Source organism: Ruegeria sp. BG11 (assembly GCF_056538565.1).
The window spans coordinates 57672-115342 of sequence record NZ_JBQFTH010000009.1 but is presented as its reverse complement, the minus strand read 5'-3'; the positions used below and the strand labels follow the sequence as shown (position 1 = coordinate 115342).

General features: G+C 59.4%; 54 protein-coding genes (2 of these 54 cut by a window edge). 16 read left to right on the top strand and 38 right to left on the bottom strand.

Annotation, left to right across the window (positions count from 1 at the left end; all coding sequences use genetic code 11):
* From nuoG to ACR0JF_RS15375, 20 genes are all read right to left on the bottom strand, one after another.
* Positions 1–1847 carry the 5' portion of an NADH-quinone oxidoreductase subunit NuoG gene (gene nuoG / locus ACR0JF_RS15470; protein WP_170660704.1) on the bottom strand. The gene continues 169 nt to the left of window position 1, outside the view, so only the first 1847 of its 2016 coding nucleotides appear in the window; the start codon lies at positions 1845–1847; its stop codon lies off the left edge, out of view.
* Positions 1848–1849: 2 nt separating this feature from the next.
* A complete protein-coding gene (locus ACR0JF_RS15465) occupies positions 1850–2254 on the bottom strand; it encodes a DUF5333 domain-containing protein (RefSeq protein ID WP_425085020.1) in 405 nt (134 codons plus the stop codon).
* Between the two features lie 98 nt (positions 2255–2352).
* Positions 2353–2697, bottom strand: coding sequence for a hypothetical protein (locus tag ACR0JF_RS15460; RefSeq protein WP_170554328.1), 345 nt, complete (start codon positions 2695–2697; stop codon positions 2353–2355).
* A gap of 80 nt (positions 2698–2777) precedes the next feature.
* Entirely contained in the window at positions 2778–3284 is a 507-nt protein-coding gene (locus tag ACR0JF_RS15455; protein ID WP_170493639.1) for a DUF3291 domain-containing protein, read from the bottom strand.
* Positions 3281–4579: an NADH-quinone oxidoreductase subunit NuoF gene (gene nuoF, locus ACR0JF_RS15450; protein ID WP_170461087.1), complete on the bottom strand. Its 1299-nt coding sequence runs from the start codon at positions 4577–4579 to the stop codon at positions 3281–3283. The genes ACR0JF_RS15455 and nuoF overlap by 4 nt, the downstream gene beginning before the upstream one ends.
* A gap of 12 nt (positions 4580–4591) precedes the next feature.
* Positions 4592–4813, bottom strand: coding sequence for a DUF5337 domain-containing protein (locus ACR0JF_RS15445; protein ID WP_170467891.1), 222 nt, complete (start codon positions 4811–4813; stop codon positions 4592–4594).
* 27 nt (positions 4814–4840) lie between these two features.
* Positions 4841–5947 carry an NADH-quinone oxidoreductase subunit NuoE gene (gene nuoE / locus ACR0JF_RS15440; protein ID WP_170660702.1) on the bottom strand — a complete coding sequence of 369 codons (1107 nt, stop codon included), beginning with the start codon at positions 5945–5947 and terminating at the stop codon, positions 4841–4843.
* Positions 5947–7170, bottom strand: a complete 1224-nt coding sequence (locus ACR0JF_RS15435) for an NADH-quinone oxidoreductase subunit D (protein WP_170375130.1) — start codon at positions 7168–7170, stop codon at positions 5947–5949. Before ACR0JF_RS15435 ends, nuoE begins: the two co-directional genes overlap by 1 nt.
* On the bottom strand, positions 7170–7292 hold the full coding sequence (locus tag ACR0JF_RS15430) for a hypothetical protein (protein WP_419738290.1): 123 nt from the start codon (positions 7290–7292) through the stop codon (positions 7170–7172). Before ACR0JF_RS15430 ends, ACR0JF_RS15435 begins: the two co-directional genes overlap by 1 nt.
* A gap of 1 nt (position 7293) precedes the next feature.
* On the bottom strand, positions 7294–7467 hold the full coding sequence (locus ACR0JF_RS15425) for a hypothetical protein (protein WP_170461080.1): 174 nt from the start codon (positions 7465–7467) through the stop codon (positions 7294–7296).
* A gap of 3 nt (positions 7468–7470) precedes the next feature.
* Positions 7471–8073, bottom strand: a complete 603-nt coding sequence (locus tag ACR0JF_RS15420; RefSeq protein WP_170660701.1) for an NADH-quinone oxidoreductase subunit C — start codon at positions 8071–8073, stop codon at positions 7471–7473.
* Positions 8074–8085: 12 nt separating this feature from the next.
* Positions 8086–8619: a NuoB/complex I 20 kDa subunit family protein gene (locus tag ACR0JF_RS15415; RefSeq protein WP_037307875.1), complete on the bottom strand. Its 534-nt coding sequence runs from the start codon at positions 8617–8619 to the stop codon at positions 8086–8088.
* Positions 8610–8975 (bottom strand): NADH-quinone oxidoreductase subunit A, encoded by a 366-nt coding sequence (locus ACR0JF_RS15410; RefSeq protein ID WP_050602775.1) that lies wholly within the window; start codon positions 8973–8975, stop codon positions 8610–8612. The genes ACR0JF_RS15415 and ACR0JF_RS15410 overlap by 10 nt, the downstream gene beginning before the upstream one ends.
* A 186-nt stretch (positions 8976–9161) precedes the next feature.
* The gene (locus tag ACR0JF_RS15405) at positions 9162–9950 is read right to left on the bottom strand and encodes a crotonase/enoyl-CoA hydratase family protein (protein ID WP_170660700.1); all 789 of its coding nucleotides are present in this window, start codon (positions 9948–9950) and stop codon (positions 9162–9164) included.
* Position 9951: 1 nt separating this feature from the next.
* Entirely contained in the window at positions 9952–10803 is an 852-nt protein-coding gene (locus ACR0JF_RS15400) for a hydroxymethylglutaryl-CoA lyase (RefSeq protein WP_170660699.1), read from the bottom strand.
* A gap of 79 nt (positions 10804–10882) precedes the next feature.
* The gene (locus ACR0JF_RS15395) at positions 10883–12811 is read right to left on the bottom strand and encodes an acetyl-CoA carboxylase biotin carboxylase subunit (RefSeq protein WP_170660698.1); all 1929 of its coding nucleotides are present in this window, start codon (positions 12809–12811) and stop codon (positions 10883–10885) included.
* A 10-nt stretch (positions 12812–12821) separates the two neighbouring features.
* The gene (locus tag ACR0JF_RS15390; RefSeq protein WP_170642998.1) at positions 12822–13490 is read right to left on the bottom strand and encodes a hypothetical protein; all 669 of its coding nucleotides are present in this window, start codon (positions 13488–13490) and stop codon (positions 12822–12824) included.
* Between the two features lie 2 nt (positions 13491–13492).
* Positions 13493–15097: a carboxyl transferase domain-containing protein gene (locus tag ACR0JF_RS15385; protein ID WP_170660697.1), complete on the bottom strand. Its 1605-nt coding sequence runs from the start codon at positions 15095–15097 to the stop codon at positions 13493–13495.
* Positions 15094–15672, bottom strand: a complete 579-nt coding sequence (locus ACR0JF_RS15380) for a hypothetical protein (RefSeq protein WP_170660696.1) — start codon at positions 15670–15672, stop codon at positions 15094–15096. The genes ACR0JF_RS15385 and ACR0JF_RS15380 overlap by 4 nt, the downstream gene beginning before the upstream one ends.
* Positions 15669–17195 (bottom strand): AMP-binding protein, encoded by a 1527-nt coding sequence (locus ACR0JF_RS15375; RefSeq protein WP_170660695.1) that lies wholly within the window; start codon positions 17193–17195, stop codon positions 15669–15671. The genes ACR0JF_RS15380 and ACR0JF_RS15375 overlap by 4 nt, the downstream gene beginning before the upstream one ends.
* Positions 17196–17332: 137 nt before the next feature.
* Between ACR0JF_RS15375 and ACR0JF_RS15370 the strand changes: the two genes are divergently transcribed.
* Entirely contained in the window at positions 17333–17938 is a 606-nt protein-coding gene (locus ACR0JF_RS15370; RefSeq protein WP_170375109.1) for an OmpW/AlkL family protein, read from the top strand.
* A gap of 48 nt (positions 17939–17986) precedes the next feature.
* Here ACR0JF_RS15370 and ACR0JF_RS15365 read toward each other — a convergent pair whose 3' ends face one another.
* From ACR0JF_RS15365 to ACR0JF_RS15355, 3 genes are all read right to left on the bottom strand, one after another.
* Positions 17987–19153, bottom strand: a complete 1167-nt coding sequence (locus tag ACR0JF_RS15365) for an isovaleryl-CoA dehydrogenase (protein ID WP_170660694.1) — start codon at positions 19151–19153, stop codon at positions 17987–17989.
* 170 nt (positions 19154–19323) lie between these two features.
* Positions 19324–20514 carry an aminotransferase class I/II-fold pyridoxal phosphate-dependent enzyme gene (locus tag ACR0JF_RS15360; RefSeq protein WP_170660693.1) on the bottom strand — a complete coding sequence of 397 codons (1191 nt, stop codon included), beginning with the start codon at positions 20512–20514 and terminating at the stop codon, positions 19324–19326.
* A gap of 39 nt (positions 20515–20553) precedes the next feature.
* The gene (locus ACR0JF_RS15355; protein ID WP_170660692.1) at positions 20554–21225 is read right to left on the bottom strand and encodes an HAD-IA family hydrolase; all 672 of its coding nucleotides are present in this window, start codon (positions 21223–21225) and stop codon (positions 20554–20556) included.
* A gap of 134 nt (positions 21226–21359) precedes the next feature.
* Between ACR0JF_RS15355 and glmU the strand changes: the two genes are divergently transcribed.
* The 4 genes from glmU to ACR0JF_RS15335 are packed head-to-tail and all read left to right on the top strand — an operon-like array spanning position 21360 to position 25767.
* Positions 21360–22712, top strand: coding sequence for a bifunctional UDP-N-acetylglucosamine diphosphorylase/glucosamine-1-phosphate N-acetyltransferase GlmU (glmU, locus tag ACR0JF_RS15350; protein WP_170660691.1), 1353 nt, complete (start codon positions 21360–21362; stop codon positions 22710–22712).
* 4 nt (positions 22713–22716) lie between these two features.
* Positions 22717–24540: a glutamine--fructose-6-phosphate transaminase (isomerizing) gene (glmS, locus tag ACR0JF_RS15345; RefSeq protein ID WP_170660690.1), complete on the top strand. Its 1824-nt coding sequence runs from the start codon at positions 22717–22719 to the stop codon at positions 24538–24540.
* 3 nt (positions 24541–24543) lie between these two features.
* Positions 24544–25086, top strand: coding sequence for a pyridoxamine 5'-phosphate oxidase family protein (locus ACR0JF_RS15340; RefSeq protein ID WP_170660689.1), 543 nt, complete (start codon positions 24544–24546; stop codon positions 25084–25086).
* Positions 25087–25089: 3 nt separating this feature from the next.
* Complete coding sequence (locus tag ACR0JF_RS15335; RefSeq protein ID WP_170660688.1) at positions 25090–25767, top strand: DNA alkylation repair protein; 678 nt, start codon at positions 25090–25092, stop codon at positions 25765–25767.
* Here the strand turns inward: ACR0JF_RS15335 and ACR0JF_RS15330 are convergent.
* Positions 25764–26195, bottom strand: a complete 432-nt coding sequence (locus tag ACR0JF_RS15330) for a hypothetical protein (RefSeq protein ID WP_170637110.1) — start codon at positions 26193–26195, stop codon at positions 25764–25766. The two genes, ACR0JF_RS15335 and ACR0JF_RS15330, sit on opposite strands and share 4 nt — an antisense overlap.
* A 90-nt stretch (positions 26196–26285) precedes the next feature.
* On the opposite strand from ACR0JF_RS15330, the gene moaA reads away from it, so the two are divergent.
* Positions 26286–27293, top strand: a complete 1008-nt coding sequence (moaA, locus tag ACR0JF_RS15325; RefSeq protein ID WP_170637112.1) for a GTP 3',8-cyclase MoaA — start codon at positions 26286–26288, stop codon at positions 27291–27293.
* A gap of 1 nt (position 27294) precedes the next feature.
* On the top strand, positions 27295–28617 hold the full coding sequence (locus ACR0JF_RS15320; RefSeq protein ID WP_170660687.1) for a 3-deoxy-D-manno-octulosonic acid transferase: 1323 nt from the start codon (positions 27295–27297) through the stop codon (positions 28615–28617).
* Between the two features lie 43 nt (positions 28618–28660).
* Here the strand turns inward: ACR0JF_RS15320 and ACR0JF_RS15315 are convergent, their stop codons facing one another.
* Genes ACR0JF_RS15315 through ACR0JF_RS15300 form a run of 4 tightly spaced genes read right to left on the bottom strand, consistent with a single transcriptional unit; the run spans position 28661 to position 34018 of the window.
* On the bottom strand, positions 28661–29824 hold the full coding sequence (locus tag ACR0JF_RS15315; RefSeq protein ID WP_170660686.1) for a M20 aminoacylase family protein: 1164 nt from the start codon (positions 29822–29824) through the stop codon (positions 28661–28663).
* Between the two features lie 17 nt (positions 29825–29841).
* Positions 29842–31008 (bottom strand): M20 aminoacylase family protein, encoded by a 1167-nt coding sequence (locus tag ACR0JF_RS15310; RefSeq protein ID WP_170660685.1) that lies wholly within the window; start codon positions 31006–31008, stop codon positions 29842–29844.
* A gap of 17 nt (positions 31009–31025) precedes the next feature.
* Positions 31026–32192 carry an acetylornithine deacetylase gene (gene argE / locus ACR0JF_RS15305; protein WP_170660684.1) on the bottom strand — a complete coding sequence of 389 codons (1167 nt, stop codon included), beginning with the start codon at positions 32190–32192 and terminating at the stop codon, positions 31026–31028.
* 5 nt (positions 32193–32197) lie between these two features.
* Complete coding sequence (locus ACR0JF_RS15300; RefSeq protein ID WP_170660683.1) at positions 32198–34018, bottom strand: ABC transporter ATP-binding protein; 1821 nt, start codon at positions 34016–34018, stop codon at positions 32198–32200.
* Positions 34019–34304: 286 nt separating this feature from the next.
* Between ACR0JF_RS15300 and ACR0JF_RS15295 the strand changes: the two genes are divergently transcribed.
* The 3 genes from ACR0JF_RS15295 (at position 34305) to ACR0JF_RS15285 (ending at position 38088) form a co-directional block, all read left to right on the top strand.
* On the top strand, positions 34305–36011 hold the full coding sequence (locus ACR0JF_RS15295; RefSeq protein ID WP_170375081.1) for a peptide ABC transporter substrate-binding protein: 1707 nt from the start codon (positions 34305–34307) through the stop codon (positions 36009–36011).
* Positions 36012–36107: 96 nt separating this feature from the next.
* Positions 36108–37115, top strand: coding sequence for an ABC transporter permease (locus ACR0JF_RS15290; RefSeq protein WP_170375080.1), 1008 nt, complete (start codon positions 36108–36110; stop codon positions 37113–37115).
* Entirely contained in the window at positions 37108–38088 is a 981-nt protein-coding gene (locus ACR0JF_RS15285) for an ABC transporter permease (RefSeq protein WP_170375078.1), read from the top strand. The genes ACR0JF_RS15290 and ACR0JF_RS15285 overlap by 8 nt, the downstream gene beginning before the upstream one ends.
* A 6-nt stretch (positions 38089–38094) precedes the next feature.
* Here ACR0JF_RS15285 and ACR0JF_RS15280 read toward each other — a convergent pair whose 3' ends face one another.
* From ACR0JF_RS15280 to ACR0JF_RS15255, 6 genes are all read right to left on the bottom strand, one after another.
* A complete protein-coding gene (locus tag ACR0JF_RS15280) occupies positions 38095–39231 on the bottom strand; it encodes an MFS transporter (RefSeq protein ID WP_170660682.1) in 1137 nt (378 codons plus the stop codon).
* A gap of 72 nt (positions 39232–39303) precedes the next feature.
* Positions 39304–40581 carry a DUF3422 domain-containing protein gene (locus tag ACR0JF_RS15275; protein WP_170660681.1) on the bottom strand — a complete coding sequence of 426 codons (1278 nt, stop codon included), beginning with the start codon at positions 40579–40581 and terminating at the stop codon, positions 39304–39306.
* Positions 40582–40688: 107 nt separating this feature from the next.
* Positions 40689–41045: a VOC family protein gene (locus ACR0JF_RS15270; RefSeq protein WP_170660680.1), complete on the bottom strand. Its 357-nt coding sequence runs from the start codon at positions 41043–41045 to the stop codon at positions 40689–40691.
* Between the two features lie 159 nt (positions 41046–41204).
* On the bottom strand, positions 41205–42656 hold the full coding sequence (locus tag ACR0JF_RS15265) for an NAD(P)(+) transhydrogenase (Re/Si-specific) subunit beta (RefSeq protein ID WP_170375069.1): 1452 nt from the start codon (positions 42654–42656) through the stop codon (positions 41205–41207).
* Between the two features lie 13 nt (positions 42657–42669).
* Positions 42670–44241, bottom strand: a complete 1572-nt coding sequence (locus ACR0JF_RS15260; RefSeq protein ID WP_170554269.1) for a Re/Si-specific NAD(P)(+) transhydrogenase subunit alpha — start codon at positions 44239–44241, stop codon at positions 42670–42672.
* A 130-nt stretch (positions 44242–44371) separates the two neighbouring features.
* Positions 44372–44821, bottom strand: coding sequence for a methyltransferase family protein (locus tag ACR0JF_RS15255; RefSeq protein ID WP_170660679.1), 450 nt, complete (start codon positions 44819–44821; stop codon positions 44372–44374).
* Positions 44822–45015: 194 nt separating this feature from the next.
* Here ACR0JF_RS15255 and kynU point away from each other — a divergent pair, with 194 nt between their 5' ends.
* Positions 45016–46209, top strand: coding sequence for a kynureninase (gene kynU / locus ACR0JF_RS15250; protein ID WP_170660678.1), 1194 nt, complete (start codon positions 45016–45018; stop codon positions 46207–46209).
* Here kynU and ACR0JF_RS15245 read toward each other — a convergent pair.
* On the bottom strand, positions 46202–46780 hold the full coding sequence (locus ACR0JF_RS15245) for a TetR/AcrR family transcriptional regulator (protein ID WP_170660677.1): 579 nt from the start codon (positions 46778–46780) through the stop codon (positions 46202–46204). The genes kynU and ACR0JF_RS15245 overlap by 8 nt on opposite strands.
* A 97-nt stretch (positions 46781–46877) precedes the next feature.
* On the opposite strand from ACR0JF_RS15245, the gene ACR0JF_RS15240 reads away from it, so the two are divergent.
* Positions 46878–47342: a (2Fe-2S)-binding protein gene (locus tag ACR0JF_RS15240; RefSeq protein WP_170660676.1), complete on the top strand. Its 465-nt coding sequence runs from the start codon at positions 46878–46880 to the stop codon at positions 47340–47342.
* A 3-nt stretch (positions 47343–47345) separates the two neighbouring features.
* Positions 47346–49586, top strand: coding sequence for a molybdopterin cofactor-binding domain-containing protein (locus tag ACR0JF_RS15235; RefSeq protein ID WP_170660675.1), 2241 nt, complete (start codon positions 47346–47348; stop codon positions 49584–49586).
* A gap of 50 nt (positions 49587–49636) precedes the next feature.
* On the opposite strand, the gene ACR0JF_RS15230 is transcribed toward ACR0JF_RS15235, so the two are convergent.
* The 3 genes from ACR0JF_RS15230 to ACR0JF_RS15220 form a co-directional block, all read right to left on the bottom strand.
* The gene (locus tag ACR0JF_RS15230; protein WP_170660674.1) at positions 49637–50416 is read right to left on the bottom strand and encodes a gamma-glutamyl-gamma-aminobutyrate hydrolase family protein; all 780 of its coding nucleotides are present in this window, start codon (positions 50414–50416) and stop codon (positions 49637–49639) included.
* A gap of 230 nt (positions 50417–50646) precedes the next feature.
* Positions 50647–51072: a heme-binding protein gene (locus tag ACR0JF_RS15225; protein ID WP_170660673.1), complete on the bottom strand. Its 426-nt coding sequence runs from the start codon at positions 51070–51072 to the stop codon at positions 50647–50649.
* An 82-nt stretch (positions 51073–51154) separates the two neighbouring features.
* The gene (locus ACR0JF_RS15220) at positions 51155–53290 is read right to left on the bottom strand and encodes a malate synthase G (protein WP_170660672.1); all 2136 of its coding nucleotides are present in this window, start codon (positions 53288–53290) and stop codon (positions 51155–51157) included.
* Positions 53291–53497: 207 nt separating this feature from the next.
* On the opposite strand from ACR0JF_RS15220, the gene pepN reads away from it, so the two are divergent.
* The 3 genes from pepN to ACR0JF_RS15205 form a co-directional block, all read left to right on the top strand.
* Positions 53498–56050 carry an aminopeptidase N gene (gene pepN / locus ACR0JF_RS15215; RefSeq protein WP_170660671.1) on the top strand — a complete coding sequence of 851 codons (2553 nt, stop codon included), beginning with the start codon at positions 53498–53500 and terminating at the stop codon, positions 56048–56050.
* Positions 56047–56475: a hypothetical protein gene (locus tag ACR0JF_RS15210; RefSeq protein WP_170660670.1), complete on the top strand. Its 429-nt coding sequence runs from the start codon at positions 56047–56049 to the stop codon at positions 56473–56475. The genes pepN and ACR0JF_RS15210 overlap by 4 nt, the downstream gene beginning before the upstream one ends.
* A gap of 125 nt (positions 56476–56600) precedes the next feature.
* On the top strand, positions 56601–57671 hold the 5' portion of the coding sequence (locus ACR0JF_RS15205; protein WP_170660669.1) for a hypothetical protein. It continues 183 nt past the right edge of the window; the window shows 1071 of its 1254 coding nt (coding positions 1–1071); its start codon is at positions 56601–56603; its stop codon lies off the right edge, out of view.

Below are 57671 nucleotides of genomic sequence, written 5' to 3'. Positions count from 1 at the left end.
TCGTCGATATGCGCCAGATGCGGTACCGCCTCGATCAACGCGGTCCGCAATTGCGCCAAGGAATCGAAGGGCAACGTCGCACCCAAATCGGCCGAGAGCGCACGCAAGATGGCCCAGTTTTCTTTGGCCTCTCCCGGCGCAAAGCCCGCACGCATGGCCAGCTGAGGGCGGCCTTCGGTGTTCACGAACAACCCGTTTTCCTCGGTATAGGCGGCGGCGGGCAGGATCACATCAGCGCGGTGCGCGCCACAGTCCCCATGGCTGCCCTGATAGATGACAAATGCACCGTCGCCGATTTCGACTTCATCTGCGCCGAGGTTATAGATCACGTCCGCCGCGCTGACGGCATCCATACCACCGTCGTTGGTGGCATCCAAATCCATCGCACCGACCCGCGCGGCGGCGGTGTGCAGCACGATCAGGCCACTTTCGGTATTGCTTGCAATGGCTTGCGCGGCGGCCAAAACAGCGGCGCCATCTGCCTCTTGCAGCGCGCCTTGCCCTACAATGACCAAAGAGCGTTTTGCTTTGATCTCATCATCGCCGCCCAAGTCGACGACCTTTTGCAACGCGGCGCGGTCATCGCCCATGTGGTGGTATTCATAGGTCAGATCGGATGCCGGGCCGACCAGAGCCACCTCGGCCCCATGCGCCCAGGCCTTGCGGATGCGGGCATTCAGAACCGGAGCCTCATCGCGTGGATTGGTGCCGATCAGCAGAATACGCTCAGCCATGTCGATATCTTCGATTGCGGCGGTCCCAGCATAAGCCCCACGGTTGCCCGCGGGCAGCTTGGCCCCGTCCGTACGGCATTCGACAACGCCGCCCTGGCCTTCGATCATCTGTTTCAGCGCAAAGATCGCCTCAACCGGGGCAAGATCGCCAACGAGACCTGCCGGTTTTTCGGCCCCTTTCAGCGCTTCAGCGGCTTTGGTCAGCGCCTCGGGCCACGAGGCCGGACGCAGCTTGCCGTTTTCGCGCACATACGGGCGATCCAGACGTTGACGGCGCAGACCATCCCAGACGAACCGGGTTTTGTCGCTGATCCATTCCTCGTTCACGCCATCATGGTTGCGCGGCAGGAACCGCATCACTTCACGTCCTTTGGTATCCACGCGGATGTTCGACCCCAAAGCATCCATCACGTCGATGCTCTCGGTCTTGGTCAGCTCCCACGGGCGCGCTGTAAAGGCATAGGGCTTCGAGGTCAGCGCTCCCACGGGGCACAGATCAATGATGTTACCCTGCAGGTTCGAGTGCAGCGTCTGGTTGAGGTATGAGGTGATCTCAGCGTCCTCGCCTCGCCCCGTCTGACCCATCTGGGCGATCCCCGCGACCTCGGTCGTGAAGCGCACGCAGCGGGTGCAGCTGATGCAACGGGTCATCGCGGTGCCGACCAGCGGCCCCAGATCCAGATCATCTACGGCACGCTTGGCTTCCTTGAAGCGCGAGCCCGAAACACCATAGGCCATTGCCTGATCCTGCAGGTCACACTCCCCCCCCTGATCGCAGATCGGGCAATCCAGAGGGTGGTTGATCAGCAAAAACTCCATCACCCCTTCGCGGGCCTTTTTGACCATGGGTGAGTTCGTCTTGACCTGAGGCGGTTGCCCTTCCGGCCCCGGACGCAGATCACGCACCTGCATCGCGCAGGAGGCCGCAGGTTTCGGAGGGCCGCCCACGACCTCGACCAGACACATCCGGCAATTCCCCGCAATCGAAAGACGTTCGTGATAACAGAAGCGCGGCACCTCGACCCCGGCCTCTTCACAGGCCTGGATCAGGGTCATGGCACCATCGACTTCGATTTCCTGCCCGTCGATATTGATCTTGCGGAGGTCAGACATCGTCAGTTCGCCCTCAAATAAACGCCGATGGCGCTGTTTCTGTCGATTTCTTTCCGCCCTAATGTGCAGAAGGAATTCGGGTTTTCGTAGGTCACGCCGTTGGCGGCAAGATAAGCCTCGCCCTTGGCGCGCATCCGGTCTTTTTCAGCGTCGGATTCGACATAGGCCCGGATCTCTTGGTCCGAGTAGCCAAGGCTGTTCGCCTCGGACCGCAGCCCCCACATCACGTTGATCGCTTTCAGCTTCCGCCCGCTGATCGAGGGGCAATAGTCCGAAATCTCTTTCGCGACCGCAATGTAATACAGCTCATTGTCGATCTGTTTCACCTCACGCAGAGGCGGCTTGGCCTCGGCGACCGCAGGGATCATCAGCGCAAGACCGATTGCAAGTGTTTTCGCATAAGACATGACAGGTCCTTTCATCTTGGATCGACCAAGATGGGTGTCGCCCTGTCTGCTATGCAATAACAGACCGCTGGCCCTGCCGTGATATGCAGAAAATAGCCTCATGGTCTTTGGCAGGTTCCCGCAAAAGTCAGTTTGTCGTCGCTGATGCGCAGGTTCTGCGGTTCTGTATCCGGACCAACCTTCCAAACAATGCGCGACGAGCCGAAGTTCTGGATGCAGAATTTGGTGCCTTCGAACCGGCCCGCCTCACGCGCGCCGTCAAGCGAGGCTGACACGTTGTTCACGACTACAGTGAATTCGGTCGGCGTATTGCGTTTGTCGACCGATTTGGCCTTGGCGCGGAAAAACTGGCCGTCAAACAGCACACGGTCCTTGGACGAGGTGACGGTGCAAGCCGAGATCAGCACAAGCCCTGCAAGGCCAGCCAAGGTTGAGAATTTCATAGTCTTCACTTTATTTATTCCTGTCAGATGGCTGGCATCTGGGCGGCTGCGCGCGTGATCAGAATGGTGTGCCATCCCGCTCACTCCGCTGCGACCTGAGCGCAACGATTGTCGCGCCACTTGCTTGCTTGTTTCAAATCCGCCCATCCAAAGGCGTGTTCACTTGGACCTTCCTGGCGCAGACGCTCTAGCCGCGCCATGGCTTCATCCAGATCCGGCTGGTGCCCTGCGGGCACCCACCACATGACGAAATGCTGATCCCCCAGCAGTTCAAACCACTCCTGACGGCGGTCGTAAAACTGTTTGTGTATGGTGCCCCAGACAAATGTCTCAAGGCTCGCGACGTCTTCCCAGACCGTCAGGTTGGCGACAAATTGAGGATCACCCCCAATCGCGTTTTCCGTATTCCCGGTTCCCGGCTCGCCTGAGCCTTCCATCATCCATACAAAGCCCGGCATCCGCTTGCCCAAGCCGTTGACCTTGTCGAGATTGGCCATGAACTCAGCCACCCTAGGGTCATCCGTCGGGGCAAGCAGGCGGCCAATATTCAGTTCGGCCAGATGATATCCGTCGGGCTGCCTGATCATTCCGCTGCCATCGCTCCCATGCGGCCTGATTTCTGCGCCTTGATGCGGTCCTCGATCTCTTCTCGGAAGTTGCGGATCAGGCCCTGGATCGGCCAGGCCGCGGCATCGCCCAAGGCGCATATCGTGTGGCCTTCGACCTGTTTGGTCACGTCGAACAGCATGTCGATCTCTTCCAACTCGGCTTCACCGCGCACAAGGCGGTCCATCACGCGCATCATCCAGCCGGTGCCTTCGCGACAGGGCGTACACTGGCCGCAGCTTTCGTGTTTGTAGAATTTCGACAGCCGCCAGATGGCCTTGATGATGTCGGTGGACTTATCCATCACGATCACCGCCGCCGTGCCAAGACCCGAGCCCAGTTCACCGCGCAGATAGTCAAAATCCATGATCGCATCGCGCATGTTCTCACCGCGCACGCACGGAACAGACGATCCACCTGGAATGACGGCCAATAGGTTATCCCAACCGCCACGGATGCCTCCGCAATGGGTTTCGATCAGCTGTTCGAAAGGGATCGACATCGCCTCTTCGACGACGCACGGGTTGTTCACATGGCCCGAGATCGCAAACAGCTTGGTACCCGCGTTGTTCTGACGACCAAAGCCCGCGAACCAATCCGCGCCTCGGCGCAGGATGGTCGGTACAACAGCGATGGACTCCACGTTGTTCACCGTGGTTGGGCAGCCATAGAGGCCTGCGCCAGCCGGGAATGGCGGCTTCATGCGCGGCATACCCTTTTTGCCCTCAAGGCTTTCGATCAGCGCAGTTTCTTCGCCACAGATATAGGCACCCGCGCCGTGATGCAGGAAGATGTCGAAATCCCATCCCGAGCCGGCCGCGTTCTTGCCCAACAGCCCGGCGTCATAGGCCTCATCAATTGCGGCCTGTAGCGCCTCGCGTTCGCGGATGTATTCGCCGCGCAGGTAGATATAGCAGGTGTGCGCATTCATCGCGAAAGAGGCAATCAGGCAACCTTCGATCAGCGTATGCGGATCGTGGCGCATGATCTCACGGTCTTTGCAGGTACCCGGCTCGGATTCATCCGCATTCACGACCAGATAAGACGGGCGGCCATCGCTTTCCTTGGGCATGAACGACCATTTCAGACCGGTTGGGAAGCCCGCGCCACCGCGCCCACGCAGGCCCGAGTCTTTCATCGTCTGGATGATCCAATCCCGGCCCTTTTCGATCAGACCAGCGGTGCCATCCCAATGCCCTCGGGCCTGCGCGCCGCGCAGAGTACGCTCGTGCATCCCGTAGATGTTGGTAAAGATCCGGTCCTGATCCTTCAGCATCGCGTGTTACCCTCAGCTGTCCTGACGCATGCGCCAGAGTTGAAATATGTTGACGCCTGCATAGATGAAGCCGGCCAAAGCAGCGAAATCAAATAGCAGCGCATAGCGCCCCGGCATTCCAATCGCGGGGCCGATGAACAAAGTCATGCCAAGCCAAACCACCATCGTCACGGCGATGACGATGCCTATATGTCGGCCCTTGCGGGCTATGGCTTGCTCTTTGTCCTTATCCATCTCGTCCTCGAGCCCTTGCAGGGGCGTTTAGTCTTCGTAAGTGCCGTCTTCCTTGGCACGTTTGGCGAATTCGGTCTGATCCCCAACAGCCAGCTTGGCCGCTTGTTCAATCCAGCCATCGCGTTCGATCCGGCCCTTGAACTTCAGGCGCGCATCCACCCAGGCCACATGCTCGGGCGTCCAGGCTGCGATCTGATCATAGTGGAAAAAGCCCAGATCGTTCAGCGTCTCTTCAAGCTTCGGCCCCACACCTTTGAGCATCTTGAGGTCATCCGGCAGGCCCCCACGCGCCTCAGTCAGCGTTCGGGGTTTATCTTCCTCGACTTCTTTCTCTGTGGCCTCAGCGGCCTGTTTCACGGCAGGTTTCGGTGGCTCAGGCGCTTTCGGCGGTTTCGCCGCCGCCGATGCCCCGGCCTGTTTGCCGTCTTTCCCCAGCCAAGGCGTGAGGATCGGAACCTCAGTCCCGTCGATCCGCTTGACCGTATCGCCAAGCTCTGCCGCCAAGGCCACGCTGGCATTGTGTTCCGGCTTTCCAGCCTCATGTTCGGTCAAGCTGCTGAGGCCTTTCAAAGGCTCAGCCGCATAACGCCCGTTCTGAGGGCCAGGTGTGGGCACCTTCCCCGCAGCCAGATCGTCAATGATCTTGCCAAAACTCTCGGCGGTCAGGTCTTCGTAGTAATCCTTGCCGATCTGCGCCATCGGAGCATTCGTACAGGACCCAAGGCATTCCACCTCTTCCCAGCTCAGCTTGCCATCGGCGGATAGCTCATGTGGCTTGGCGGAGATCTTTTCCTTGCAGACCGCAATCAGATCCTCGGCCCCGCAAATCATGCAGGAGGTCGTGCCACAGACCTGAATATGCGCCACCGACCCAACCGGCTGCAGTTGGAACATGAAGTAGAACGAGGCGACCTCAAGCACGCGGATATAGGCCATGCCCAGCATGTCGGCGACGGATTCAATCGCTGGTCGGGACAGCCAGCCCTCCTGCTCTTGCGCGCGCCACAGCAGAGGGATCACCGCACTTGCTTGGCGACCCTCGGGGTATTTCGTGATCTGCGCTTCGGCCCATTGCTGGTTGGCGGCGGTGAACGCAAAGCTTTCGGGTTGTTCGGGGTGAAGACGGCGGAGCATTAGCGGTCAATCTCTCCAAATACGACGTCCATGGTGCCGATGATGGCGGCGACGTCAGCCAGTTGGTGGCCTTTGGCGACGTGATCCATGGCTTGCAGATGCAGGAAACCCGGTGCGCGGAGTTTGGCGCGATAGGGTTTGTTGGTGCCGTCGGCGACCAGATAGACACCGAACTCGCCCTTTGGCGCCTCGACGGCGGCATAGACCTCGCCCGCAGGAACGTGGAAGCCTTCGGTGTAAAGCTTGAAGTGATGGATCAGGCTTTCCATCGATGTCTTCATGTCCGAGCGTTTCGGCGGGGTAATTTTACCACGGGCCAGAACGTCGCCCGGGCATTCTCGGATTTTGGCGATGGCCTGACGGATGATCAGCAGCGACTGGCGCATCTCTTCCATGCGGCAGAGGTAACGGTCATAGCAGTCGCCATTCTTGCCGACGGGGATCTGGAACTCGAACTCGTCGTAGCACTCATAGGGCTGCGCACGGCGCAGGTCCCATGCAAGGCCCGAGCCACGGACCATCACGCCCGAGAAGCCGTATTTCTGAATGTCATCCTCGGTCACGACGCCGATATCGGCGTTGCGCTGCTTGAAGATGCGGTTTTCGGTCAACAACCCGTCAATGTCGTCGAGAACGGCGGGGAATTCGTGGCTCCATGCCTCGATGTCGTCCAGCAGTTCGGGCGGGAGGTCCTGATGGACGCCGCCGGGGCGGAAATAGGCGGCGTGCAGGCGGGCACCACAGGCGCGCTCATAGAACACCATCAACTTTTCGCGTTCTTCAAAGCCCCAAAGCGGCGGGGTCAGAGCGCCCACATCCATCGCCTGTGTGGTCACGTTCAGCAGGTGGTTCAGGATGCGGCCGATTTCGGAATACAGAACCCGGATCAGAGAGCCCCGGCGCGGTACTTCGACACCGGTCAGTTTTTCAATCGCCAGACACCAGGCATGTTCCTGATTCATCGGTGCCACGTAGTCCAGACGGTCGAAATACGGCAGGTTCTGTAGATACGTCCGGCTTTCCATCAGCTTTTCGGTGCCACGGTGCAGCAGACCGATATGCGGATCGCAGCGCTCGACGATCTCTCCGTCCAGCTCAAGCACCAAACGCAAAACGCCATGTGCGGCAGGGTGTTGCGGGCCGAAGTTGATGTTGAAGTTGCGGATCTTCTGTTCGCCGCTCAGCGCGTCAGTGCTGCCGTCATCATATCTTGAGCCGTCCATCACCGCCCCCGCTTTTTCTTCGCGTCCGCACGCACCCGGACCTTCTCGGCCTCAGCCGCCTTGGCTGCGGCACCGGCAAGCAGCACCCCAAGAGCGCCCAAAATGATCAGTTCCCCCAGCATCTCAGCGACGCTCCATCTCTTGCAGCTTCATGGCCATGATCCACAGTAGGATCAGCGTTCCAATCGGGATGACGCAGGCAAACGCCCAGAACTTCTCGATCCCGAAATGCGGCAGCAGTTTCAGCATCGGGATGATCGTGGCGATCGTGAAAGCGATCCAGATCAGGAACTCCATGGCTTACGACTCCTGTTTTTCATCCCCCGGAAGAATGTAGTTGGCACCTTCCCATGGGGACATGAAATCAAACTGACGATATTCCTGCACGAGGCTGACGGGCTCATAAACCACCCGTTTCTGCGCCTCGTCATAGCGGACCTCGGTGTAGCCGGTGGTCGGGAAATCCTTGCGAAGCGGATAGCCCCGGAACCCGTAGTCGGTCAGGATGCGCCGCAGGTCCGGATGGCCCGAGAACAAGATGCCGAACATGTCGAAAACCTCACGCTCGAACCAGTTGGCCGAGGGATGCGTATCAACGATCGAGGGCACCATGTCTTCTTCCCGGATGGAGACCCGCAGACGAATGCGTTGGTTCTGGTACATCGACAGGAAGTGATAGACCACGTCGAACCGCTTGGCGCGCTCGGGGTAGTCGACGCCCGTGATATCGACCAGCGTCGAGAACTGGCAGGAGCGGTCGCTTTTGAGGAATTCGATGAACTCCACAAGGTTGGATAGCGCCACATCCACGTTCAGCTCACCATGGGTGACATCCCAGGACAGTACACAGTCGGACCGTTTCAGTTCCAGATGCGTACCGAGTTCTTTGAGTGCTTCGCTCATCCGCCCTCTCCCTTAGCGCACGATCGTGCCGGTACGGCGAATTTTGCGTTGCAGCTGCATCAAGCCGTACAGCAGCGCCTCAGCCGTCGGAGGGCATCCGGGGACGTAAATGTCTACCGGAACGATCCGGTCACAACCGCGTACAACCGAATAGGAATAGTGGTAATAGCCGCCGCCATTCGCACAGGACCCCATAGAGATTACATAACGCGGCTCGGGCATCTGGTCGTAGACCTTACGCAGCGCAGGAGCCATCTTGTTGGTCAGCGTTCCGGCCACAATCATCACGTCGGATTGGCGTGGGGATGCACGCGGCGCGATACCAAACCGTTCCGCGTCATAGCGCGGCATCGAGGTGTGCATCATTTCAACCGCGCAACAGGCCAGACCAAAGGTCATCCAATGCAAAGACCCGGTCCGCGCCCAATTGATAATGTCTTCGGTCGAGGTCAGCAGGAAGCCTTTGTCCTGCAGCTCGGCATTCAGGGCCTGGGTGGCGACTTCTTTGTCGACGCCGGCGGTATTTGCACCCGTCATCACTCCCATTCCAAGGCCCCCTTCTTCCATTCATAGGCAAAGCCGATGGTCAAAACGCCCAAGAAGACCATCATCGACCAGAACCCGACATCGCTGATGTCCTTAAAGCCCACGGCCCAAGGAAACAGGAAAGCAATCTCGAGGTCGAAAATGATGAACAGGATCGAAACCAGATAGAAGCGCACGTCGAACTTCATCCGAGCGTCATCAAACGCGTTGAAACCGCATTCATAGGCGCTGACTTTTTCGGGATCGGGGTTGCGAACTGCCAGAACGACAGCTGCCAGAATCAGGACAATTCCCAGGCCGACGGCTACGGCCAGAAACACCAGAATAGGGAGATACTCCCGCAGCAGGTCTTCCACGTCTAGCTCCTTTCCTGCGCGTCCCCTTTCGGAGAGCGCCGTCAATTGGCGTGTTGACTCGACTTTCTCTAGCCCCACGCGGTCAGAGGGTCAACCGAACACAAGCGCGCACCACGTCATTCATCCCCTTGACAGACCTTCGGGAATCACCCGGATTTCGCATCAGCGGACAATAGACGCCTCAAGTTAAACTTTGTTGTTCCACTTGGGGTTACGTTTTTCAAAGAAAGCTTCGATGCCTTCGCATGCTTCAGGCGTCTCCCATCGGGCGACCAACGCTTGGATGGTATGGTCAATCACACTGTCGTCAAGACGCGGGCCTAGGTTTTGAACCAAGGCCTTAGCCGACGCCACAGCCCCCGGCGCACAGGACAGGTAGGGGGTGATTTCATCCTCGACAGCGCGGGACATTTCATCGGCTGGCACAGCTTTTGCCAAAAGGCCAAGCTCCACCGCCTCTGCCGCGTCAAAAAAACGCGCCGACATGAAAACACGCCGCGCGCGGGCCTCACCCATCCGCGCGATCACGTATGGCCCAATCGTCGCTGGGATCAGGCCCAGCCGGGTCTCGGTCAGGCCCATTTTAAGGGTGTCAACGCCAACCGCCACATCGCAGACCGAGGCCAGCCCGACGCCACCGCCAAACGCGTTGCCTTGCAATGCACCAATCAGAGGTTTGGGCATCTCGTTCAGCGCTTGCAGCATTTCCGCCAGCTTGCGAGCCTCGGTAAATCGGGTCTCGGCATCCGCAGCCATCTGATCGCGCATCCAGCCCAGATCGCCCCCGGCGCAGAAGCTTTTGCCAGACCCGGTCAGCACAACAACGCGCACCGCCTCGTCTCGCCCCAGCCGCGCCGCTGCCTGGGTCAATTCGCTGATCATCTGCGCCGACATGGCGTTGTGCTTTTCGGCGCGCGACAGGGTCAGCGTCGCAACACCCCGGTCATCTGTGACGACCGCGATCGTTTCAAACATATCAGCCTCTCATTGCCTGCGCCATCTGCGCGGCTTCGTCCAGAACCGATGCGTCCAGACCGGTCTCATATCCCAGCCGCTCCAGATGGGCGGCAACTGCTTCGGTCGCGACATTGCCCGCCGCGCCGGGTGCATAAGGGCATCCACCCAAGCCCCCGACCGCAGCGTCAAACACCCGCACGCCCAGCGCCAGCGAAGCATCAATATTGTCCATCGCCCGCCCGTTGGTGTTGTGGAAATGGCCCGCAAGCCGGGTAACGGGCACCCTGTCGCGCACCGCCAGCAGCATATGCGCAATCTTGTCCGGAGTTCCCTGCCCGATCGTGTCGCCAAGCGAAATCTCATAACACCCATGCGCGAACAGAGCGTCCGCGACCTCAGCCACTTTTTCGGTTGGGGTCGGACCATCATATGGGCAATCGGTCACGCATGAGACATAACCCCGGACGGGCAGGTCAATATGGCGCGCGGCCTCAAGGATCGGCACGAACCGTTCAATGGATTCCGCGATGGTCGCGTTGATGTTGGCTTTCGAGAACCCCTCGGAGGCTGATGCAAATACCGCGATCTCATCCGCTTTGGCCGCCAGCGAGTCTTCATAGCCGCGCATGTTCGGCGTCAGCGCCGCATAGCGCACGCCCTCGGCCCGTTTGATCCCAGCCAGGACCGCGCCGCTTCCTGCCATCTGCGGTACCCATTTGGGAGATACGAAACTGGCCACCTCAATTCGATTGAACCCGGCGCGGCTCAGGCAATCGACCAGCGCCACCTTTTCTGCCACCGGAATCTGGCGCTGTTCGTTCTGAAGCCCGTCCCTTGGCCCGACCTCGAATATCTCGACCTGTTCTTTCATCAGCGCATCCCTCCCCGGCTTCTTTTCGTTTTACATTCGGATAGCCCGACTGTGCCACGCAATGCATGGCCCGAACAGATCAATCCTCGGCCAAACGAACCAGTGCCGCCCCGGCCTCAACCTGCGCACCTGCGTCTGCCAACACCTCGGCCACCACACCGTCTCGGGCGGCGAGCAGAGAATGCTCCATCTTCATGGCTTCCAGAATCGCCAGCCGATCGCCCTCTTTCACCGCCTGCCCTGCCAAGGCAAAGACGGCCTTGACCAGACCCGGCATCGGCGCCTCGATCACGTTGGTATCTCCTGCAGCGCTGGCATCGCGATCCAAGGGGTCGACGATTTCAAACGCCTGCCCATAGTCTTCAAACACCGTGATCTGAGGCCCAGCGACGGCGACATGGGGCATGCGCTGTCCATCAATGACCCAACCACCATTGTGCTGCGCAATCACCTGCGCGCCATTCACCGTCCAGAGCTGCCGGTGCGGGCTTTCGACCTGAACATCCAGATCAAGGACCTCACCGTCGCGCATCAGCTGCACGGCCCGGTGCAACGGCCCCCACAGGGTGAAGCCAGTCTCTGACGTTGTCTCCGTCAAACCCAGCGCTGTTATCGCCGCGGCCACAACCGAGACATTGCTCGCATCCGATGACTGGACCAGATCCTCAAGGTCACGCGCTATCAAACCCGTATCCACATCGCCCGAGGCAAACCCACCATGGCGTGTCAGAGCGCCAAGGAAGGCCAGATTGGTCACCGTCCCTGCAACCTCGGTCTGGCGCAGGGCGCGATGCAGGCTCTCAAGCGCGACCGCGCGGGTCGGACCATGCACCACGACCTTGGCGATCATCGGATCATACCAGGGGCTGATCGTGTCCCCCGCCCGCACGCCACTATCCGCGCGGCACTCAGGCGGAAACAGCAGATGGGTCAGAGTCCCCGTCGCGGGCAAAAAGCCCTTGGGCACATCCTCGGCATAAAGCCGCGCCTCAAACGCGTGACCATTGATCGACAGGTCGCTCTGCTGCCTCGGCAAGCTTTCACCCGCTGCAACGCGTAACTGCCATTCGACCAGATCAACGCCCGTAATCGCCTCAGTCACCGGATGTTCAACCTGCAGGCGCGTGTTCATCTCCATGAACCAGAAGCGATCCGGCCGCAGCCCTTCGGACGCGTCGACAATGAACTCAACCGTCCCGGCACCTTTGTAGCCGATTGCCTCCGCCGCACGCACACCGGCCTGCCCCATCGCCTCGCGCATCTCAGCCGTCATACCGGGGGCCGGCGCCTCTTCGATCACCTTCTGATGTCGCCGCTGAAGCGAGCAGTCGCGTTCAAACAGATGTACCGCATGGGTACCATCGCCGAAAACCTGAACCTCGATATGTCGAGGCTTGGAGACAAATTTCTCGACCAAAACTGCGTCATTGCCAAAGGCCGTCTTAGCCTCACCGCGCGCGCTGTCCAAGGCGTCCGAGAACGCTTCGGGTGTCTCAACCAACCGCATACCTTTGCCGCCGCCGCCTGCAACCGCCTTGATCAGCACGGGATAGCCAATGGCCGCGGCTGCCTCGGCCAGAATAGCGGGATCCTGATTGTCACCGTGATATCCGGGCACAACGGGCACGCCTGCCTCCTCCATCAAAGCCTTGGCCGCATCCTTGAGACCCATCTTACGGATCGCATCCGCCGATGGACCAATGAACGTCAGCCCTGCGGCTTCAACTGCATCCACAAAATCGGGGTTCTCGGACAGAAACCCATAGCCGGGATGGATCGCCTGCGCCCCGGTCTCGAGCGCCGCCTGGATGATTGCATCCCCCTTCAGATAGCTCTCGGACGGTGCCGCCCCGCCAATATGCACCGCCTCATCCGCCATCTGCACATGCTTCGCCGAAGCATCCGCATCCGAATAGACAGCCACACAGGACACACCCATTTTCTGAGCGGTTTCGACAACGCGACAGGCGATCTCGCCTCGGTTTGCGATTAGGATTTTGTTGAACATCTGGGAGCCCCTACCACCAAGAACCGCTTTTTTCGTCTTGCAGATGCGCCCTGACATAATCAGGCAGCGGCCACGCATCGCGGTCCATTCCGCTGATTTTACCAAGATGACCATCACGATAGGCGTGATAGTAGAGCTCGGGATGAATTGTGATTTCAATCTCGGCCAATGCCCGTTCTACTTTAACTTTGGTACGGTCAATTTCGTCGGCCAACTTTGCTTCATCGCTTTTCCCCGACAAGATACGCGGAAGCGATATGTCACCTAAGACTCTTTTGCCCACGGACATTGCTGCCGCCAAAACGAGGTTTCCGACCAGCCCGCCAACAATATCGACTGCCGAATTCAGACCAAAGCTCCAGCTCAGCCAGCCCCGTTTTCCCTTCTTTGCCGCGAGTTCAGCACGCATCCGATCGAATTCGCGTGCAAATACCACACGAAACTCACGTGCAAATCGTGTCCGGCTAAAGTCATCTCGACCTGCTAAAATCCGAATGACTGGGCGCACGAAGTAGCCGCCATTTGACCGATCTACGAACTCCTCAAAATCAAACAAGAAAAAATAGTCCTCAGGATCCCGAGAGTTGTGGACCAAATAGACCGAGATTTCGGCCCGTGTGGTCAAATCAGGGATTTTGAGTTCCGGGATTGTGTCCCAAAGTTTTTTCTTCAGGTCCATGGTCACATCCTGAACACGCCGAAACGTGTTTCCTCGATCGGGGCGTTCAGAGCGGCGCTCAACGACAATGCCAGGACATCGCGCGATTTGCGCGGGTCGATGATCCCGTCATCCCATAACCGAGCCGAGGCATAGAGCGGATGGGACTGCTCCTCGAACATATCCAAGGTCGGGCGTTTGAATTCGGCCTCCTCCTCGGCCGACCACGTCCCGCCTTGCCGCTCGATCCCGTCACGTTTGACCGTGGCCAGAACGCCCGCCGCCTGCTCTCCGCCCATCACGGAAATCCTTGAGTTCGGCCAAGTCCACAGGAACCGAGGCTGATAGGCGCGACCGGCCATGCCATAGTTCCCGGCCCCGAAGGACCCTCCGACAAGCATCGTGATCTTCGGCACCGAGGTTGTCGCCACCGCCGTCACCATCTTGGCCCCATGCCGCGCGATGCCTTCGTTCTCGTATTTGCGACCGACCATAAAGCCGGTGATATTCTGCAGGAACACCAGCGGGATACGACGCTGAGAACATAGCTCAACAAAATGCGCGCCCTTCTGCGCGGCCTCGGAAAACAGCACGCCATTGTTGGCGATGATGCCCACAGGGCAGCCTTTGACATGGGCAAAGCCAGTTACCAGTGTCTCGCCAAAGCGCGGCTTGAACTCATCGAACCGAGAGCCATCGACCAGACGCGCGATCACCTCTCGGATGTCGTAGGGGGTGCGCAGATCAGCAGGAACAACGCCGAGGATCTCCTCGGGGTCATAAGCAGGGTCTTCAGGGCTGGCCCAATCGACCGTCTGCAGCGTGCGTAAGTTCAGCGAGCCGACGGCCCGACGCGCCAAAGCCAGCGCGTGGGCGTCATCCTCGGCCAGATAATCCGCCACGCCGGACAGGCGCGTATGGACATCGCCGCCGCCCAGATCTTCGGAACTCACAACCTCGCCAGTCGCGGCCTTGACCAGAGGCGGCCCGGCCAGAAAGATCGTACCTTGTTCTTTCACAATGATGGTCACGTCCGACATTGCGGGCACATAGGCCCCACCCGCCGTACAAGAGCCCATCACCACAGCGATCTGAGCGATGCCCTTCGCGCTCATCCGCGCTTGGTTATAGAAGATACGGCCAAAGTGGTCGCGGTCTGGGAAGACCTCATCCTGATTGGGCAGGTTCGCACCCCCGCTATCCACCAGATAGATACAGGGCAGGTGGTTCTCCTCGGCAATCTCCTGCGCGCGGAGGTGTTTCTTGACCGTCAGCGGATAATATGTGCCGCCTTTCACAGTGGCGTCGTTGCACACCACCATGACCTCGCGCCCCTGTACCCGGCCAATGCCCGCGATGACCCCGGCGCAGGGCGCGGCGTCGCCATACATCCCATGCGCCGCCGTCGCGCCGATCTCCAAAAAGGGAGACCCCGGGTCTAGCAGGTTCGCCACCCTACGCCGAGGCAGCATCTTACCCCGAGAGACGTGCCGCGCACGAGATTTCTCGCCACCGCCCATTCGAGCGGCTTCTGCGGCGGTCAAAATTTGCGCCAGCGCGTCGAGATGGGCCGTACGGTTGGCTTTGAAGCCCTCAGAGGCGGGCATGGCTTTGGATGTGAGTTTCATGCGCGCAGCATCCTCTTCAGTTTCTCGGGCAATTGTCGGCGGGCACGGGCGGTCTTGAAAACCGTCGGCAGCTTTCTGTCGAACCAATATCGCCAAGGGTGGTTTACCGATGTTTTTCCACTCAGCAGTTCAAGCATCGCCACGACGTGTTGTCGGTCGTAAAACCAAAGCAACCGACCGGAGTAACTCAGTTGGTAAAAGGCGTCCCGAGGCCAACTGAGTTTGGTTTTTCTGGGCGAATGGCAGTGGCCGCATATTGAAGTGCCATGAAGTGAATTCAGAACGTGCCGATACATGCCCACCGGATACAACGCACTCGACGAATGAATGTCTGAACCGCCAAGGCCGATGAAAGTCAGTGAATGTTCGCGATGCCAATTCGCATAGTTTCGTTTGGGTCGATCTGCCTTCACGATCAAGACATCTTTTCCAAGCGCTTTTCCAACTGAGCCCTTCATGCTGACTTCTAACTCTGCTGGAACGAAACGCGCAGGTTTTTGACAATTCGGGCACTCGATAGCGACCGCTTGCGGAGGGACAGAGTTATCACGCGCGAAGTCAAATGGGAGTGTCATCTGGAAACCTCTCCTGCCGCCCGCGCCTTTAATTCCTTCCGGATCACCTTTCCCGTCACAGTCATCGGCAATTCCTCCAAAAACGCCACCTCGCGCGGATAGGAGTACTGCGCCAGACGGTCCTTGACCCAGTCCTGCAGCTCCGGCCCTGAGGCCTCGACCCCCGGTTTCAACACCACATAGGCCTTCACGATCTCTGTCCGCAGCGGGTCGGGCTTGCCGACCACGCCGACCGTTGCGACCGCCGGGTGGGTCAGCAGACAATCCTCGATCTCAGCCGGACCGATGCGATACCCGGCTGAGGTAATCACGTCATCATCGCGACCAACGAAGCGCAGATAGTCACCCTCCCAGACGCCTCGGTCTCCGGTGATCAGCCAATCCCCCCGGAATTTCTTAGCCGTGGCCTCAGGCCGGTTCCAATATTCCAGCAGCATCGAGGCCGAGCCACGTCGGATGGCCACATTGCCCTCGTCCGTCGTGGGTGTGCCGTCCTCATCAATCACCGCAACCTCGTGGCCCGGAACCGGTTTGCCGATACAGCCGGGACGCACCGGGAAATCCTCGGCACAGGACGAGACGACCATGTTGCATTCGGTCTGGCCGTAAAACTCGTTGATCGTCAGGCCAAATGCCTGTTGACCCCACGCCAGCATCTCGGCGCCCAGAGGCTCACCCCCTGACGCGACCGAACGCAGGCCGGGGATGCTCTGATCCGCCGCTTTCAGCATCCGCAGCGCGGTCGGAGGGAAGAACACATTGCGCACGCCGCCGCGCGCGATTACATCGGTACAGGCCTCGGGGGTGAATTTGTCCAGCCGTGAGGCCACCACGGGGAGGCCCAGCGCTAGGCCCGGCATCAGGACATCGAACAACCCTCCGATCCAGGCCCAATCCGCCGGGGTCCAGAGGCAATCCCCCGCGCGCAAGTGGTTATGGCTGATCGAAACGCCGGGCAGATGGCCGGTCAGCACGCGGTGCCCGTGCAGAGCACCCTTAGGGCTGCCGGTTGTGCCCGAAGTATAGATCAGCACGGCGGCGTCTTCGGGGCCGGTATCCGCAAAGGGCAGCTCTGGGCCGGGTTGGGCGAGCTCAGCGGCGATTATAGGCTCGGCCAGATCACCCAGCAGCACCGCGCCCTCGGCATCCGTCAGAACGATCCCTGCCCCGGCATCCGCCACGCGAGAGCGCAGCGCGTCCTGTTTGAAAAGCTTGAACAGAGGCACCGAGATCGCGCCGATCTTCCAGATCGCCAGATGCGCCGCCGCACACCACGGAGACTGGCTGAGCAAAACACCAACCCGGTCACCGGTCTGAACCTTGGGCAAGAGCGCCCGCGCAAGCCCATCGGCCATCTCGTGCAACTGACCGTAAGTTACAGGCCGCTCCTCGCTCTCGGTCAGATCGACCAAGGCGACCTGTTCGGGCAGATGGTTCAGACACTGGCGTGCCATGTTCAGCCGATCGGGAACATCCCAGCCACCCGCCGAGCGCAAACCCGGTATGCGCAGATCGCCTGACATCAAAATTTTCCTTTGTTTTCGGGGTCTGCAGTTATGTCACACCTGCCGGGTGCGCTCACGCAAATTTGACTCAGATCAGAGAGTGCAGGCAGCGCCCGTGCAAAACAGCGGTCATCAACTGAACCAAAGGCAGAACAATGACTAATAAACTCGCCGCTTTGACCCTCTCCACCGCGCTGGTCGCGCTGGCTGGCCCCGCACTCGCCCAATCGCAAGGTGACTGGACCGTTGGTTTCGGTGTCGGCTACCTGGACCCTAAATCTGACAACGGAACGCTGGCCGGTTTTGACGCCGAGGTCGACGACGACACCCGTCCGATCTTTACCGTCGAATACTTCATCCGGGACAACCTGGGTATCGAATTGCTGGCCTCCACGCCATTCGAACACGATATCACCTTGGGTGGCAGCACCGACGCTGGCAGCACCAAGCACCTGCCCCCCACCTTGTCGCTGAACTACCACTTCCCGACCAACAGCGCGTGGAAGCCCTACGTCGGCGCAGGCCTCAACTACACTATCTTCTTTGAAGAAAGCTCTCCGCTGGGCGACCTGGAACTGGACAACTCGTTCGGTCTGTCGCTTCAGGCTGGTTTGGACTATCAGATCACTGAACAAGGCGCTGTCCGTTTGAACGTGCGCTGGTTTGACATCGACTCGGACGTCAAACTGAACGGTGCCGATATCGGCACCGCGGAAATCGATCCTTGGCTGGTCGGCGTATCCTACGTCCATCGCTTCTGATCCTTTGATCGAAACGCCCCGCAGTTCCCTCGGCTGCGGGGCGATTTCTTATCCCAGCATTTCGCCCATCAATTCACGACCGATCAGCATGCGGCGGATTTCGCTGGTCCCGGCCCCGATCTCCATCAGCTTGGCATCCCGGAAGATCCGGCTGACCGGAGCGTCTGACAAGAACCCCGCCCCTCCCATCGCCTGTACGGCCTGATGCGCCTGCGTCATCGCCGCCTCAGAGGCATAGAGGCAGCACGCCGCAGCGTCCTGACGGGTCACGTCCCCTCTGTCGCAGGCCTTGGCGACCTCATACACGTAAGCACGGGCCGAGTTCATCGCAGTGTACATATCTGCGATCTTGCCCTGCATCAGTTGGAACATGCCGATGGGTTTGCCGAACTGCTTGCGCTCGGCCAGATAGGGCATGATTTCATCCAGACATGCGGCCATGATGCCGGTTCCGATCCCGGCCAGCACAACACGTTCATAGTCGAGCCCGGACATCAGAACGGCAACACCCTTGCCCTCTTCGCCCAGAACATTCTCAAACGGTACTTCTACGTCTTCAAAGATCAGTTCTGCGGTGTTGGACCCACGCATCCCAAGCTTGTCGAAATGGGGTGAGGTCGAGAATCCCGTCATCTCTTTCTCGATCAGAAACGCGGTGATCCCTTTCGATCCCGCATCCGGGTCGGTCTTGGCATAGACGACCAGAGTATCCGCATCCGGCCCATTGGTGATCCAATACTTGTTCCCGCTCAGGCGGTAATGATCATTGCGCTTCTCGGCGCGCAGCTTCATCGACACCACATCCGATCCAGCCGAGGGTTCGGACATTGCCAACGCACCCACATGCTCGCCCGAGATCAGGCGCGGCAGGTATTTCTGCTTTTGCTCTTCCGTGCCGTTCAGCTTGATCTGGTTAACGCAGAGGTTCGAATGCGCGCCATAGGACAGCGAGACCGAGGCCGAGGCCCGCGCGATCTCTTCAATCGCAACAGTATGCGCCAGATAAGACATGCCAGCGCCACCGTATTCTTCGGGTACGGTCACGCCCAAAAGGCCAAGCGCGCCCATCTCGGTCCACAGCTCATTTGGGAACGCGTTCGACGCATCGACCTCAGCCGCCATGGGCTTGACCCGCTCCTGCGCCCAACGATGCACCATCTCGCGCAGCGCATTCACGTCCTCGCCCAGATCGAATTGCATACTCGCCATGAACATTGACGCTCTCCTCTCAGCATTAATGAACAAGTGTTCAATAACTGGATACCAGCGAATCTGCGGCGGGTCAATCATTCCGGGCGCCCCGATTCCAAAACTCAAAACGCCGCCCGAACCGGGGCGGCGTTTCCCAAAAAATCAAGCGTGCGCTGCAGGCGCACTCAATTGGATCACGATTGGTAGACAGCTCCGACCTCGGCCCGGATGATGCGGGCGATCAGTTGGCAGTCTTCCAGCGAAAAGGTCAGGGGCACGCGCATATCCATAATGCCAGCCAAAACCCGGTCCGAGGCAGGCATTCGCTCACTTTCGGCATAGCGCCAACTGTCATAGCGTGAGGTAAACCCGGTGGGCTCGGCACCGCCGAACCATTTCAACTCCACCCCGCGGCTGGCACAGCGGTTGATCACCTCGGCGATCCTTTCAGGCAGCCAATCGAGCAACAGGAACTGGATCGACGATCCCACATAGGTCTCTGCTTCGGGACGCTCGACCATCGTCAGGCCAGGCGTTCCCCGCAGGCCGTCTTCAATGGTCTGATACCGTTCGTTCCACCGGCCAACCTGCCGATCCAGATCCCGTAGCTGAGGGCGTAAAATCGCAGCGCGCAAGTTATCCATACGGCCCGAAACGTTCGGTGTAGTGAATTTGATCCGCTCGAACACCTCTGGCCCCGGTGCCGCCAAGTGCCGCTCGTAGAGCATGTAGGACCCCGATAGCATGGTCGCTTTAGCCGCAAGTTCCTCATCATCGGTAACCAGCAGACCACCCTCGCCCGAGTTCACATGCTTATAGGTCTGGCACGAATAACACCCAACGGCCCCTTGCCGACCAGAGAGCTGCCCGCGCCACGCGGCCCCCATCGTGTGGGCGCAATCCTCGATCACGACAACGCCCGCCACATTGCAGAGCTGCATCAACCGATCCATGTCGCACAGATGGCCACGCATATGACTGAGCATCAGAACCCGCGCCTGATCCAGCTTGGCCTCCAGATCCTCCAGGTCAATGGTCAGGTTTTCGGTCACGCCGACAAAAACCGGTTTGGCCCCGACCGAAGCAATCGCCCCCGGCACAGGGGCCAGTGTGAACGCGTTGGTCAAAACCGGCTCGCCGGGCTGCACACCCACGGCCCGCAAGGCAGTCGCCAAAGCATAGCCACCCGACGACACGGCAAGACAATATTTTGCCCCCGTCTGTGCCGCGAATTCCTGCTCCAGCAGCGCGGTCTCGCCCAATTCGCCAGGCACAACGTTGTAGCGATGCAAACGTCCGTGCCGTAGAACGGCCAGAGCGGCCTCTACCGCCTCGTCCGGGATGGGTTCTTGCTGGGTGAAGCTGCCAGTGAATGTCTCAGTCATAGGCTAGTTCTGGGGCTCCATCCGGTCAGGGTCAAGGGATCAAGCCGCCGCACCGATCAACTCGGCCACAAGATCGGGCAGATCGTTGAAATGATGCAGCAAGGCTTCAGGCTCCAAAGCGGCCATATCGTCGCCTGAGGGACCGAACGTGACCAGAACCGAAGGTACTCCGGCCGCTTTCGCGGTATTGCGGTCGGTATCAGAATCCCCGATCAGAACGCATAGGTCTGGATGCCCACCTGCACGCCGCGCGGCCTCGCGCAGCGGCTCGGGGTCGGGTTTGCGCACCGCTAGAGTGTCCGCGCCGACCAAGGAGGCGAAGTGATCCAGCACACCCATCTGGCTGAGCAATTGATGCGCCAGACGTTCAGGCTTGTTGGTGCAGATCCCAACGCCATAGCCTGCGGTTTTCAAGGCCTCGACCGCCTCCAAAGCACCGGGGTAGAACTGCGTGTGGGTGTCGATGTCCTGCGCATAGGCTTCAAGCAAAACCGGATAATACGCATCAACCGTGCCTTCATCATAGGCCCCGACGCGCTTCAATCCGTGCGTCAGCATCATACGCCCGCCACGCACTGCGATGCCCGCATCCTGCCCGTGAACCATAACATCGCCATGCCCCATCTCGCGAAAACAATGGTTTGCGGCAGCCAGCAAATCGCCCGATGTATCCGCCAAAGTGCCGTCCAGATCGAAGATGACCGTGCGCATTGCGCCTCCTTGCTCGGCAGGTTTCCGCCATGTCCTGTTGCAATCGGCAATCTAGTTTGATGGCCGAACGGCTTGCGCCTTTGCCCTCAGCGGATAAAACGGACGGCAACAAAACACAAAGAGAAAACGATTTCATGACCACTGCCCTTGTCATCCTTGCCGCCGGGAAAGGCACCAGGATGAATTCGGACATCCCCAAAGTCCTGCACCCGATCGCTCAGGTTCCGATGCTGGTTCACGCCATGCGCGCCGGTTCGGTGCTGTCGCCCGAGCGCACCGTGATCGTCACAGGCCACGGGGCCGAGGCCGTCGCCAAGGTCGCACAGGCCGAGGATGAGACCGCACAGATCGCCGTGCAAGAGGAGCAACTGGGCACCGCCCACGCAGTCGCGCAGGCCCGCGATGCGTTGGAGGGGTTTGATGGCGATGTCGTGGTCCTTTACGGCGACACACCGTTCCTTCAGCCTGACACGCTCGAGCGGATGATCGAAGCGCGCGCGCAAAATGATCTGGTGATTCTAGGCTTTGAAGCCGCCGACCCGGCTCGTTATGGCCGCCTGGTGATGAACGGCGACACGTTGGAGCGGATCGTCGAGTTCAAAGATGCCACGGATGAAGACCGCGCGATCACCTTCTGCAACTCGGGCCTGATAGCCTGCGACGCGGCAACGCTGATGTCCCTGATTGACGCGGTCGGCAACGACAACGCCTCGGGCGAATACTACCTGACGGATGTGGTCGAAATCGCCCGCTCCCGCGATCTGAGTGTGACAGCGGTTGCCTGTTACGAGGCGCAGACGCTGGGCGTGAACTCTCGCGCGGATCTGGCCGCGGCGGATGCGGTGTTTCAGGCGCAGGCACGGGCCGAGTTGCTGGATTTGGGGGTCACACTTGTGGCCCCGGAAACGGTCTACCTTGCCGCCGACACAGTCATCGGGCGCGATACGGTGATCGAACCGAATGTGGTCTTCGGTCCCGGCGTGACCGTCGAAAGCGGCGCAACGATCCGGGCGTTTTCGCATCTGGAAGGCTGCCATGTCAGCCGCGGCGCCATCATTGGCCCCTATGCCCGCTTGCGCCCCGGCTCGGAACTGGCGGAAAACGCGCGCATCGGCAATTTCGTAGAGATCAAGAATGCCGAGATCGCCGAGGGCGCAAAGGTCAATCACCTCAGCTATATCGGGGATGCCTCGGTCGGGGCGGGTTCGAATATCGGGGCAGGCACGATCACCTGCAACTACGACGGCGTGATGAAGCACAAAACTACGATTGGAGAGGGGGTCTTTATTGGCTCCAACACCATGCTCGTAGCCCCGGTTAGCGTAGGCGATGGCGCGATGACGGCAACCGGTACGGTCGTGACCAAAGATGTAGACGCCGAGGCACTGGCCGTCGCGCGCGCCAAGCAGGAAAACAAGCCCGGCTACGCACGCAAATTGTTTGATATGTTAAAGGCGAAAAAGGCTCGCCGCGATAAAGAGGCCTGAGTTTATGTGTGGAATTGTTGGTGTTCTGGGACAGCATGAAGCCGCCCCCATTTTGGTCGAAGCCCTGAAACGGCTGGAATATCGCGGCTATGACAGCGCCGGGATTGCGACCGTCAACGATGGCGCTTTGGGACGCCGTCGGGCCGTTGGCAAGCTGGTGAACTTGAGCGACCTTCTGGTCCACGATCCTTTGCCCGGCAAATCCGGGATCGGGCACACCCGCTGGGCCACGCACGGCGCGCCCTCGGTCACCAACGCGCATCCGCACAAGGCCGGGCCTGTTGCAGTCGTACATAACGGGATTGTCGAGAATTACCGCGAGCTGCGTGCCGAACTGGCCGGACACGGCGTGGATTTCGTGACTGAGACCGACACTGAAACCGTGGCCCTGATGGCCGCGCACTACCTGAATACCGGTCTGTCCCCAGTCGAAGCGGCCTTCAAGACCATCGACCAGCTGGAAGGCGCATTTGCGCTGGCCTTCCTGTTCGACGGTCAGGACGACCTGATCGTGGCCGCACGCAAGGGTTCTCCGCTGGCGATCGGCCACGGAGTGGGTGAGATGTATGTGGGTTCGGACGCGATTGCTCTTGCTCCGCTGACCAACAAGATCACCTATCTTGAGGAAGGCGACCGCGCTGTCCTGACCCGCACCTCGCTGGAAATCCGCACCGAGGCCGGTGAACTGGCCAATCGCGAGATGCGCAAGATCAAGCTGGATACGGCCCGCGCCGACAAGGGCGAACACAAGCACTTCATGGCCAAGGAAATCGCCGAGCAACCGGTGGTCGTGGCCGAGGCGATCCGCTCATACCTGCCCACCGGCGGAGACCGCGTGGTTCTACCCGAGACCGATCTGGATTTCACCAAGCTGGATCGCCTGACCATGGTCGCCTGCGGCACGGCCTTCTATGCCTGCCTGACAGCGAAATACTGGTTCGAGCAGTTGGCGAAAATGCCGGTCGAGGTCGATATCGCCAGCGAGTTCCGCTATCGCGAACCTCCGATCACTGACCGCACGATGGCCTTGTTTGTTAGCCAGTCGGGCGAAACCGCCGATACGCTGGCCGCGCTGCGCTATTGCGAGGGTAAGGCCGACAAGATCGTTTCGGTTGTTAATGTCCCCGAAAGCTCGATTGCGCGGGAAAGCGATATCTCTCTGCCCATCCATGCTGGGGTTGAGATCGGCGTCGCCTCGACCAAGGCCTTCACCTGCCAGCTGAGCGTGCTGCTGATGCTGGCGCTCAAAGCTGCGGCAGATCGTGGAACCCTGAGCGATGAGGAACTGGCCGATCACGCCGCCGCTCTGCGCGGCTTGCCCTCGGTCCTGAACGCCGCTTTGGATCAGAACCGCGCCATCCGCAAATCCGCCCAACGCCTGTCCGAGGCGCGTGACGTGCTGTTCCTGGGCCGTGGCCTGATGTATCCGCTTGCGATGGAAGGCGCGCTGAAACTGAAGGAAATCAGCTACATCCACGCCGAAGGTTACGCGTCGGGCGAATTGAAACACGGCCCCATCGCGCTGATCGACAAGCATATGCCCGTGGTGGTCATGGCCCCGCGCGACGCCGTTTTCGACAAGACCGTCTCGAACATGCAAGAGGTGATGGCGCGCAAGGGCAAGGTGATCCTCGTCTCGGACGATGATGGCATTGCCGAGGCTGGGGATGATGTCTGGAGCACAATCCGCATGCCCCATATCCACACGAACCTAACCCCGATCCTCTACTCGGTTCCGGCGCAGTTGCTAGCCTATCACACAGCTGTCGCCAAAGGCACGGATGTGGACCAGCCGCGCAACCTCGCGAAATCTGTGACTGTGGAGTAAGACATGGCCAAGCAATTCCCCCATCTGGACGATGCGCATCAGAAATTCATCACCGACCAGCACATGTTTTTCGTGGGCAGCGCCGGGGTTGAGGGGCGGGTCAATATCTCCCCCAAGGGCATGGATTCACTGCGTATTCTGGGGCCAAGCCGGATTGTTTGGATGAACCTGACCGGCAGTGGGAATGAGACCGCCGGGCATCTGCTTGAGGTCAACCGCATGACCCTGATGTGGTGCTCCTTCACCACCCGCCCGCTGATCCTGCGCACCTATGGCACCGCACGCACCCTGCATGCAGGGGATGAGGGCTGGGACGAACTGGAAGGTCACTTCCCCAACCACCGCAGCGCGCGGCAGATCTACGACCTCAGCATTGATCTGGTGCAGACCTCATGCGGCTATGCGGTCCCGTTCATGGAGTTCCAGTCGGATCGCGACACGATGCAAAAATGGGTCGACGGCAAATCAGACGACGATATCCGCGCCTATTGGGTCGAGAAGAACCAGCAGACGATTGACGGCAAACCTACCGGGGTTCCGGTCTAGACTATGCTTGCCCCCTATCTGGATCAGATCAAGGCGCATGCCGATGCCGAGCGCGCGGAACAAGTCGCAGCCTATCACAAGGCCGAGCGTCCCTATCTGGGCGTCGCCGTCCCCGTTCTCAACGATCTGACCAAAGCCTGGCGCAAGGACTTGTCGGTTGCTGAGCGCGTCACCCTCGCGGATGCGCTCTGGCAGACCAACATCCACGAGGCGCGTGTCGCGGCCTCCAAATTGCTGACACAAGCGCGGATTCGCCCGGATAAGGATGTCTGGACCTTGTTGCAAAGCTGGGTGCCCGATTTCGACGCTTGGGCCATCGCCGACCACGCCTGCACCGCCATGCAGAAACGCCTGAGCGCCGATCCCGCGCGGCTGGATCAGGTCGAAACATGGACCGGGTCAGACCACATGTGGACCCGCCGCGCTGCTCTGGTCTCGACCCTACCCTGGACCAAGCAGAACCACCCCAAACCAGAAGATCTGGCGCGCCGTGATCGAATCCTCGGATGGGCGGCAGGTTATGTGCCCGATCGAAACTGGTTCATTCAGAAATCCATCGCATGGTGGTTGCGGGAGCTCTCTAAACATGATCCCGACAGGGTCGTGGCTTTTCTGGAAACGCATGGCGACGCGATGAAACCCTTTGCCCGGCGCGAGGCCGGAAAATACCTGAAGGGTTAGTTGGCGTAGACCTCGACCTCGACCAACTGATCAAACGGCACCAGCAACGCCCGCATGGCATCTAGTGACAAACGGCTGCCACCCGTCTCGGGCCCCGAGGCCGGAACCAGAGTGATATAAGCCTGCGCGCCGGTTTTCGGCACAACAACCCGCGCGGTCACCTCGGAATCGACCAAGGGTGTCTGCATCCAGCGGCCCGGAGTCGACGGATCGCCCAACCCGGCAATGGTGGTCTTGGCGCCGGTCCAGTTCGCTGTCGCGGTTGCAGGCTGGATATAGGCTGAGCTTTCCGCCTCAGTAGGTGCGGTCTCTACAGCAGCAGGTGTTACCTCAGCAGCCTCATCGCGCCCCAACAAACGATCCGTTGTCGAACGCACGGTATCGCACCCGACCAGCAAAACGCAGGATATCACAAGCAGTTCTCTCATACCCCGAACCTACTACCGCTCAGGCAGCTGTACCAGACCAAAGCACAGTTCACTCTTGTCGCGGGCCTATTCCAGCTTTACCTATACCGCATGACTGCTCCGCTTATTGATCCTTTCGCCCGTGCCATCACGTATCTGCGCGTCTCGGTAACCGATCGCTGCGACTTTCGCTGTGTCTATTGCATGTCCGAGAACATGACCTTTCTGCCCAAGAAAGAGCTACTGACGCTGGAAGAGCTGGACCGCATGTGTTCCACCTTCGTGAATATGGGCGTTGAGAAACTGCGCATCACCGGTGGTGAGCCGCTCGTGCGTCGCAATATCATGACGTTCTTCAACTCCATGACCCGTCATCTGGAAAGCGGCGCGCTGAAAGAACTGACGCTTACAACCAATGGCTCGCAGCTTTCGCGATTTGCCGATGACCTCTACGCGGCGGGTGTGCGGCGGGTGAATATCTCGCTGGACACGCTGGATGAGGATAAATTCGCAGCCGTTACGCGGTGGGGACGTCTGAAACAGGTTCTGAACGGGATTGATGCAGCACAAAAGGCGGGCCTGCGGGTCAAGATCAACGCAGTGGCCCTCAAAGGCTTCAACGAACCCGAATTGCCCCAGATCACCGAATGGTGCGCGGAACGCGACATGGACCTGACCTGGATCGAGGTCATGCCGATGGGCGATATCGGCAATGAGGACCGGCTAGATCAATACTGGTCGCTCAAGGATGTGCGAAAGGAATACGAAAACCACTATAGCGTGACCGATCTGGCCGAACGCTCCGGAGGTCCAGCGCGCTATGTCCGGCTTGAAGAAACTGGCCAGAAGATCGGCTTTATCACCCCGCTGTCACATAATTTCTGCGAAAGCTGCAACCGCGTGCGCCTGACCTGCACCGGTGAGCTTTACATGTGCCTGGGTCAAGAAGACATGGCCGACCTACGCGCCCCGCTGCGCGATCATCCGGACACGGAAAAACCCTTGGAAGAGGCGATCCGCGCTGCGATCAACCTCAAGCCCAAAGGCCATGACTTCGACTATTCCCGTCAGGCCGTCGATGGCCAGATGAGCCGCCACATGAGCCACACAGGCGGCTGACATGCCCGGCTCTGACGTTCGTCCGACGCTGCTGTACAAGCTGTACTGCGGCGTCACCTCTCTCGTGCAGCCTTTGGCCTGGCGGACCGTGCGCAAAAAGCTGCAGGCGGCCGAAGTCTCGAACCAGCGCCAGCAGGAGCGACTGGGCTATGCCAGCCTCGACCGCCCTGCTGGACAATTGATCTGGTTTCACGCAGCCAGCGTCGGCGAAAGCCTCTCGGTGCTCAGCCTGATCCACCGGCTTGGCGAGCGCCTGCCTCAAGCCGAGTTCCTAATCACCTCCGGCACGCCCACCTCAGCCGCGCTGATTGCCAAGCGACTACCCCCTCGCACCCGACATCAGTATCCACCCTTGGACAGCGCCGGACCTGTGCAGCGGTTTCTGGACCACTGGGAACCCGATGCTGCGATTTTCGTAGAAAGTGAAGTCTGGCCCCGCCTGATCGTCGAGACGGCTGGACGCGGCACGCCTTTGTGTCTCCTGAACGCACGTTTATCCGACAAGTCCGTGGCGGGGTGGCAAAAACGCCCAGAAACTGCGCGCTTCATCCTGGACCATTTCGCGCTGTTTCTCACGCAGAATGACAAAACGGCCACGAATCTGATCGCAATTGGGGCGGACCCTGATCGCGTTCAGCCCGGCACCAACCTCAAGGCGATGTCCGACCCATTGCCGGTGGATCAAACCACGCTGACGGATATCCAAAACCAGATTGGCCATCGACCCGTCTGGATCGCCAGCTCTACCCATGCAGGCGAAGAGGAAACGGTTCTGGCCGCCCACAAAGCTTTGCTTAAGCAGTACCCAGACTTGCTGTTGCTGCTGATACCGCGACACCCGGAACGGCGCGAGGAGGTCGCGACCCTCCTGACCAAAGCCAAACTCACATCGGCCTTCCGAACCAAGACCGACCCTATTACAAATGAGACTCAGGTCTACGTGGCCGATACCCTTGGCGAAACCGGCACATGGTACGCGCTTTGCCCGATTGTCTTTCTCGGCGGGTCTTTGAGAGAGATCGGCGGTCACAACCCGTTCGAGCCAGCTCAAGCCGGGGCTGCCGTCATGACCGGTCCGGGCTACTTCAACTTCGCTGAAACCTTCGCACCCCTTATCGACACCGGCGGGGCCGTTCAGGTTGAAACCGCCAAAAATCTTGAGAAAGCCGTCGACAACTGGCTGTCCAACGACGCAGCCCTGACCCAAGCCCGCTCCGCCGCCCGCACCTGCGTCGCAACCCAAAAAGACGCGCTGCAAAACGTGATCGAAACGCTCTGCTCCACACTCGGCCTAGAGCCGAAGGATCCTTCTTCATCTGGCTGAAAATATCCCGGGGGTGTGGGGGGCAGAGCCCCCACCCTGTCATTCAGGCCGCAGGCATCCGCTGTTCTACAATCTCGGCCCACCAGCTGCACCCGGCAGGGATGGCCTCATCATTGAAATTGTACTCAGGGTGATGAACCATGGCCGTATCGCCGTTGCCCACCAGAATATAAGCTCCAGGACGCTCTTCCAGCATAAAAGCAAAATCCTCGCCGCCCATGACCAGAGGGGCCTCTTCGCAAGCACCAGACACCGATCGTGCGACGTCAGCCGCAAACTCGGTCTGCTCGTCGCTGTTCACCATGACCGGATAGCCTCGAATATAGGTGACGTCCGCTGTGCCACCAAAGGTCGCCGCTACGCCGTTGCAGATCTCGTTGATCCGCTTCTCGGCCAGATCACGCATCTCCTTGCTCATGGTGCGCACCGTGCCTTTGATCTGAACTGATTGCGGGATCACGTTGAAGGCCTTCGACGAGGTCTCGAACGAGGTCACCGACACAACCACTTGATCAACCGGATCTGCATTGCGCGAGGCGATCGTCTGCAGCGCCAGCACCGCCTGCGCCGTCATCACGGTGGTATCGACCGTCTCCTGCGGTTTCGCCGCATGACCGCCGCGCCCTTCAAACGTGATGTCGAACTGGTCCGTGGCAGCGAAGAACGACCCCGGACGGATCGAGAAGCTGCCAACCGGTTTGCCCGGCCAGTTGTGCATCCCGTAGACCTCCTGAATGTTCCAGCGGTCCATCATGCCGTCTTCACACATCTCGCGACCTCCGCCGCCGCCTTCTTCGGCGGGCTGGAAGATCACGACAACGGTGCCATCGAAATTGCGGGTTTCCGACAGGTACTTCGCTGCACCAAGAAGCATCGCGGTATGACCATCATGGCCGCAGGCGTGCATTGCCCCCGGCGTTTTCGAAGCATAGTCAAGCCCCGTCGCCTCGAGGATCGGCAGAGCGTCCATATCCGCGCGCAGACCGATCACCTTGCCATTGCTGTCCGACTTGCCCTTGATCACACCGACAACGCCGGTGCGGCCAATGCCGGTGACAACCTCATCGCAGCCGAACTCCGTCAGCTTTTCGGCGACCAGAGCGCTAGTGCGGTGGGTTTCAAACAGGATTTCAGGGTTTTCGTGCAGGTCACGTCGCCACGTTGTGATCTCGTCCTGCAGTTCCGCAAAGCGGTTTTTGACTGGCATATCTTGTCTCTCCTAAATCATCCGGCCGGCATCCGGCGTTCGACCATCTCAGCGAACCAGCTACAACCAGCGGGTATGGCGTCATCATCGAAATTGTATTCTGGGTGGTGACACATCGCAGTGTCTCCGTTCCCTAGAAAGATGTAGGCTCCGGGCCGTTCTTCAAGCATGTAAGCGAAATCTTCCGACGGCATGATCGGATCGGTGCCATCGTTTACTTTTCCAGCCACAGCTGCGGCGGCCTCAGAGGCATAGCTGGTCTCGGCCTCGGAGTTTACCGTCACCGGATAGCCCGGCGTCCATTCTACCTTGGCGGACGCGTCAAAGGCCGAGGCCGTATCTTCTGCAATTCGGCGAACACGCTGTTCCGCGATCGCGCGGTACTCGGGGTCAAGCGTTCGTACCGTGCCTTTCAGACGGACCGTATGCGCAATCACGTTTGAGGCCACGCTGTCCGTCTCGAACGTACCCACCGTCAGAACAACTCGTTTGATCGGATCGACAGTGCGGGCCACAACGGATTGCAAAGACACAACAATATGCGATGCGACAAGCGTTGTATCCACCGCCTCATGCGGGGCTGCCGCGTGGCCACCCTTGCCGGTGACGGTAATTTCGAACTCGTCCGACGAGGCCAGAAGGGCTCCGGGCCGGATCGCAAATTCACCAACCGGCAGGCCAGGCATGTTGTGCATGCCGTAGACTTCCTGAATGCCCCAGCGCTCCATCAACCCGTCCTGACACATAGCGAGACCTCCGGCGCCACCCTCCTCGGCCGGTTGAAAGATCAGCACGGCGGTGCCATCGAAATTCCGCGTCTCGGCCAGGTACTGCGCAGCCCCAAGCAGCATCGAGGTATGCCCGTCATGCCCACAGGCATGCATCTTGCCCGAAACGGTCGAGGCATAGTCCAAACCCGTTGCCTCTTCGATCGGCAGGGCGTCCATATCTGCGCGCAATCCGATCACCCGACCCTTAGTGTCCGAGCGGCCCTTGATCACGGCCACAACACCTGTCTTGCCGACGCCTTCGGTAATCTCATCGACACCGAAGGCCTTCAGCCGCTCAACAACAAAGGCGGCGGTCTCGTGAACGTCATACATCAGTTCGGGATGAGCATGCAGATGTCGGCGCCACTTGGTGATCTCTGCCTGCATTTCAGCAAGTCTGTTTTTCACCGGCATTTTGGACCTCCTTGGGATCAGCTGGACAGTTTCTCGACCAATCGTTGCATGAACGCATGGCCCGCTTCGAACTGCGCGACAGAGATGAACTCGTTCGGTTGATGGGCCTGCGCGATGTCGCCCGGGCCGCAGATGACCGCTGAGTAACCTGCTTCCTGAAACTGCCCGGCCTCGGTGCCATAGCTGACCACATGGCTTGCGTTGTCACCGGTCAGGGCGCGTACCAAAGCTTCGGCCTCACCATCCTTTTCGGGGACCAGACCGGGGATCGAGAAATTTTCAGAGATTTCGATCCGCGCTTCGGGGTGAACCGCCTGCATCCGCGCTTCAACCGCGCGCACCTGTTCTAAATAGTCATCGCGCCACGCGGCTTTGCTTTCATCCGGCACCGTGCGGAAATCCAGCATGAAGTGGCAATCCTTGGCGGTGATATTATGCGCGGTGCCGCCTTCGATCATGCCCACATGGACAGTGGTCCAGGGCGGATCGAACACCGCAGCGGTTTCGCTGGGCGTGGCCGCCTGATTGCGGGCGTTCTGTTCGTTCGCCCAATTGATCAGCGGCGCGGCTTCCATGATGGCATTCACGCCTGTATGCATGATCGAGCTGTGTACCTCGAACCCGACCATATGCGTGTCATAGCCAAAACCACCCTTGTGGCCGGTGACAGCCTGCATTGTCGAAGGCTCGCCCACGATCACGGCCGAGCCTTTGGGCAGCACTTTGTTCAATGCCTCGATCATTGGCGGAGCGCCAGTGCATCCGACCTCTTCATCGAAGCTCAGCGCCAGTTGCAAGGGACGTTTGAGCCCTGCTTCGCGCGCCTCGACCAGTGCCCAGATCGCGAGCGCGTCAAAACCCTTCATGTCGCAGGTGCCGCGTCCGTAGTACTTGCCGTCCTTCTCGGTGACAGTGAACGGATCCGTATCCCAGGGCTGCCCGTCCACCGGAACGACATCGGTGTGACCCGAGAGGACAACGCCGCCCTCTTCCCACGGGCCGACATGCGCAAAAATCGCCGCCTTGTGCGGCTGATCCGGGTCCGGCCAGCGATGGGATTCGATACCGTGTTCGTTCAGGTAACCTTCGACCCAGTCCACCAGCGGCAAGTTTGTGTCACGGCTTACAGTCGGGAATGAGATCAGCTTGGTCATGATCTCAAGCGGCGTCAGACGCTGTGGCATATGTGTCAGTACCCGCTATCCGTGGTCAGGATGAAATGGCCCGGCTCAACCTCGTTGTACTTCGACGGTTCTGGCGCGTATCCAATCGGATGAATGGGCGACGGGATCGGCTTGAAATTCAAGTCTTTTTCCGATTTCCGTTTGTTTGGGTCCGCGATTGGAACCGCCTTCATCAGCGCCTGTGTATACGGATGCTGTGGATTCTCGAACACCCGCGCACGCGGCCCAAGCTCGACAATCCGGCCCAGATACATCACGCCCACATGGTGGCTGACCCGCTCGACAACGGCCATATCGTGACTGATGAACAGGTAAGACAGGCTCAGCTCGGATTGCAGCTCCATCATCAGGTTCAGCACCTGCGCCTGCACCGACACGTCCAGCGCCGATACGGCCTCATCCGCGATGATCAGCTTGGGGTTTAGGGCCAACGCGCGGGCGATGGCGATACGCTGACGCTGACCGCCAGACATCTCATGCGGGAAACGGCGCATGAAGCTGCGCGGCAGTTGCACCTTGTCGAACAGCTGCGCCACGCGATCCTGCAATTCAGACCCCGAGGCCACACCGTAGTTGCGCATCGGTTCCGCCACTTGGTCGATCAACTGCATCTGCGGATTGAGCGAAGCGAAGGGGTCTTGAAAGATCATCTGCATATCCAGCCGCGCCTTGCGCAGACCGGATTGGTCCAGCTTCATGATATCGACGCCGTCCAGATTGACCTCACCCGCCATCGGCTCGACCAATCGCAGGATCGAGCGCCCGGCCGAAGACTTGCCGCAACCCGATTCGCCCACAAGGCTAAGTGTCTGGCCTTTGTTCAGCGTGAACGAGACATCCTCGACCGCATGAACGTTCGATATCGTCCGGCGCAGCAAGCCGCCTTTGACTGGGAAACGCGTGGTCAGGTTCTTGACCGTCAGCAGTGTTTCTTCTGTGCCGGGAATCGGAGCGATGTTCTGCCCTTCGACACCCAACAGTTTCATCGGTTCCGGCGCGGCTTTCCCCTGCATCTCACCCAGTTTCGGCACCGCGGCCAGCAGCGCCTTGGTGTAGTCGTGCCGCGGGTTCTCGAAAATTTCGGTGACCGGGCCCTCTTCGACCTTGTTGCCGCGGAACATGACAACAACGCGGTCGGCCATCTGTGCCACAACGGCCATGTCATGGGTGATGAACATTACCGCAGTGCCAGTTTCGCGTTTCAAACGGTCCATGAGGGCCAGAATCTCAGCCTGAATGGTCACGTCCAATGCAGTTGTCGGTTCGTCCGCGATCAGCAGACGTGGCTCGCACGCCATCGCCATTGCGATCACCACGCGCTGGCGCATGCCCCCTGAAAGCTCGTGCGGGTACTGCTTCAACCGGCGCTCGGGTTCGGGGATTCGCACCTGCCGCAGCAGCTCCAAAGCGCGTTCTTCGGCTTGCGTTTTGGACATGTCCTTGTGAATTCGCAGCCCTTCGGTCAGTTGCCGACCAACGGTGAAAACTGGGTTCAGGGCGGTCATCGGCTCCTGAAAGATCATTCCGATCTCATTGCCGCGAATCTGTTTCATCAGATCCTGATCGGCATCAGCCAGGTCCATCTCGGCTCCGTCGCGGCGGTCAAACAGCAGCTCGCCACCGGCGATTTCGCCTCCGCCGAACTCGACAAGGCGCATCAGAGACAGCGATGAAACCGACTTGCCCGAGCCCGATTCGCCAACAATACAAACCGTTTCGCCCGGATTTACCTCGAACGAGACGTCCTCAACGCCCACGACCGGGCCGTCTTTCGTCTGAAACTCCACCCTCAGTTTTTTGATCTGGGCAATTGGTTGATCCAGCACGCGCGCGCTCCCTTTTGGGTCGTTTTGTTTTTATGGATGCCGAACGCTAAGGCGGCGAGCCAGGAAAAGTCAAACGCAATGCACGATTTCGTGACGGCAAGGCTTGCAATTTTCCTAAGTTCTGCTTCGATACCCGCGTAACCGACAACCAGCGAAGGCAGAAATCGCGTTGCGCGAAATGCAATTGCTATTTCTAACAATGCCTTAGCCGCAAGTCGGCAACGCCAAATCCGCAGGCATTGCGGAGATAATCGAGACACGCAAGTGTCCAATTCGGGAGTGACTTATGAAGATCAAAACCCTTTTGCTTGGTGCGATTGCAAGCACGGCGATGGCCCCAGCGGCCTTTGCCGAGCGCGGATCGGACGGCAATGTCAGCATCATTTATTGGCAGGCTCCGTCAATTATGAACCCGTTTCTGTCGGGTGGCACAAAAGATGTTGAGGCGGCCTCGCTGGTGATCGAACCACTTGCACGCTACGACCAAGACGGGAACATGGTGCCGTATCTGGCCGCTGAAATCCCGACCGTTGAAAATGGCGGCGTCAGCGAAGACCTGACCACCATTACTTGGAAGATTGCGCCTGGCCTCACATGGTCGGACGGTACTCCGTTCACCTCGGCCGACGTGGTATTTACCGCAAACTACTGCATGGACCCCGAAGGCGGTTGTGCACAGGTGACCAAGTTTGAAGGCGTCACCGACGTCGAAGCTGTCGATGACCTAACCGTTAAGGTAACATTCGACGCACCGACCCCCTTCCCCTACGGACCGTTTGTGGGTGGTGAAAGCCCGATCATTCAGGCCGCTCAGTTCGCTGACTGCATGGGCGCAAAAGCCCCTGAATGTACAGATCAGAACTTCAACCCGATCGGCACTGGCCCGTTTGTCGTCACCGAGTTCAAACCGAACGACGTGATCACATTTGCCGCCAACGACAACTACCGTGACCCGGCCAAGCCGGCGTTTGCCAGCGTGACCTTCAAAGGTGGCGGCGACGCAACAGCGGCAGGTCGTGCGGTTATGGAAACCGGCGAGTTTGACTATGCCTGGAACCTGCAGCTGGCCCCTGAGGTCATCGCGCAGATGCAGGAAGGTGGCAAAGGTACTCCGGTCGCAGGCTTCGGCCCGCTGGTCGAGCGTATCATGCTGAACCAGACCAACCCGTCGCCCGACCTGCCGGAAGGTGAGCGCTCGACAGCCGCGCATCCGCACCCATTCCTCCAGGATCCGGCCGTTTACAAAGCCATGTCGATGGCCATCGACCGCCCGCTACTGGTGGAAATCGGCTATGGCCAAGCTGGCAAGGTGACCTGTAACTGGGTTCCGGCCCCGGCTGCGTTTAGCTCGACCTCGATGAGCTGTGACACGCAGGATATCGAAGGCGCCAAGAAGCTGCTGGATGACGCAGGCATCGTTGATACCGATGGCGACGGCATTCGTGAAAAAGACGGTGTGCCGCTGAAAATCGTCTACCAGACCTCGACCAACGCTGTGCGTCAGGACTTCCAGGCGCTGATCAAGGAATGGTGGAGCCAGATCGGCATCGAATCCGAGCTACGCAACATCAACGCATCGGTCTTCTTCGGTGGTGACCCGGGTTCGCCTGACACCTTCCAGAAGTTCTATGCCGACGTTGAGATGTACGCCAACACCTTCAACGGCACCGACCCGCAGTCCTATCTGGGCAACGGTCTGTGCGACAAGGCACCAAAGCCAGAATCGCAGTGGCAGGGTGAGAACATCAGCCGCTTCTGCAACGAAGAGTTTGACGCCTTGCACGCCAAACTGGCTGAAACCGCGGGTCTGGAAGCCCGTGCGGAAATCGCCAAGCAGCTGAACGACATAATGGTTCAAAACGGCGGCATGATCCCGCTGGTGCACCGTGGCCGTCTGTCGGCGCATGCAAACACCCTGGGTGGTGTTGTCCTGAACGTTTGGGACAGCGAACTGTGGAACATTGCGGACTGGTACCGCAAGACCGGTTCCTAAGCGTTAATCTTGCAATATCGCGCCCCGATCTTTATCGGGGCGCGGTCATTTGCAGACCACTCCAACAAAAAGACGCATCAACAAAGGCGCCTTTGAATGCTCAACTTTACCATCAGACGACTGGTGCTGGCCGTACCCACGCTGCTGTTCATCAGCCTCGTCATCTTCCTGCTGCTCGAGCTTGCCCCAGGCGACCCGATGGCACAGGTTCCCCTCACCGTCCCCCCCGAAGTCAAAGAGAAGATGCGCGAGGCGCTTGGCCTTGGCCAGCCGATGCATATCCGGTTCTGGAAATGGATCGTGCAGTTTTTCTGGATCGAGCCGCAGGTTCTGATCGACCATATGTTTGGCACCACTTTCTCTGAAGGTGACCTGCGTGTGATTTCGTGGCAGACTCGCTCGCCCGTTATGGACATCGTCGTTCAGCGTATCCCGCAGACCCTGTGGGTGGTTGGCACCGCCTACGTGGTCGCCATCCTGATCGCCCTGCCCATCGGCATCTATTCCGCATACCGCCAGTATTCCTGGTTCGACCAGATGGGGACCTTCGTGTCGATGGTCGGCTTCTCGGTCCCGCCCTTCTTCTCGGGCGTGCTGGTGATCGTGATCTTCTCGGTCCAGCTGGGCTGGTTCCCATCGATCTATGACACGACTCACGTGGTGAATAGCTGGGATAGCTTCGTCGTGCAGCTCAAGCAGATGATCATGCCGGTCATGGTTCTGGCGCTTCAGATTACGGCACAGCTGAGCCGCTTCATGCGCGCCTCGATGCTGGACAACCTCAACCAAGACTACGTTCGTACCGCCCGAGCCAAAGGGCTGAGCGAATATACAGTTGTGATGGTCCACGTCCTGCGCAACTCAATGATCCCCGTGGTTACCGTTATTGCGCTGGGTATTCCGGCCATCTTCGGCGGCGCAATCATCACCGAGCAGGTTTTCAAGGTGAACGGAATCGGCCAGTTGCTGATCGGCGCGATCCAAGCCAATGACCTGCCGATGGTGCAGACGCTGACCTTCATCTTTGCCGTGTTGATCGTTCTGTTCAACCTGATTGCTGACGTGCTCTACGGCATTCTGGACCCGAGGATTCGCTATGACTGATACTGACAAATCAGACACGCTGGTCCCCGACGAAGGACTAGCCCCTGCCTCAACCGCGCTGCCAACCGCAGGCGTGATGGATGACCTGGCCACACCACCCCGCAGTCAGTGGCGCGATGTGTGGGATCAGTTCAAAACGCACAAAGGCGCGATGATCGGGGCGATCCTATTCATCTTCATCGTCGCCGGTGTGTATCTGGGGCCGTACCTCTGGAGCATAGATCCAACCCAGATCGACATCCGGTCACGCAATCAGGGCCCAAGTTGGGCACATCCTTTCGGCACCGATCAGCTGGGCCGGGATATTCTGGCGCGGATGATGTCGGGCGGGCAGACCTCGGTCTCGGTTGGCATCACCGCTATGTTGCTGGCGCTGTTTCTGGGGTCCTTCATCGGTGTGATCGCGGGCTTCTTCAAACGCCTCGACGGGCCGTTGATGCGACTGACCGATCTGTTTCTAGCTCTGCCCCTTCTGCCGCTATTGCTGGTCATGATGCTGCTGTTCCGCGAGCCTCTGTCCGCAGCTTTCGGGCTGGAGCGTGGGATCTTTATCCTGATCGTCTGCGCCATCGGCATCACATCGTGGATGCCCACGGCGCGGATCGTGCGGGGCGACGTGCTGGCCATCAAAGAGCGTGAGTTCGTTCTCGCGGCACGCTCCATCGGCACCAGCAACCGGCAGATCATCACGCGGCACATCCTGCCGAACGTGCTGTCTCCGATCATGGTGTCGGCGACGCTGGGGATTGCGACGGCGATCATCACCGAAAGCGCGCTGTCCTTCCTCGGGCTCGGCTTCCCGCCGGATTTCCCGACCTGGGGCCGCTTGTTGTTTGATGGCGTCGACTATCTGCAGCAATACCCCGAGCGCGTGTTCTGGCCCGGCCTTGCGATCTCGCTGACTGTTCTCAGCGTGAACTATCTGGGCGATGGCTTGCGTGATGCGCTGGATCCGCGCATTCGCGGCCGGTGACAAAACTCAGTCGGCGCGCTTTAACGCGCCGGCACAGACCACGATAAGCACCGCAAGCGGCAGCAAGACACCAAACGCCATCCGCAGAGACAGCAATTCGGCCAGAAACCCGATCAGCGGCGGTCCGATCAACAGTCCCCCATATCCGAGCGTTGCGACACTGGCGATGGCCTGTCCCGGTGGGGTGTTTGGGTCGTTGGCTGCGCGGCTGAACGCCAAGGGCATGATCACCGCATAACCGACCCCCATCAGCGTGAACCCGACCAACGCCAATGGCGCAGCACCGGCGGACACCACGCAGAACACCCCTATCGCAGCAAAGACACCGCCGCCCCTCGCTGCTGCGACCGGGCCGACGCGCGCGATGAGGAAGCCGCCAGCCAAACGACACACCACCATCGCGACCGAAAAAACCGCATAACCCAAGGTTGCGACACTCTCAGCGGCTCCGGTGACGTCGCGCAGGAATAGGGCGCTCCAATCTGCGACGGCACCTTCCCCCAGCGCACCGCATAGCGCCGTGAAGCCAACGAGGATCAACACCCCGGACGGGAATGCAAACACGGCACCTTGAGACTGCTCCGCACGGCGCGACGTCCATTGTACCCAGGACATCGCCAAAGCCAGTGCCACCACAACGCCTCCCGCAACCAGAAAATGCTGCAGAACAGTCGCATCCCACTGAACAGCTATAAATCCACTGACCGCCCCAAGGCCGGCACCAAGGCTCCACATCGCATGAAACGAGGACATGAGCGGTTTGTCGAAGGCCTGCTCTACCTCGGCTGCCCAAGCGTTCATCGCCACGTCCATAGAGCCATGAAAGGCACCGAACAGAAACAGGAACGCCGCAAGCATGGTGAAGCTGTCGGCCAGCGCCAGCAAAACCAGCGAAAAGGTGTACAGCACCGCGATGATCCGCGTGATCGATACGGCCCCAAACCGGTCGGTCAATCGTCCGGTCACTGGAAAGGAACAGACAGCGCCCGCAGCCATGAATAGAAGGCCAAACCCAAGCTCTTCGTGGCTGAGGTTCAGATGATCGCGCACTGCCGGGATGCGAGAGGCCCAGATACCGAACAGGGCACCATTCAGCGCGAACATCGCGGTGACGGCGCGCCACGCAGCAACGACACTGATCATATTAAAGCTCCGCTTGTTTGATGCGCTTCGCCGGCTACTAGTACAACGCTACCAAACAGAGGCAAGCGCCGCTCACTCTAGCCGCCGCCGAATTCTGCGGACGCCCACCCAAACGGCCAGAATGACCGGAACAGTGACCAAAGCCGTCAACATTCCCTTGCTGATCCCCGCCGACGTCAGAGGATACAGCAGATAGCTGACCAGCGAGACGGCGTAGTAGCTGATGGCAACCACCGACAGCCCCTCGACCGTGCGCTGCAGCCGCAGGGCCTGATCAGCGCGGCGGTCCATGCTTTCCAGCAAGGCCTGGTTCTGCGCGCTGCGTTCCACGTCCACACGTGTTCGCAGTAGATCTCCGGCGCGGATGGCCCGGTCTGACAGGGCCTGTAGGCGCAATTCAGTCGACTTAACAGTCCGCATCGCAGGGTCATAGCGGCGCATCATGAAATCGGCAAAGCTCTGCCCCCCCATGAACCGCTCTTCCCGCAAAACCTTGACGCGCTGGTTAACGATGGCCTCGTAGGCGCCCGTGGCCCCAAACCGAAAGGTACAGCGTGCCGAGATCGTCTCCAACTCGGTTGAGGTTTTCAGCAGCTGCGGCAGCATGTCATCGGGATGTTTGCCGCCATCGGTCATCTCGCCCATCAGCGCGGTCAGCTTCTGATCCAACTCGCCAATGCGCGTTGTCAGAGATTTGACCCGCGCAAACCCCAGCATGGACATGGCCTTGTAGGTCTCGATTTCGCACAGGCGCTGGATGATCCGTCCAACCCGGCGCTCTCCAGTTCCATCCGACACGAACAGCGCAAACCGCATGTGCCCTGCGGGGTCGATGCGAAAATCGCTGGCGCAGATCGCGGCATCGTCCAAAACGCGGGACACGGCAAGGCTTTCGGGTTCGAACCAATCCGGTAGCAAGTTCCGGACGACGTCATCCTCTGGGCGCGGAACAACTCGTAGCAAAGCCGACGTGATCCTCTGACCGGGACTGGCCATCATCCAATCTGGGGGGAAGACTTCGAAATCGGCGGGGTTGAACGCCCGCTCACTCACGTTCTGAGAGATCGCAGTAAAGGTTACGAACTCAGTGTGTTGCTCCCACTTGAGCCAATGGCGTCCGATCTGCCCCGCATAGTGGGTCGCGTCGGGCTGAGGGTGCGGCGCGCCGTGGCGATCCAGCAGATTGATCAAATGCGCAATGTCGTCCTGCCGGTCCCCTCCTTGCGACGGGCCGGGCTTCTTGATCGCCAGAAAGGCAACCGTGCATGGAACCTGCGCCACTGGAAAAGGTCGGGCGTGCAGTTCATTGGCAAGCCGATAGCGTAAAGGGTGGTCATCGATTGGCGTCATGCGGGGCTCCGATTCATCCGACACACTATACGGCACACCCAAAATACATCAATTCCCATTTTATTTCAGATACTTACAAGAATGCGACAGTATACATTCCAGCCAATTCATTGATTTGGCTGCCATAGCTCGATGGGATTGCCTTCGGGATCATGAATACGGGCGAATTTACCTACCTCGCTATCCCAATCCGGATTGGTTTCGACGGTGATCCCTGCGTCCTGTAGCTGGCGTGTCAAAGCGGCCAAATCATCAACCCTGAAATTGATCATCCACTGCTGCTCGCTTCGGCCAAAATACGCGGTATCCTGGGCGAAGGGTGCAAAGACCGTATAGCCTTCGGCCTGCTTCCAAGGGACCGGATCGTAGTGGTTTACCCCCAGGTGCTTTTCATACCATTCGCTCAGGGCCTTGGGGTTCTTCGCACGAAAAAAGATCCCGCCGATTCCGTTTACTTTCTCCATGACCTTGCTCCCACAAAGTACCCTTCAGACGTAAAATAGCATATCAAGCTTGCTTCATCTGGCTGCAATACTCTGGAGGCGAGAAGGCCAAGCCCTCTTCAACGTAGAAAAGAAAAGGGCGCCCGCAGGCGCCCTTTGCAATTGAATTGTGCGTTTTGATCACTCGATCATCGGCAGCAGCTTGTCTAGCGACTGCTTGGCGTCGCCATAGAACATGCGCGTGTTCTCTTTGAAGAACAGCGGGTTCTCGATGCCTGAATAGCCAGTGCCCTGACCGCGCTTCGACACAAAGACCTGCTTGGCCTTCCAGCACTCCAGAACCGGCATACCGGCGATGGGGCTGTTGGGATCCTCCTGCGCCGCAGGGTTCACGATGTCGTTCGAGCCGATGACGATGGCCACATCCGTATCTGGGAAATCGTCATTGATCTCATCCATCTCAAGCACGATGTCATACGGCACTTTCGCCTCGGCCAGCAGAACGTTCATGTGGCCCGGCAGACGTCCGGCAACGGGGTGGATCGCAAAGCGCACCTCTTTGCCCTTGGCGCGCAGCTTGCGTACCAGCTCGGACACCGACTGCTGTGCCTGAGCAACAGCCATGCCGTAACCTGGGATGATGACAATGCTGTCCGCATCGTTCAGCGCGGCGGCCACGCCGTCCGCCTCAATCGCGATCTGTTCGCCTTCGACAGCCATCTGCTCACCCTGCGGGCCACCGAAGCCGCCCAGGATCACGCTGACAAAGTGACGGTTCATCGCCTTGCACATGATGTAGGACAGAATCGCACCCGACGAGCCGACCAGAGCGCCGACGACAATCAGCAGGTCGTTGCCAAGGCTAAAGCCAATCGCCGCAGCCGCCCAACCCGAATACGAGTTCAGCATCGACACAACCACCGGCATGTCAGCACCACCGATACCCATGATCAGGTGATAGCCGATGAACAACGCCGCCAGTGTCATCAGGAACAGCGGGAACAGACCGCCCGAGCTGGTGTACCAGATCAGACAGATCAGCGAGAGACCCGCAGCCGCCGCGTTCAGCATATGACCACCGGGCAGTTTGGTCGCCGCCGAGGTCACTTTGCCCGCCAGCTTGCCATAGGCCACAACCGAGCCGGTAAAGGTGATCGCACCGATGAAGATGCCCAGAAACAGTTCCACATGCAGGATCGCCAGTTCCGCCGGGGTCTTCTTGGCGATCAGCTTGGCGAATGCACCAAGGTCAGACAGGTCCGCTTGACCCGCGCTATCCTTGATCGCCATGACCTGAGCCACGTTTCCGATCTCGAAATGTGCGTTGAAGCCGACGAACACAGCCGCCAGACCGACCAGCGAGTGCATCGCGGCGACCAGCTGCGGCATCTCGGTCATTTGGACGCGCTGCGCCACGTATTGACCGATCAGACCACCGCCGATGATCAACAGAATGGACAGCAGCCAGAGGCCCGAACCCGGACCGACAAGCGTGGCGAAGACCGCCAGCGCCATACCAACGATACCATACCAGACCGCGCGCTTGGCGCTTTCCTGGTTCGAAAGGCCGCCGAGCGACAGGATGAAAAGGACAGCCGCAACAACGTAAGCGGCAGAAGTGAAGCCAATCATATGCCCGACCTCCTTAGGATTTCTGGAACATGGCGAGCATGCGCCGGGTTACGAGGAAGCCGCCGAAGATATTGATCCCGGCCATGAACACGGACAATGCAGCCAGCAGAATAACCAGGAACGACCCGGACCCAATCTGCATCAACGCCCCAACGATAATGATCGACGAGATCGCGTTGGTGATCGCCATAAGCGGTGTGTGTAAGCTGTGCGCAACGCCCCAGATCACCTGGAAGCCCACAAAAATCGCCAAGACAAAGACGATGAAGTGCTGCATGAAGCTTGCCGGAGCGATCAGCCCCACCAGCAACATCAGCGCGCCACCAACACCCAGCAGGGTGAACTGCTGCTTAGTCTGTGCCTTGAAGGCTGCGATTTCCTGCGCCTTTTTCTCTTCCGGGGTCAGTTCCTTGACCTCGGGTTTCTTTTGCGCCGCAATCGCCTGCACCTTGGGCGGTGGCGGCGGGAAGGTTATCTCCCCCTCATGGGTCACGGTTGCACCGCGGATCACGTCATCTTCCATATCGTGATTGATCTGACCGTCCTTCTCGGGCGTCAGGTCTGCCATCATGTGACGGATGTTGGTCGCGTACAGAGATGACGCCTGCGCCGCCATCCGACTGGGGAAGTCGGTGTAACCGATGATGGTCACGCCATTGTCGGTCACGATCTTCTCATCCGCAACGGTCAGCTTACAGTTGCCGCCCTTTTCCGCTGCCAAATCGACGATGACCGAGCCCGGCTTCATCGCTTCGACCATATCCTTGGTCCAAAGCTCGGGCGCTTCACGGTTTGGGATCAGCGCGGTGGTGATCACGATGTCCATCTCGGGCGCCAACTCACGGAACTTGGCCAACTGCGCTTCGCGGAACTCCTCCGACTGAACCGAGGCATAGCCGCCGGTGGCCGCGCCGTCCTGCTGGTCTTCTTCAAAGTCCAGATAGACAAACTCGGCCCCCATCGACTCGACCTGCTCGGCCACTTCGGGGCGCACGTCGAACGCATAAGTGATCGCACCCAGCGACGTGGACGTACCAATCGCCGCCAGACCAGCAACACCGGCACCCACGATCAGCACCTTGGCAGGCGGCACTTTACCGGCCGCCGTCACCTGACCGGTGAAGAAACGGCCAAAGTTGTTGCCTGCCTCGATTACCGCACGGTAACCCGCGATATTCGCCATCGAGGACAGCGCGTCCATTTTCTGCGCACGGGAAATACGCGGAACCATCTCCATCGCGATGACATTTGCGCCTTTTGACTTGGCAGCTTCCATCCCCTCTTCATTCCCTGCCGGGTTGAAGAATGAGATCAGCGTCTTGCCTTTGGTCAGACGCTTCAGCTCGGTCTCATTCGGCTGGCGCACCTTGGCAACGATATCTGCAGCTTTCCAAAGCGACGCCGCGGTTTTCATAACCTCGACACCGGCCTCTTCGTAAGCCGCATCAGAAAAGCCCGCCGCAGCACCGGCACCCTTTTCGATCAGGCAGTCATAGCCCAGTTTTTGCAGCTGGCGCGCCGAGTCCGGCGTCATCGCCACCCGGTTCTCACCGTCAAAAACTTCTTTTGGCGTTCCTATCTTCAACGGAGAGCCTCCTTTACTTTCGATATGTTCGCGCGAGTTCTTTGCATCTTTCGTTCAATCCTCACCTACATTGCGAAAGATTATTTCGCAACTGCAGCATTCGTTACGTTGTGTCATTGGCAGCACACCTTCAAATCCAACGCCGCGTCTTTTGCGCATAACGGGCGAAGTCAGCGCGAAACTTGCGGCGCAAGCGATCCTCTTCTGGCTCGATAAAGCGGCGTTCCAGGATCCAGACGAAAATTGGCACCAGAACCAGCGACAGCACCGCATCGAAACGCAGGATCAAACCGGTCAGGATAAGGACGTCCCCCAAATAGATTGGGTTCCGGCTGCGTTTGAAAATTCCGCTTTGCACCATGCTGGATGGGGTCTGGTGCGGCATTACCGTCGTTTGATGGCGGCGGAATTCGACAACCGCCAGAACAGCCAAAACAATACCGCCCCCGATGAGCACGCCGCTGGCAAGATCAGTCAACCACCCTTGAAGGGACAGCCCAAAGGACAGGTGTTGCGCTTGAAACCACGCGAGGCAAGCCGCCCCCAGCAACCAGATCGGAGGGATGTCGATTTTCTGCATTCGCGCTGATTACCTGTCGATATCTCTCAAAGAAAGTGTCGTTTTCGACAGTTTGTCTACCGCTTTCCGACCTTAAGATCAAAACATCAAAAGGTCGCGGCAATTTATTTCGAAGATATGCATCGGTAGACAGCGCTTAGCGCATCCGATAGCCAACGGATACAACCAAAAATAAACAACAGGGCCCAGCCGGAATGACCGACTTCAAAGCAACTAAAGCCATGTTCGAACTGCCCGAAGGCATTCTCTATCTTGACGGCAACTCTCTGGGCCCGTTGCCAAAGGCGGTTGACGCGCGTCTGCACCAGACGGCGACGCAGGAATGGGGGCAGATGCTGATCACCGGTTGGAACAAGGCCGGATGGATGGGATTGCCCACGGGTCTGGGAGATCGGATCGGACGTCTGATCGGGGCCGGGGCAGGCAGCGTTGTGGTCGGCGACACCCTGTCGATCAAGGTCTATCAGGCCGTGGCCTCGGCGCTGGAGTTGAACCCGAACCGCAAGGTTGTGCTGTCAGACAACGGCAATTTCCCATCTGATCTCTATATGGCGGACGGGCTGCTGCGCTCTCTGGGCGCGGAGTACGAATTGCGCGTCGTCGCCCCGGAAGAGGTCGCTGCAAACATCACAGAAGACGTCGCCGTTCTTATGCTGACCGAGGTCGACTATCGCACCGGCCGTATGCACGACATGAAAGCTCTGACCGAATTGGCCCATGCAAACGGTGTGGTGACGGTTTGGGATCTGGCCCATTCCGCCGGTGCAATTCCGGTCGACCTGGCCGGGTGTAATGCTGATTTCGCGGTCGGGTGCACATACAAATACCTCAACGGCGGCCCAGGTGCGCCAGCGTTCATCTACGTTGCTCCGCGCCTGTCCGACCGTGTCCGCCCCGCGCTTTCGGGATGGCTGGGGCACGAAGCACCCTTTGCCTTCGATCTCGATTATCGTCCCGGTTCGGGGATTGAGAGGATGCGAGTCGGCACCCCTCCGGTCTTGCAAATGGCCGCGCTGTCTGCGGCGATGGATGTCTGGGACATGGCCGAGATGGCCGATGTCCGGGCGAAATCCATCGAACTGACCGAGTTGTTCATCGCAAAAGTCGAGGCCACCTGCCCCGGCCTAACCCTCGCCAGCCCACGCGATCCGGCGCAGCGCGGCAGTCAGGTCTCATTCCACTTTACCGAAGGATATGCGGCCATGCAGGCGCTGATTGCTCGTGGCGTGATCGGAGATTTCCGCGCACCAGACATCATGCGCTTTGGCTTCACGCCTCTTTATGTTGATGAAAACGACGTGGAACAGGCCGCCGAGATTCTAGCCGATATCATCACCAATAACCTGTGGGACCAGCCAGAATACAAAATCCGCCAGCGAGTTACCTGACCTCGAGCCCGGCGCCCAGCAATTCAGCCAATTGCGAGATGCGTTGCTCGAATTCAGCCGCGTTGGTTGCGGTCATCTTGACGCCCATCAGGGTCGCAGTGATGGTCTTCGCCGTCTCTTCCGGGCCGTTGGGCAGACGGACGCGTCCGGCACTGTCTTCGCGGCGCAACCAGTCGGCATAAAGCGCGGTCATCTCTTCCTCACCCTCGGCCAGAATGTCCGAGGCGGTCGATTTGCTGGTATCCAGCATCTCTCGTCCGTGGGGAGAGGTCAGTATCTCAGCCAACCCCTTGATCTGCCCTTCAATCGCGCGCGCCAAACGCTGGGACACGCTGCCACTGCCTGACAAGGCCTGCGATACGTTTGCGGTCTTTTCGGCGTAATGCGCGCGCGTCAGGCTGCGCACGATCGCCTCTTTGTTCTTGTAGTGCAAATACACGGCCGGGCGCGACATGCCCGCCCCTTTGGCGATGTCGTCCATCGAGGTTTTGCGAAACCCATAGGCTGCGAACGCCTCAAGCGCCGACGCAAGAATGGCATGTTGCCGCGGATCGTCCTGTTTTTCCGTCATGAAACCGATCTGACATTTTTCTCTTATTTTGTCAATTGACACAATGACACTTTCAGACAATTATGTCAGAAACCGCCACAGCTACGAGAGGTGTGCCATGGCAACCGCGCTGAAGATCAACGGCAAGCAACATCAGGTTGACCTGCCCGAAGACGTCCCCCTGCTTTGGGTCCTCCGGGATGAGGTCGGCCTGACCGGAACCAAATTCGGCTGCGGTGTGGCCGCCTGCGGCGCGTGCACCGTGCATATCGATGGTGAGGCCGTGCGATCGTGCCAGGTGTCGCTTTCGGATGTCTGGGGCGATGTGACTACGATCGAAGGCATCGGTTCGCCCGAAGCGATGGCCGTGATCCAGCAGGCCTGGGTGGATCATCAGGTAGCACAATGTGGTTATTGCCAGTCCGGTCAGATCATGCAGGCGGCGGCTTTGTTGGCCGAAAACCCCGCTCCAACGGATGCGGACATAGACGACGCGATGCAGGGCAACCTGTGCCGCTGTGGCACTTATCCCCGCATCCGCGCCGCGATCCAAGACGCCGCTGGCAAGTTGCAGGAGGCTTAAGAGATGGGAAAAGTTGGGAAAATTCTGCGCCGCACCTTCCTGATTGGCTCGGCTGCCATCGTCGGCGGTGTGGCCTTTGGGGGTTACTACGTTACCCGTCCCGCCCCGAACCCGCTGAAACCCGGCGAGGGAGAGGCTGCGCTGAACCCATTCATTCTGATCGACCAGAATGGCGTGACCCTGTTCGCCCCGCGTGCCGAAATGGGACAGGGCGTTAAGACGACCTGGGCTGCTTTGATCGCCGAGGAGTTGGACGTCGATCTTGACCAGATCAACGTGCTGCATGGCCCTGCTGCGGCGGCGTATTACAATTCCGCATTGGTTGGCGAAGGACTGCCGAACAAGGGCTACGACATCTCGAACTTCCAGCACAATCTGGGTGAGGCGCTGGGTGTCCTCGGCAAAGCGCTGAGCCTTCAGGTCACCGGTGGCTCGACCTCGATGAAAGACGGGTTCGAGCGGATGCGGCAGGCCGGCGCGTCGGCCCGCGAGACGCTGAAACGGGCCGCTGCCGACCGTCTGGGGGTTGACCCGTCGCAACTACAGACGGCCTCGGGGCATGTCATCGCACCCAATGGCGACAAGATCGCCTATACTGACCTCGCCATGGATGCGGCGGGTCTTGAGCCGGTCGAGGTACCTCTGCGTGACCCGTCCGAATGGCGGTATCTGGGCCAGACTCAACCGCGTCTGGACATGGTTGGCAAAGCGACAGGCACCGCTGAATTCGGCGTCGATGTCCGCCTGCCCGGTATGAAATTTGCAGCCGTGCGAATGAACCCCAAGCTGGGCGGCGCGATGAACGACTATGACGACAGCGCCGCAAAAGACATGCCGGGGGTCGAACAGATCGTTGATCTGGGCACTGGCGTTGCCGTCATCGCCAACAACACATGGCTTGCCAATCGAGCGGTGGAGGCGATCGACGTTGATTGGGGGGATGCCCCCTACCCGCCGGAAACCGACGGCATCTTCGCCAAGATCGCCGAAGCATTTGACGATGCCCCGAACTCGACCATGCGCGACGACGGCGACGTCAGCGTCACACCCGAGGGCGCAACCGAAATCACAGCCGAATACCGCCTGCCCTATCTGGCCCACGCTACGATGGAGCCGATGAACGCCACCGCGCTATACACCGGCAACGCGCTGGAACTGTGGTGCGGTAATCAGGCCCCCACTCTGATCCAATTCCGCGTGGCCAATACGGCCGGTCTGGATACGGATGCGGTGCAGATCCACACCACCTATCTGGGCGGCGGGTTTGGTCGCCGTGGAGAACTGGATTTCGGCGATATCGCCACCAAGGTCGCCATGGCGATGCCCGGCACTCCGGTCCAGACGACCTGGAGCCGCGAAGAAGACATGCGCCACGACTACTACCGCCCTGGCGCAATCGCTCGACTGCGCGGTGCTGTGAATGATGGCAAAGCGGTGCTGATCGACGGCGCGGTTGCCTCGCAATCCTGTACGCAGCAAGCGGTTGAGCGCTATACCGGAATGCCCGGTGCGGGCCCTGACAAAGTTCTGGTCGAGGGCTTCTTCAACCAACCTTATGCGGTTCCGAACTACCGGATGAACGGCCATATCGCGAAGCTCGACGTGCCTGTTGGCTTCTGGCGCTCGGTCGGCAATAGCCATAACGGCTTTTTCCATGAGACCTTCATGGACGAGATGGCCTACGCCGCAGGCCGCGACCCGCTGGAGTTCCGGCTGGAGTTGATGAAGACCGAGCACGCCCCTTCGGCAGGTTGCCTTGAGGCCGTGAAAGAGATGTCGGGCTGGACGGGTCAAACTCAGGCTGGCGTCGGTCGGGGTGTCGCCTTTACCTACAGCTTCGGCACTCCGGTCGCGCAGGTGATCGAGGTGGTCGACGAAGACGGCACGATCCGCATCAACAAGGCGTGGATCGCTTGTGACATGGGTCTCGCGTTGGATCCAGAAAACGTCAAGGCGCAGATGTTCGGCGGGATGATGTATGGCCTGAGCGCCGCTTGCTACGGCGAGATCACCTTTGCCGAGGGCGAAGTCGAGCAGTTCAACTTCCCCGACTATGACGCACTTCGCATGCACACGGCTCCGCAGGTCGAAGTGCGCGTTCTCGAGACCAACCGCCATATGGGCGGCGCAGGTGAGCCCGGTACACCCCCCTCGATGCCGGCCTTAGGTAATGCGCTGTTTGATCTGACCGGAGAACGCGCGCGAACCCTGCCGCTGATCAATCAGTTCGACCTACTGATTTGATCGCGACGCACCGGTCCGGCATCCCCTCCCGGCCGGACCGGTGCCAAAACTTAAGCTGTCTGTTGCAGGAACCGCGTGCTTGATCCTGCAGACCAGGCTTTGACGGCCGCGCCAAACGCCTCAAACAACGGGCGCGAAACCGGGTCATTTGCAGCATCCCACTCCGGGTGCCATTGGACCGAGAGGGTGAAGCCCGGCGCATCTTTGACATAAATCGCCTCGGGCGTGCCATCCGGTGCGTGGCCGTCGATCACAACGTTCTGGCCTACGGCCTTGATCCCCTGACCGTGCAGCGTATTAGTCATCACCTCGCGCGCACCAAACAACCGGTGGAACACGCCGCCTTCGTTCAGAGTTACAACATGACGAAGGGCGAACTTTTCCTCAAGCGTTCCATCAGGAGGCATCCGGTGGTTCTGTCGCCCCGGAAGGTCGCGGATCTCGGGATATAGCGTCCCGCCCATCGCCACGTTAACCTCCTGAAAACCTCGACAGATTCCGAAGAACGGTTGGCCGCGCTCAACACAGGCGCGCACCAGCGGCAAGGTAATCGCATCGCGCGCCCGGTCGAAATCGCCATGCGCTTCAGTCGGCGGCTCACCGTATTCCTCGGGGTGAACATTCGGTCGACCGCCCGTCAGAAGAAACCCGTCGCACGCCTCCAGCAATTCCTCGACCGAGACGTAACGTGGATCAGCCGGGATCAGCAGTGGCAAACACCCTGAAACATTCGCGACGGCATCCGAGTTCATCGTGCCACCGGCATGCGTCGGGTAGTTGTCATTCATCAAGTAAGAGTTGCCGATGATACCGACGACGGGTCGAGACATTCTGCTTTCCCAATTTGTTTCCTAAACGTGTGGAAAAGCTATCGGCAGGGAAAACAGCGCGCAATAGCACAGGCCCTGTGTGTCAGCGCAAGTACGTGTTCAATGCCGCACATCTAGTCAACCGACGGGACATTGTCACAATCGGACTACCATTGCCCGCTAAACGTGCAATGCAAAAAGTCAAATTTGGGCGAGAGAGCCCGCGCAGGCTCTCCCCTTCTTCAAGGAAATCAGCTTTCGCCAACAAGGTTCGCGGCTTCGATCCCTGCCATCGCAGCAAGCACGTCATTGTCCGAGGTGTCACCCGTCACGCCGACAGCACCGATCACGGCACCTTTCTTGTCGCGCAACAGCACACCGCCCGGCACCGGAACCACCTGCCCGCCATAGACGCCATTCACCGCCGCCATGAAGTAGGCCTGCGCTTCGGCACGCTGCATCTGCGCCTTCCCGGCTATACCCAACATGACCGAACCATAGGCCTTGCCCTGCGCAATTCCAAAACGTCCCGGGGCCGCGCCATCTTCGCGCTCGAACGCAATGACATGACCGCCCGCATCCAGCACAACGACCGAAAGCGGTTTCAATTCCAACCGGCGCCCCTCTTCCAGCGCTTTACGAATGATGGTGCGCGCCTTGCGCAAGGAAATTGCCATCCCTGATCCCTTTCATCTGGCTAAAAATATCCTCGGGGAAGCGCGAGTGGGCAGACAGCCCCCTCGTTCCCGCCCTATCCACTTAACCCAAGCTGGCTTTCAACTCCAAACGGCGGGCATGCAGGACCGGCTCGGTATAGCCCGAGGGTTGCACACGACCCTTGAACACCAGATCGCAGGCCGCTTGGAAAGCAATGCCATCAAAGCCGGGTGCCATCGGATGATAGGCTGCGTCACCTTCGTTCTGACGATCCACAACGGCCGCCATCTTCTGCATCGCCGCCATCACCTGTTCTTCGCTGACAACACCGTGGTGCAACCAGTTGGCCAACGCCTGGCTGGAAATCCGACAGGTCGCGCGGTCTTCCATCAAGCCGATGTCGTTCAGGTCCGGCACTTTCGAGCATCCAACACCCTGATCGACCCAGCGCACGACGTAGCCGAGAATACCCTGCGCGTTGTTCTCGATCTCACGGGAGATCTCATCATCGCTGAGGTTGCGGCCACCCAGCAGCGGAACGGTCAGCAAATCCTCCAACGTGCCGCGTGCCCCACCTGCGGCCAGTTCATCCTGACGGGCCAGAACGTCGACCTTATGATAGTGCGTGGCATGCAAAGTCGCAGCGGTTGGCGAGGGAACCCACGCGCAAGTGGCGCCTGATTGCGGATGGCCGATCTTGGCCTCCAGCATATCGCCCATGCGATCGGGCATGGCCCACATACCTTTGCCGATCTGCGCCTTGCCTTTCAGGCCGCAGGCCAGACCGATATCGACGTTGCGATCCTCGTAGGACGCAATCCACGGCGTGTTTTTGATGTCGCCCTTGGGCAGCATCGGGCCTGCCTCCATCGAGGTGTGGATCTCGTCCCCGGTCCGGTCAAGGAAGCCGGTGTTGATAAAAGCCACGCGAGATTTCGCGGCCCGTATACATTCCTTGAGGTTGGCCGAGGTCCGGCGTTCCTCATCCATGATACCCAGTTTCACGGTGTTGCGCGGCAAGCCCAGGATGTCTTCGACCATGTCGAAAATCTCGACCGAGAAGGCGACCTCTTCCGGGCCATGCATCTTGGGTTTCACCACATAGACCGACCCGGTGACCGAGTTGCCGCCGTCGCGCGCCAGATCATGCAGGGCGATCAACGTAGTGCAAAGAGCGTCCATGAGGCCCTCGCCGATCTCGTTGCCCTCGGCATCCAGAACGGCCGGGTTGGTCATCAGATGGCCCACATTGCGTACCAGCATCAGCGAGCGGCCTTTCAGACGCGCCTCTGCTCCGTTCACGTTCGTGAAGTCCAGATCAGCCGCCAACCGGCGGGTAAATGTCTTGCCGGATTTGCTGACCTCTTCGGTCAGATCACCCTTCATCAGACCCAGCCAATTGCCATAGGCAACAACCTTGTCGGCTGCATCCACGCAAGCCACCGAATCCTCGCAATCCATGATCGTCGACAACGCGGACTCGAGCCGTAAGTCCGAGATGTTGGCCGGATCAGCAGCGCCGATCGAGCTGATTGGGTCGATCATGATCTGAATGTGAAGACCGTTGTTTTTCAACAGGATGAACTCGGGCTTTTCAGCAGCGCCGCCATGACCCACAAACCTTGAAGCATCCGCCAGCGCAGGAACCAAAGCACCTGCTTCAACGCTCAGCTTTGTGACGTCCGCCCAGGTTCCGCTGGCCAACGGCACAGCATCGTCGAGAAACGCTTTGGCCCATGCAATCACACGCGCGCCGCGGGCAGCATCGTAGCCTCCACCCGCAGGCAAATCACCCATCGCATCCGTGCCATAGAGCGCATCATACAAGCTGCCCCATCGCGCATTGGCAGCGTTCAGAGCAAAGCGCGCATTGGTGATTGGCACAACCAGCTGAGGACCGGGCGTAGCGGCGATCTCGGGGTCGACATTGACGGTTTCGATCTGGAAGTCTTCGCCCTTTTCCACCAAATACCCGATCTCGTGCAGGAACGCTTTATAAGCCTCGGCGTCGTGGTCCTCACCTTTGCGATCCAGATGCCATGCATCCAATTGGTCCTGAATCTCTTTGCGTTTGGCAATGAATGCACGGTTCTTGGGGCCCAGTTCGGATACCATCCGCGACAGGCCGTTCCAGAAGGTCTCGGCGGTGACACCGGTGCCGGGCAAAGCCTGACCTTCGATGAATGCGACCAGAACCGGATCGACCTGAAGTCCGCTGCGTGTCTGTCTGCTGGCCATTTTCTTCCTCTCCCACGAATGTACGCCACTGTATGCCGCCAGCATGTAGAGCGAAAGTTTCCGATAGGCAACGCATGCCGCTACATTCTGGTAAGAAAATCTTACCAGAATGGCAAATCAACGCCGCAAACAGCGGATACAGGCGGCTTGCAGCCCTGCCGCGATGCCCCTAACGTCGCCCTCGACCCAAGTTTTGCGAGGCCCCCGATGCGCGACGCCACCCCCACTACTATCTATCTGAAAGACTACACCCCGTTCGGGTATCTGGTGGACAATGTGCATCTCACCTTTGATCTGGCAGCAAACGCCACCCGCGTCACATCCCGCATCGCCTTTCGTCCGAATCCTGTGGCCAGCGATCGCACCTTTTTCCTGCATGGCGAGCAACTGAAGCTGATCCGCGCCTCCATCGACGGTGCCGAAGTGTCCCCAAACCTCACGCCTGAGGGGCTGACGGTTGCCGCCCCCGACGCCCCCTTTGTCTGGGAGGCGGAGGTCGAGATCGACCCCGGCAATAACACCGCGCTTGAAGGGCTTTATATGTCGAACGGCATGTATTGCACCCAGTGCGAGGCCGAAGGGTTCCGCAAGATCACCTACTACCCGGACCGCCCCGACGTGATGTCGACCTTCACGGTGCGTATCAATGGCGACCTTCCGGTGCTGCTGTCCAACGGCAACCCGTCGGGCAAAGGCGAAGGCTGGGCCGAATGGACGGACCCATGGCACAAACCCGCCTATCTGTTTGCTCTGGTCGCTGGCGACCTGATCGCGCATCCGGGCCAGTTCACCACCATGTCGGGCCGCGAGGTAGAGCTAAACCTCTGGGTTCGCCCCGGTGACGAAGGCAAATGTGCCTTCGGGATGGAGGCGCTCAAGAAGTCCATGAAATGGGATGAGGACGTCTACGGCCGCGAATACGATCTGGACGTGTTCAACATCGTAGCCGTGGACGATTTCAACATGGGCGCGATGGAGAACAAGGGGCTGAACATCTTCAACTCTTCAGCCGTTCTGGCCAGCCCGGAAACCTCTACCGATGTGAATTTCGAACGGATTGAGGCGATCATCGCACATGAGTATTTCCACAACTGGACCGGCAACCGCATCACCTGTCGCGACTGGTTTCAGCTGTGCCTCAAAGAGGGCTTGACCGTTTTCCGCGATGCGCAGTTCACCTCGGACATGCGCTCGGCACCGGTCAAGCGCATCCACGACGCCATCGACCTGCGCACAAGGCAGTTCCCCGAGGACAATGGCCCGCTATCGCACCCCGTCCGGCCCGAGAGTTTTCAGGAAATCAACAACTTCTACACCTCAACCGTCTATGAGAAAGGTGCCGAGGTCATCGGCATGTTGAAACGTCTGGTCGGGGATGAGGCCTATGCACGGGCGCTGGATCTGTATTTCGACCGCCATGACGGGCAGGCCTGTACGATCGAGGATTGGCTGCAAGTCTTCGAGGACACAACAGGCCGCGACCTGAGCCAGTTCAAACGCTGGTACAGCCAGTCCGGCACCCCGCGCGTTTCCGTGGCTGAGGATTGGGCGGATGGTACCTACACGCTGACGCTGAGCCAACGCACCGACCCGACTCCGGGACAAGAGGATAAGCAGCCTCAGGTCATTCCCGTCGCTGTCGGCTTGCTGGGCCCGAACGGCGACGAGGTTCACGCAACCCAAGTGCTGGAGCTGACCGAGGCCGAGCAGAGCTTTTCCTTCGCCGGACTGGCGGCCAAACCCGTGCCCTCAATCCTACGCGATTTCTCGGCCCCTGTGATCCTTGAACATGACACTTCGAATGCTGAGCGCGCCTTTCTGCTGGCCCATGACACCGATCCGTTCAACCGCTGGCAGGCCGGGCGCTCGCTGGCCGAGGACAGTCTGCTGCGCATGATCACCGAAGAGGCGACGCCGGATTCCGACTATCTGGACGGCCTGCTGGCCGTGCTGCGCGATGAAACACTGGACCCGGCCTATCGGGCCTTGATGCTGGGCCTTCCGACACAATCCGAACTGGCCGCCGCCCTACATGACAAGGGCGTCACACCCGACCCGATGGCCATCTGGACCGCTGTCGAGACTCTCCGTCAAGCCACTGCGCAACACGTACAGGATCTTCTGCCCAAGCTGCACAGCGAAACACTTGTGGACGCCCCTTATCAACCGGACGCGGCGCAATCCGGCAAGCGTGCATTGGGCGGAGCAGCGCTGGCTCTTACCTCTCGTCTCGACGGCGGCAGCAAGGCGGCAGACGCGTACCAAACTGCCGACAATATGACACTGCAACTGACCGCCCTGTCCTGCGTGCTGCGCGCGGGCAAAGGTGAGACGGAACTGAGCGCCTTCTACGACCAGTGGCAGCATGACCGGCTGGTGGTCGACAAATGGTTTGGTCTGCAGGTCTCGATGGCCGCCCCTCAGACCACGGTCGAGGCCGCACGCACTCTGACAGAGCATCCTGATTTCAATTGGAAAAACCCCAACCGGTTCCGTGCCTTGATGGGATCGCTGGCCATGAACCATGCGGGCTTCCATCAGGCGGACGGAGCGGGCTATGCCCTACTTGCCGACTGGCTGATCCGGCTGGACCCGGTGAACCCGCAGACCACGGCGCGTATGTGTTCAGCATTCCAGACGTGGAAACGATATGACGCCGACCGTCAGGCGCTGATGCGCGCGCAGCTGCGCCGGATCGCCGATACGTCCGAGCTGTCACGCGACACGACCGAGATGGTCTCGCGCATCCTCGGCGCATGACCTCGTTCCGTTTTACCCGGCAAAACCGGAACCCACGTGTGGTGATCTTGCTGATCTGCATCTACGCAGTGCTGATCGGCCTGATACTTTTCCTGAACGCGGCTTGGTGGTTGATGGCGTTGCTGGCACTGGCGACACTGCCGGCCGTCTGGGATATCTTGAAAGACACCAGCGCCGGGGTCGAACTGACCGGCGAGAAACTACGCTGGTTCACCGGCCAACGCAGCGGCGAACTGGACCTGTCCGAGGTTGACCGGTTCCGATTTGACACCCGCTGGGATTTCTCGGTTCGCGTTTCAGCGGTGCTGAAATCGGACAAGCGCGTCCGCCTACCGGATGAGTCGCTACCGCCACACAAAGAGTTCGAAGACGTGTTGCAGCAGGCGGAATTTACCGTTGAACGTCATCATTTTAGGGTTTTTTGAAACAATCCCAAGCCCAAGGGCTAATTGATCACATCTCGAACTAAAGCGCGCAACGACTCCTTGAAATAGACACAGTTTTTGGCAAACTGGATGCGTTACACGTTTGTTACAGTTCGAGTTTTGCCATGTTTCGGTCTTTTAGGGCGGCTGCCGCCCGTATTTTCGGCTCTTCCAGTCCCACCTCTACGCCTTTGCCCGCGTCTGTTGCGGATGCAACCGCGTGGCTTGTCGCCTCGGGGCAGTTGAACATCCCTATTGCGGAAACAGATGACACGGCCGGGCATCAGGTGATCGAACGCGGACGCCATCTGGCGCGACAGGATTGGTGGGGCGAACTCTCGCAAGAGATGCGGGCCGCGGATGAAGCACGTGAAACTACGCCCTGCGGTCAGCCGGTTGCCGACCTGTTGGGTTTCGGGGCCCGGGCAGATGTTGTGCTGGCGGCGGAACATGCCTTGTCGGATGGCAGAACTCAGTCAGACTATGACTTTCTGGCAGGCATCTCTGAACTGGAGGGTGAAATTCAGAACCACCCCGATGACCCGATGATCGCCCTTGTGGTGGCATTGGCTCATATAGATTTGGCTTGGGCATGGCGCGGGACAGCAGACCCCAAAGACCTACCCGCACTGCATCAATCTCGTTGCGCCGCGCATTTCGACCGCGCTGCCGTTTTGCTGAAAGACTGCCGCTCTGCAATGCCGAATAGCCCAGCGATTGCCGCTGCGGATTGTGCCCTACTGGCGGGCCATATCAGCCCACGCACCCGTGTGGCAGACAAATACGAAGCGCTGATCACGCTTGACCCGCAAAACCATCGCCACATGCGCGCCATGGGCAGCCATCTGTTGCCACGCAGGTTCGGGACCTACGACCAGCTAGAAGTTCAGGCCCTACGCAACGCCGCGCGCACTCAAAAAACATGGGGCGCAGGTGGCTATACCTGGGTTCAGTTCGATGCCATTGCACTGGATGACGAAGCCTGCGCGCGTGTGGATGTCGAGTATTTTCTGGAAGGTCTGCACGACATCGTTGAACGCCGCCCCGACCAGCAGACGATCAACCTGTTGGCGGCCTATTGTTCGGTCACGCTGCAAAACGGGATGGGCCGCAACCCTAAGGCCGACATCGCCCGTAAACAGATTTGCGAGGCTGCAAACTGGTTGATCCGCGATCACCTGACCGAGCTGCACCCC

Bases quoted from the DNA above. Each gene is read 5' to 3' on its own strand.
- ACR0JF_RS15465 (WP_425085020.1), bottom strand. From the start codon at position 2,254: ATGTCTTATGCGAAAACACTTGCAATCGGTCTTGCGCTGATGATCCCT.
- ACR0JF_RS15460 (WP_170554328.1), bottom strand. From the start codon at position 2,697: ATGAAATTCTCAACCTTGGCTGGCCTTGCAGGGCTTGTGCTGATCTCG.
- ACR0JF_RS15455 (WP_170493639.1), bottom strand. From the start codon at position 3,284: ATGATCAGGCAGCCCGACGGATATCATCTGGCCGAACTGAATATTGGC.
- nuoF (WP_170461087.1), bottom strand. From the start codon at position 4,579: ATGCTGAAGGATCAGGACCGGATCTTTACCAACATCTACGGGATGCAC.
- ACR0JF_RS15445 (WP_170467891.1), bottom strand. From the start codon at position 4,813: ATGGATAAGGACAAAGAGCAAGCCATAGCCCGCAAGGGCCGACATATA.
- nuoE (WP_170660702.1), bottom strand. From the start codon at position 5,947: ATGCTCCGCCGTCTTCACCCCGAACAACCCGAAAGCTTTGCGTTCACC.
- ACR0JF_RS15435 (WP_170375130.1), bottom strand. From the start codon at position 7,170: ATGGACGGCTCAAGATATGATGACGGCAGCACTGACGCGCTGAGCGGC.
- ACR0JF_RS15430 (WP_419738290.1), bottom strand. From the start codon at position 7,292: ATGCTGGGGGAACTGATCATTTTGGGCGCTCTTGGGGTGCTGCTTGCC.
- ACR0JF_RS15425 (WP_170461080.1), bottom strand. From the start codon at position 7,467: ATGGAGTTCCTGATCTGGATCGCTTTCACGATCGCCACGATCATCCCG.
- ACR0JF_RS15420 (WP_170660701.1), bottom strand. From the start codon at position 8,073: ATGAGCGAAGCACTCAAAGAACTCGGTACGCATCTGGAACTGAAACGG.
- ACR0JF_RS15415 (WP_037307875.1), bottom strand. From the start codon at position 8,619: ATGGGAGTGATGACGGGTGCAAATACCGCCGGCGTCGACAAAGAAGTC.
- ACR0JF_RS15405 (WP_170660700.1), bottom strand. From the start codon at position 9,950: ATGTTTGAAACGATCGCGGTCGTCACAGATGACCGGGGTGTTGCGACG.
- ACR0JF_RS15400 (WP_170660699.1), bottom strand. From the start codon at position 10,803: ATGAAAGAACAGGTCGAGATATTCGAGGTCGGGCCAAGGGACGGGCTT.
- ACR0JF_RS15395 (WP_170660698.1), bottom strand. From the start codon at position 12,811: ATGTTCAACAAAATCCTAATCGCAAACCGAGGCGAGATCGCCTGTCGC.
- ACR0JF_RS15390 (WP_170642998.1), bottom strand. From the start codon at position 13,490: ATGGACCTGAAGAAAAAACTTTGGGACACAATCCCGGAACTCAAAATC.
- ACR0JF_RS15385 (WP_170660697.1), bottom strand. From the start codon at position 15,097: ATGAAACTCACATCCAAAGCCATGCCCGCCTCTGAGGGCTTCAAAGCC.
- ACR0JF_RS15380 (WP_170660696.1), bottom strand. From the start codon at position 15,672: ATGACACTCCCATTTGACTTCGCGCGTGATAACTCTGTCCCTCCGCAA.
- ACR0JF_RS15375 (WP_170660695.1), bottom strand. From the start codon at position 17,195: ATGTCAGGCGATCTGCGCATACCGGGTTTGCGCTCGGCGGGTGGCTGG.
- ACR0JF_RS15370 (WP_170375109.1), top strand. From the start codon at position 17,333: ATGACTAATAAACTCGCCGCTTTGACCCTCTCCACCGCGCTGGTCGCG.
- ACR0JF_RS15365 (WP_170660694.1), bottom strand. From the start codon at position 19,153: ATGTTCATGGCGAGTATGCAATTCGATCTGGGCGAGGACGTGAATGCG.
- ACR0JF_RS15360 (WP_170660693.1), bottom strand. From the start codon at position 20,514: ATGACTGAGACATTCACTGGCAGCTTCACCCAGCAAGAACCCATCCCG.
- ACR0JF_RS15355 (WP_170660692.1), bottom strand. From the start codon at position 21,225: ATGCGCACGGTCATCTTCGATCTGGACGGCACTTTGGCGGATACATCG.
- glmU (WP_170660691.1), top strand. From the start codon at position 21,360: ATGACCACTGCCCTTGTCATCCTTGCCGCCGGGAAAGGCACCAGGATG.
- glmS (WP_170660690.1), top strand. From the start codon at position 22,717: ATGTGTGGAATTGTTGGTGTTCTGGGACAGCATGAAGCCGCCCCCATT.
- ACR0JF_RS15340 (WP_170660689.1), top strand. From the start codon at position 24,544: ATGGCCAAGCAATTCCCCCATCTGGACGATGCGCATCAGAAATTCATC.
- ACR0JF_RS15335 (WP_170660688.1), top strand. From the start codon at position 25,090: ATGCTTGCCCCCTATCTGGATCAGATCAAGGCGCATGCCGATGCCGAG.
- ACR0JF_RS15330 (WP_170637110.1), bottom strand. From the start codon at position 26,195: ATGAGAGAACTGCTTGTGATATCCTGCGTTTTGCTGGTCGGGTGCGAT.
- moaA (WP_170637112.1), top strand. From the start codon at position 26,286: ATGACTGCTCCGCTTATTGATCCTTTCGCCCGTGCCATCACGTATCTG.
- ACR0JF_RS15320 (WP_170660687.1), top strand. From the start codon at position 27,295: ATGCCCGGCTCTGACGTTCGTCCGACGCTGCTGTACAAGCTGTACTGC.
- ACR0JF_RS15315 (WP_170660686.1), bottom strand. From the start codon at position 29,824: ATGCCAGTCAAAAACCGCTTTGCGGAACTGCAGGACGAGATCACAACG.
- ACR0JF_RS15310 (WP_170660685.1), bottom strand. From the start codon at position 31,008: ATGCCGGTGAAAAACAGACTTGCTGAAATGCAGGCAGAGATCACCAAG.
- argE (WP_170660684.1), bottom strand. From the start codon at position 32,192: ATGCCACAGCGTCTGACGCCGCTTGAGATCATGACCAAGCTGATCTCA.
- ACR0JF_RS15295 (WP_170375081.1), top strand. From the start codon at position 34,305: ATGAAGATCAAAACCCTTTTGCTTGGTGCGATTGCAAGCACGGCGATG.
- ACR0JF_RS15290 (WP_170375080.1), top strand. From the start codon at position 36,108: ATGCTCAACTTTACCATCAGACGACTGGTGCTGGCCGTACCCACGCTG.
- ACR0JF_RS15285 (WP_170375078.1), top strand. From the start codon at position 37,108: ATGACTGATACTGACAAATCAGACACGCTGGTCCCCGACGAAGGACTA.
- ACR0JF_RS15280 (WP_170660682.1), bottom strand. From the start codon at position 39,231: ATGATCAGTGTCGTTGCTGCGTGGCGCGCCGTCACCGCGATGTTCGCG.
- ACR0JF_RS15275 (WP_170660681.1), bottom strand. From the start codon at position 40,581: ATGACGCCAATCGATGACCACCCTTTACGCTATCGGCTTGCCAATGAA.
- ACR0JF_RS15270 (WP_170660680.1), bottom strand. From the start codon at position 41,045: ATGGAGAAAGTAAACGGAATCGGCGGGATCTTTTTTCGTGCGAAGAAC.
- ACR0JF_RS15265 (WP_170375069.1), bottom strand. From the start codon at position 42,656: ATGATTGGCTTCACTTCTGCCGCTTACGTTGTTGCGGCTGTCCTTTTC.
- ACR0JF_RS15255 (WP_170660679.1), bottom strand. From the start codon at position 44,821: ATGCAGAAAATCGACATCCCTCCGATCTGGTTGCTGGGGGCGGCTTGC.
- kynU (WP_170660678.1), top strand. From the start codon at position 45,016: ATGACCGACTTCAAAGCAACTAAAGCCATGTTCGAACTGCCCGAAGGC.
- ACR0JF_RS15245 (WP_170660677.1), bottom strand. From the start codon at position 46,780: ATGACGGAAAAACAGGACGATCCGCGGCAACATGCCATTCTTGCGTCG.
- ACR0JF_RS15240 (WP_170660676.1), top strand. From the start codon at position 46,878: ATGGCAACCGCGCTGAAGATCAACGGCAAGCAACATCAGGTTGACCTG.
- ACR0JF_RS15235 (WP_170660675.1), top strand. From the start codon at position 47,346: ATGGGAAAAGTTGGGAAAATTCTGCGCCGCACCTTCCTGATTGGCTCG.
- ACR0JF_RS15230 (WP_170660674.1), bottom strand. From the start codon at position 50,416: ATGTCTCGACCCGTCGTCGGTATCATCGGCAACTCTTACTTGATGAAT.
- ACR0JF_RS15225 (WP_170660673.1), bottom strand. From the start codon at position 51,072: ATGGCAATTTCCTTGCGCAAGGCGCGCACCATCATTCGTAAAGCGCTG.
- ACR0JF_RS15220 (WP_170660672.1), bottom strand. From the start codon at position 53,290: ATGGCCAGCAGACAGACACGCAGCGGACTTCAGGTCGATCCGGTTCTG.
- pepN (WP_170660671.1), top strand. From the start codon at position 53,498: ATGCGCGACGCCACCCCCACTACTATCTATCTGAAAGACTACACCCCG.
- ACR0JF_RS15210 (WP_170660670.1), top strand. From the start codon at position 56,047: ATGACCTCGTTCCGTTTTACCCGGCAAAACCGGAACCCACGTGTGGTG.